The following is a 57,671-nucleotide window of genomic DNA, read 5'->3' on the forward strand; positions in this document are numbered from 1 at the left end:
ATATGACAAAGATGATGGAGAAGTTATAAAATATTTATTAGAGACCAAATATAGATTTATGAATAAAACTTGTCTTAGTATCATAAAAGATTGTATGTATGATGATATAGATGCTGATGACAGAATTATAACCTTAATTAGGCAATGGTTAGTGGGCATGGCTCCTTTAGGAATAAAGAATTATGGTGTGCTAAATGATTTAGTACAAGCTGCAAAATATAAGATTGAAGAGTTAAATGAAAAACTAGCACTACCGGTAAACGTGAACATAAGCTATTGCCAGGATAGTACTATAAAGAGTTCTGGAGATATAGTGTTTACAGGTAAAGGAGAATATATTTCAAATATTACTGCATATAGAAAAATTAATTTTACAGTACCAAACAGTGTTGTAAGAGGTGGAGAACTTTATGCTGGAGAAGAAATAAAGTGTAAAAATGTTGGGAGTCTAGGCGGTGTAGCAACTAAATTGTCAGTGGGAGAAAAGGGGCATATTTGGATAGCAGTTGCCTATCAGAATACAAAATTATCTGTAGGTGGAAAGGAAATGATTTTAGATTCTCCTAGTAGAAACATACATGCATACCTGGACTCTAAAGGCGACCTAGTGGTTGATAAGTTAAAATTATAGGAGGGTAACAAATGAATTCAGAAATAAAAGTATTAATTTTCTCAGTAAATAATGAGTATTACGCAACAGATATTATGGAGGTTGAGCGAATAATTAATTATGAGGAACCGACTAAACTTCCTGATTCACCGGCGTTTATTGAAGGTGTTATCAATCACGCAGGATCTATATTGCCGGTTTTAAATTTACACAAGAGATTTAATTTAAATGCTTCTTTTGTTAGTGAAGAGCCAAAAATAGTAGTAGCTAAAGAAGAGCAAGGGAGAATTGGTATTATAGTAGATGAAGTATCTGAAGTTACAGATGTTAAGACTGAAAACATTGAACCAGCTCCAGAAGTAGTGGCAGGCATTTCAAAAAGATACATTAAAGGCATAATTAAGATGGAAGATAAAATAGTTGTACTTCTCAATATAACAACCATTTTGACGGAGGACGAGAAGAAACTATTACTTTAAGGTGAAGTGTATGGAGATAAAAGAGATTAGAGTAGGAATTGCAGATTTGAACGTAGTGAGTAATCCGGATAGATTGATTACGGTAGGACTGGGATCCTGTGTGGGGATTGCTTTATATGATGTTGTTCGTAAGGTTGCAGGCTTGGCTCATATTATGTTACCAGATAGTACTCAGTTTACAAATGTAGCAAATCCATATAAATTTGCTGATTCTGCAATCCCCATTCTATTAGAAAAACTAATAGAATTAGGAGCATGCGTACCCAATATACAAGCAAAAATTGCAGGAGGGGCTTCCATGTTCAGCTTTTCTGATAAAAGCTTGATGATGGATATTGGTAATAGAAATAGTAATGCTGTAAAAGCGACCTTGGAAAAGTATAAGATACCCATTATAGCTGAAGATGTAGGTGGAAATAGGGGTAGAACCATGGTGTTAGACAGTGCCACTGGAATAGTGCAAATAAAAACTGTTGGTTTACCTATAAAAGAATTATGATGGGGTGATGTTCTTGAAACACATAAAAGTATTAGTAGTAGATGATTCAGCATTGATGAGAAGAATAATATCAGATATGATAAATTCTGATGAAAATATGAAAGTAATAGATACAGCACGAAATGGAGCAGACCTCTTTAAAAAGTTGGATAAGGTTCTACCAGACGTAATTACCCTGGATGTAGAAATGCCTATTATGAATGGGTTAGAAGCATTAAGAGAGTTAAAGAGAAAGAATATTAATATTCCTGTAATTGTTATAAGTAGTGTAAGTACTACTGCAGCTTCATCCACTATTGAATGTTTGGAATCAGGAGCTTTCGATTTTATTTCAAAACCTTCTGGTCAAATAAGTCTAGATATTGATAAGATTAAAGATGATCTCATTAATAAAATTCGTCTTGCTTATTGTGAATCGTCCAACTGTATCAATTGTTGTGAAACTAAAAATAATAATGCTATTAGAAAAAGTAAAGATAAATCGTCAACTTTTTCTAAAAGAAAGTTAGAAGCGGTTGTAATAGGAGCATCTACTGGGGGACCAAGGGCTTTGTATTCTGTTATTACTGCATTACCTCCCAATATAGGGGTGCCCATATTTGTGGTACAGCATATGCCTGCAGGCTTTACTAAAGCTTTTGCAGATAGATTGAATTCTAACAGTGATTTAAATGTATGTGAGGCAACTCATGGTCAAGATATAAAAAAGAACAACATATATATTGCTCCCGGTGGATATCATATGCAAATTGATAAAAGCAAAAAGATAGAACTAAATAAGGATCCAGCAATTTGGGGCGTTAGACCGGCGGTAGATAAGTTGTTTATTTCCGCATCAAAGGTGTATGGTTCGTCTTTGTTAAGCGTTGTATTGACAGGAATGGGTCGTGATGGAGCCAATGGCACAATAGAAGTAAAGAAGAATGGTGGTATAACAATTTCAGAGCATGAAAGCACCTGTACCATATACGGCATGCCTAAAGCAGCGTATGAAACGGGAATGGTAGATGAGGTATTACCTCTTAATGAAATTCCTTTAGAGATTGTTAGATTAATTATGAACTAGCGGAGGTATATATGGACTTTCTTAAATTTGAACAATGGGTACTAAAAGAATTTGGGATAAATTTATCAGCTTATAAACCTAACCAATTACACAGAAGAATTAATAGTCTTATGTCCAGGGTAGGAGTGAGCGATTTAGATGCTTACATGATGCTTTTAAAAAAGGATCCTGTTCAGAGACAGAAGTTTTTAGATTTCATCACGATTAATGTTACAGAATTTTTTAGGAATCCAGAGATTTTTGAAGATTTATCCAAAAAGATACAAGAAGAATTATTGCCTAATAATAAAAATCTAAAGGTATGGAGCGCTGCTTGTTCTATTGGTGCAGAACCCTATAGTTTGGGCATTATTTTAAATGAAATAGCACCAACTGGTAAGCATAGCATATTAGCAACAGACATAGATACAACCATATTAGGAAAAGCAAAACTTGGCGAATACACAGACAACGACATAAAAAACGTAAAAAAAGAGTATTTGGATAAATATTTTACCAAAGAAGGGGACAAGTATCTTATCGATGATAAGATAAAAAGAATGGTTAACTTTGAAAAGCATGATTTGATTCTGGATAAATACGATAATAACTTTGATTTAATTGTTTGCAGAAATGTAGTTATTTATTTTAACCAGGATATAAAAAATGAAATTTATCAAAGGTTCAGCAGTTCTTTAAAAAAAGGCGGTTTGTTGTTTGTGGGGGCTACCGAAAGTATTTATAATTATAAAGATTTCGGGTTCGCAAAGGCATCAACTTTTATATATAAAAAGCTATAAGGTAAGGAGGAAGTTTCATGGACACACAACAGTATATGTCAATGTTCCTAGAAGAATCAATGGATAATCTTCAGACATTGAATGAGTCGTTATTAGAGCTTGAACAAAATCCCGATGACATTAACAAGGTTAATGAGATCTTTAGAGTAGCTCATACAATAAAAGGCATGGCAGCAACCATGGGTTTCAATCAAATGGCAGAATTAACACACAAGATGGAAGATGTGTTATCAAAATTTAGAGATGGGCAATTAAGTGTAAATCAAGATGTAGTAACTGTATTGTTCCAGTGTCTTGATACATTGGAAAGTATGGTAAGTAATATAGAGTCTGAGGGTGACCAAGAAATAGATATACAATCTGTAATAAATGGATTGGAGGCTATAGTTTCCAATAAGCCTATAGAAAATGTGGAACCTAAAGAAGCAGAGGATTCAGCTGAACCTAAAAATGATGATGTTTCCGAAAGAATAGGCTTAAATGAATATGATATAAATATATTAAAAGAAGCTAAATACAGAGGATTTAATGCATATGAAATAAGAATAGTATTAAGTGAGAATACATTGCTTAAATCTGCAAGGGCCTTTCTAGTATTTAAGAGTCTCGAAGAAAATGGAGAGATAATTAAATCTAATCCATCAACTGAGGACCTTGAAAATGAAAATTTTGATTTAGAGATTAGATTGGTATATGTTACTACTAAAGTTTCCAGTAATATATACGAAAGTATAATGAGTATTTCAGAAATAGATAAAGTAGACGTTTGGGATCTAGATGTGGAAAAATACGCAGCAGCGCTTAGACCAAAAGCAGCTACTCCGCAGAAGGTTGAAGAAAGTAAAAATTCTGCACCAGTGGTTAAAAAGAATGAAGGAAAAGCTTCTAGCAATGCCAAGGATAATACCCATCAGAAGAAAGTTCATCAGTCTGTAAGGGTAGACTTAGAAAGATTGGATAAGTTTATGAATATGGTGTCTGAGCTAGTTATCAATAGAACTAGACTAGAACAAATAAGTTCAAATTACAAGTTAACAGATTTGAATGAGACACTTGAACATGTGGCTAGAATAACATCAGATCTTCAAGATTTAGTTATGAAGATTAGAATGTTGCCTTTAGAGGTAGTCTTCAATAGATTCCCAAGAATGATAAGAGATTTATCAGTGGAACTAAATAAGGATATTGACTTTATAATTAAAGGAGCAGACACTGAACTTGATAGAACCGTTATCGATGAAATTGGTGAGCCTTTAATACATCTAATCAGAAATGCCGCAGACCATGGAATAGAAGACAGAGAGACAAGAATAGCAAGAGGAAAAAATCCTACTGGAACCATAAAGCTTATAGCCTACCAAGAGGGAACTAAGGCTGTGATTAAAGTAGAGGATGATGGTAATGGTATAGATGTGGAAAAGATAAGAAATAAGGCTGAAAAAGTTGGAATAAACACAGAAGGTATGTCAGAAGAAGAAATTAAAAATCTTATCTTTGCTCAAGGATTTAGTACAAATGAAAAGGTTACTGACATCTCTGGTAGAGGTGTAGGAATGGATGTAGTTAAAACAAAAATTACCGCTTTAGGTGGAACTGTTAGTGTGGAGAGTGAAATTGGAAAGGGTTCTTCCTTTATCATAAAGTTACCATTAACACTACAGATTATACAGGCTCTTCTTGTAAAAGTTGGTGCAGATACCCTAGCTATTTCTTTAGGCTATATAGATAGGGTTATTGATTTCAAGGAAGATATGGTGAAGAAGTCTAACAATAGAGAATTTATTATGTATAGAGGTAATGTAATTCCTTTTGTTAGAGTTAATGAAAAATTAAAAATAAAACAAGCAGATAATGAAAATAAATTTGTTGTTATTGTCAAGATTGGAGACAAAACTACAGGGCTCTTGGTAGATTCGCTTTTAGGACAACAAGAAATTGTAATTAAGCACCTAGGTAAAACTTTGAGAAATATGAAACAGTATATAGGAGCAACTATTTTAGGAGATGGACTTGTTACCCTAATACTGGATGTGGCAGCTTTGATCTAATAGGTAGAAAAGCAGATAACCAAGGAGGGTGCATGATGAGTAAAAGGAAATACAGTGCTATGCAGCTAGATGCTTTGGCGGAGGTTGGGAATATTGGTGCAGGTAACGCTGCAACCGCCTTATCACAATTGATTAATAAAAAGGTAAATATGTCAGTACCAGCTGTTAACATTGTACACTTTAATGAAATATTTGATACACAAGAAAGTGAAGAAAGAGTAGTTAGTGTGATTGTCCGCGTATTAGGAGATACTCCAGGAAATATATTGTTTATATTTGATGACGAGACAGCTAATAATATGATAGAATTATTGACGGGAAAAAAGGAAGACAAATTTAGTGAGCTTGGATATTCTGTTTTATGTGAGATAGGAAACATTATTGCTGCTTCTTACATGAATGCAATTGCTAAGTTCGCAAATCTATTGATTTTACCTTCTGTACCCGCGGTAGCTGATGATATGTTAGGTGCTATTTTATCAACTACTTTTATTGAATCAGAACAGTTTGATGATGATGTTCTTGACATAGAAACTATTTTCCAAAATGATGATGACATAAAAATTGGAGGACATTTTTATTATGTGCCTAAACCAGGTTCTTTGGAAAAAATATTAAATGCATTAGGTGTATAATAATAAAATACAGTATTATAAGGAGGATATAAAATGGCTAGAGTGTTAATTGTAGATGATGCTGCATTTATGAGAATGATGATAAAGGACATATTGGAGAAAAATGGTTATGAGGTTATAGGGGAGGCTAATAATGGAGTTAAGGCCGTAGAGATGTATAAAAAAGAAAAACCAGATGTGGTTACAATGGATATAACAATGCCAGATATGGATGGTATCGAAGCTGTAAGACAGATTAAGGCCTTTGATGCTTCTGCAAAGATTATTATGTGTAGTGCAATGGGACAACAAACTATGGTTATGGATGCTATTAGAGCTGGAGCAAAAGACTTCATTGTTAAACCCTTCCAAGCAGATAGAGTATTAGAAGCTATAAAAAAAGTAGTCGGATAAAAATAGGAATTTTAACTATAATACCTTATAGGGGGGAAGGATTTTGCAGATAATTGTATTTAAACTTAACGATGAAGAATTCGCCGTTGAAACTTCAAAGGTTGAAAGTATAAACGATATGATGAAAGTAACAAATGTACCTGCAGCTCCAGCGTATATTAAGGGGTTAATTAATCTAAGAGGAAATGTAATTTCTTTGCTAGATATAGAATTACTCCTTGATGTTGAAAAAAAGAATGGAGAAAAGAGCAATATAATTATATTAAACGTTAAAGATGAATTGGTAGGTATTGCAGTTGATAGTGTCAGTGAAGTAATGGAAGTTAAGGAAGATCAACTAGAGAACGTTACAGATGAAACAAATAAGGCTTATGTTAAAGCCATAGTAAATTTAGGCTCAAAAATAGTTACATTGATAGATATAGATGAATTGCAAATAAATTAGCATGAAATGAGGGAAATGTATGGCAGAAGTCTTATCACAAAGTGAAATCGATGCACTGTTATCTGCCTTGTCATCAGGAGATATACACCCGGATGAGCTTCCTAAAGAAGAAGAGAAACAGAAGGTAAAGTTATACGATTTTAGAAGTCCTCAAAAATTTTCTAAAGAGCATTTGAGAACTTTGGAATTAATTCATGATAATTTTGCTAGAATAATTTCAAATTTTCTCACTGCTCAAATTAGAACTAACGCAAAAATTAAAATTGAATCTATAGAACAGATTACCTATGAGGAGTTTATACATTCAATTCCTAATCCTACGATATTAACTACTTTTAAAATGCCACCTTTAAGCGGATCAATTTTATTTGAAACAAATCCTTCCTTTGTTTTTCAAGTAAATGATATTTTATTAGGTGGTAAAGGTGATAGACAAAGCAAAATTAGGGAATTTACAGACATCGATAAAAATATTATTAGACAAATTAATACTGGTTTGATATCAAATCTAAGGTTGGCTTGGGAAGATATCATTGATGTAAATCCAGAAATTGAGGCCTTAGAAACAAATCCAGCATTAAATCAGACCTTGGCGCCAAATGAAGCAGTAGCACTAATAACCTTCTCCTGTGAAATAGGATTAAATTCAACCTTTATTAATATGTGTATTCCTTATATAAGTATAGAGAAGGTGTTGGATAAGTTAGTTGTTCAATATTGGTTCCAGCAGGCCGATGACGAGTTAGTAAAAGAGTCCCGACAGAAGTTAAAGGAAAGATTAAACATAGTGGATGTGAACTTGACAGCTGTATTAGGGAAAGCTCAAATTACAGTTGATGATTTCTTGAAGCTTAATATAGGTGATGTAGTAACCTTAGACAGTAAAACAACTGACGCAGTTACAGTTCTAGCAGAGGATAAGAAGATATATTATGCTCGGCCAGGAATTATAAAGAAGTATAGAGGAATTGAGATATTAGATATGATTGATAAGGATGTGGAAAGTTATGAGTAATGGATTTCTTTCTCAAGAGGAAATTGACGCACTATTAAATGGCGGTGATAGTTCTTCAGCTCCACAGGAGGAAGAAGAAATATTATCTGATGTAGAAAAAGACTTATTAGGTGAAGTTGGAAATATCTCAATGGGTTCTGCATCTACTGCGCTGTCACAAATATTAAATCAAGCAGTAAATATAACTACGCCAGTAGTTACTATAACAACTTTAGATGAATTAAGCAAAACCTTCCAAGTGCCTAACCTTGCTTTAGAGGTAAAATATACTAGTGGTATAATAGGTGGAAACTTATTAGTTATGAAAATAACCGATGCTGCTATTATAGCTAGTTTAATGATGGGCGGTGACGGAAAGGTTTCAGCAACAGAGTTAACTGAGATAGAAGAAAGCGCAGTAGCTGAGGCTATGAACCAGATGATAGGTTCCGCAGCAACTTCTATGGCAACAATGCTTGCCAGAGAAGTAAATATCTCTCCACCGGTATCAATGATTTGGACTGGTAATTCTGATATTGCCATAAACAATATTGATACCAGTGAAAAAATTGTTAGAATTTCTTTTAGTCTAACTGTGGGAGATTTGATTGATAGTACTATTATGCAAATACTCCCAATAGAAACAGCCAAAAAAATAGTTTCAATAATGATGGGTCAAGAGGATAGTGAAATGAATAATAATACTTCGACACCTGTTTCTCAAGGAAGCTCTACACAAGAAAACTACAGCACTTCTCAACCGCAATATAATAATAAAAATCAAAATTATAACCAAAATCAAGTTAGTAACCAGTATTCAAATTTAGGCTATCAAAATAATTATGGATCAAATAATTTTGATATAGGGCAGAAGCCTATTGAGCAAGGACCACCCATTGAGGTGCAAAAAGCTCAATTTCAACCTTTGCATCCTTCCGGTGAGCATGATCATCCTAAGAATATAGATCTGATTTTAGATGTACCTTTAGAAATATCTGTAGTTTTAGGAAGAACTAAAAAGAGTATTAAGGATGTACTTGCTTTAGGAACTGGATCATTGGTAGAATTAGATAAATTAGCGGAAGAGCCTGTAGAAATACTTGTAAATGGTAAGAAGGTTGCCTACGGAGAAGTAGTAGTGGTAGATGAAAACTTTGGAGTAAGAATTACAAGCATTGTTAGCAATGCTGAAAGAATAAAAAGTTTAGGAAAATAATTTGATTATAATAATGGAAAGTTTATTATGATAAAACTTTCTATTGTATTTTCCTCATTGAACTCGGGACAGTAGATCCCGAGTTTTAATTTTTTACATAGAAGCACTTATGTATAAATTTAATATGTAAAGACTACTTATCAATTTCAGTATAAGGTATAAACTTTATAAAAATATAAACGATAAATAACTAAAGGAAACTTGTGGGGGGATTATTATGAAAATAAATGGAGTAAGTCCAAGTAAAATTATTAATTTATATAGTACAAGTAAAAAGTTAGATATCAAGGATGCAAGCAAAGTTCATAGGGATTCAATTGAAATATCTAGCATTGGAAAGAGCTTAAGTAATATGTGCTTAGATGATAATTATGAAATATCAGAGAAAAGGCTAGATGAAATCAGAGATGAGATTTCTAAAGGAACTTATAAGGTAGATTCAAAATTAGTAGCACAAAGGATGATAGACTTCATGAAAGGAAGAGAAGTATAATGGACTCTGAAAGATTAAAGAGTATAATGCAAAAGGAAACAGATGCTTTAAAAAATCTTCTTTCCTTGCTAGAAGAACAGCATAAATTATTGTTGGGGAATAAAGTTTTTGAATTGGAAGCAATGGTAAGCAAAATACAGAATGTGAATAAAGAAATTGCTGAACTTGAAATGGAGAGAAGAAAAATAACTGCTGGAAAAGTTATGAGTCACATAGTTATGGAGACTAAAGATTTGGACTTGGAAAATAGTTATCGCAATATAAAAAAATTACTAGCACAGTTACAACTTCAGAAGGACACAAATGACACGCTAATTAGGCAAGGTTTAGGTTTTAGTACAAGGATGCTAAATCTGATAACACCAGATAGAAAAATGCAAACCTATAATGCTTACGGAAAACTTAGAAGATAGAGGTGAAAGAATGTCAGGATTATTTAATACTTTTAATATAGCAAAAAAAGGGTTATTTGTTCAGCAAAAGTCTATAGAAGTTACTTCTCACAATATTGCCAATGCCAATACAGAGGGATATTCAAGACAAAGAGCTGAGATACAAACCACCAGGCCTTTTGGTATGCCAACTCTAAATACTACAGCAGAAGTTGGTCAGCTTGGTACAGGTGCAGAAGTTTCTGCTATAAACAGAATAAGAGATAGCTTTATAGACTATCAAGTAAGAACAGAAACAAGTACTTATGGTCAATATGAGGCTAGAGAAAAATTTCTGCATGAAATTGAAAGTATCTTTAACGAGCCTACTGAAACAGGAATCTCAACATTAATTGGTAAGTTTTTTGATTCTTGGCAACAACTTTCCAAGCAGGCTAATAGCTCTAATGCTAGAACGGTTGTGGCTCAGCAATCTGCAGCTTTAGCAGACGAATTAAATCACACCTATACTCAGTTAAAGAATCTAAAAGAGAATGCTAGTTCATTAATAAGGAGTTCTGTATTTGAAATTAATAATTTATTAAATCAGTTAGATCAGGTAAACCAACAGATAATTGGTGTTAAAATAGCTGGCAATATTCCAAATGATTTAATGGATAAAAGGGATTTGCTTTTAGATGAACTTAGTAAAAAATTTAATATTAATTTAGATAAAACATCCTTTGACGGATTTGATGTAAAACCTGTTGATACACAAGGTGTAAAGGACGGTTACGTATTAAAATCAGAGAACAATGATGATGCTAAAAGATTTTCATATATAACTAACATTGAAGATTTAGGCGGTGGTACCTATAAACTCACCTACTATAAGCTAGGAGATATGACTTCTGAAAAAAATAAGATGACCATTACCGTTACTGGCTTAGACGATGATGCAGTTAAAGAGATTTCTCATACAAGAGTGCTTTGGGCCTCTCAGGACGGAACTGCAATAAAGGGAGATGGTTGGGAAATTAAAGATGGGGCTACTGTTTCCTATGCTGAATTGCAATTATTTCAACCTTCCTCTGGTGAATTAAAGGGATATATGTCTGTAATGTCAGATATCGAAAGTTATATGGATCAGCTAAACAGTGTAGCAAAAGCTTTAGCTTTCACTGTTAATGCAGTACACAGCGGTATGACAGATGTAACTTCCGCAGGGGACCCTGCAAAAGATTTTGTGCCTTTCTTTGTAAATAGTCAGGTAGCAGAATATAGTAATGGTATTTTAAATAATCTAGATGCTGTATTGGCTGCAGAAAAGAACATAACGGCAGAAAATATTAGCGTAAATGTAGAACTTTTAAAAGACGTTATGAAGATTAAAACTAGAACACATGACAATGAGTTTGATTATACAAAGAATAATAACGTAGACGGTGAATCTGATGGTGAAAGAGCAAAAGCTATAGCAGCACTTAGATATACTTTAATAAAAGTTCAGGATTTTGGAATTAATATTAATGAAAGAAAAGATTTATTTGATCCTCTTAAAGGTGGAAGTGTTCTAACAAATAATGGTATGACTATTAAAGATAACACTAATGGTACTACTATAGATAATTACTTTAAAGATACTATTGATAAATTAGGGGTCCAGACACAGGAGGCTAAAAGAATAGTAAAGAATCAGCAATCCTTGTTGGATAGTTTCACTGAAACTAGACTTAGTATATCTGGTGTTTCTTTAGATGAAGAAATGACAAATTTAATTCAATTTCAACATGCATATCAGGCTAATGCAAAAATAATCAATACGGTAGATGAATTATTAGATGTTATTATTAATGGTTTAGTAAGATAGTAAAAAGAGGTGATAAATTTGAGAGTAACCAATAAGATGTTATCAACTAGCTTTTTGAGAGATATGGGCAACAATCTTAGTAATTTACAAGAGCTTCAACAACAAATGACTTCTGGGAAAGAAATAAGAAGACCATCAGACAATCCTTTTAAGGTAGCTAGAGCTATGCAGCTTTACAGTAATATTAATGCTAATAAACAGTATAAGGAGAATATTAGCGATACTATAAATTGGTTGGATACCACAGATACTGCTTTAGGTCAAGCAGGAAATGTTTTGCAAAGAGTTAGAGAACTTCTTATATCTGCCGGTAATGCTTCCTATAGCGAAAGTGAGAGAAAAGCTATCAAAGATGAAATTAATGAAAAAATAGGTGAACTTGCACAAATTTTGAACACTAATTTCGATGGTAAGTATATATTTGGAGGTACAAGAGCTACTACAAAACCTGTAGATTCCGCTCCAGATGCAAATACTAACAATACAAAACTTTTTTATAACTCTAGAAGCGGATCAGAGCTAGAACTAAATTCTACAGATTTAAATGTTCAAAATGAACTGGCCATGATTAAAACTAAAATGTCTGTAGAAATATCACAGGGAGTAAGCATGGAATATAACGTAACTGCAGCGGATGTACTTCAATTTACCAGTGAAGATGGAACTCAATATAATTTAATGGAGCTTTTAACCAACATAACTAATCATTTAGATGGAAAAGATAATAATGGTAACGCTGATACTGATAAAGCACTAGAGCTAATTAATACAAGTGATCTTAAAGGTATAACAGATGCTATTAATAATCTGCTTAAAATTCGTTCTGAAGTAGGAGCTAAGCAAAATAGAATGGAAAGTGCTAAGTTTAGAAATGAAGAGGAAACCTACAACATGAAAGAAATTCTTTCAGAAACTGAGGATATAGATATAACTGAAAAAACTATGGAATACGCTATTATGCAGACAGTTTACATTGCATCCTTACAAACTAGTGCAAGAGTACTTCAACCAACCTTGATGGATTATCTAGGTTAGATAGGAGAGGTAAAATGAAATTTCAAACTACGCATCATGGAATAATAGAATATGATGAAGCTGATGTAATAACTTTTATAAAAGGTTTACCTGGATTTGAAGGACTATCAAAATTTGTGTTATTACCTGTAGAAGGAAATGAGGGGTTTAATATTTTACATTCTATAGAGGATCCTGATATAGGTTTGGTGACCATAAGTCCTTTTAGTATTGATGAGTCATATGAGGTTGAACTTAAGGATGGAGTGATTAAGAGGCTTAATATAGAAAAGCCAGAAGATGTATTGATACAGAACACAGTAACTCTACATTCGAAGGTAGAAAATATTACAGTAAATTTAAAGGCACCAATAGTAATAAATATAAGTAACAAATCAGGGGAACAAATAATATTAGATAGTGATAAATATCTGATCAAACATCCTTTAGTTCAGGAGTGATAATTATGTTAGTTATAACAAGAAAAAAGGGAGAATCTCTTTTAATTGGTGATGATATAGAAATTACAGTGGTTAAAGTTGATGACGGCTCTGTTAAATTAGCTATTAATGCACCTAGGGATATTACCATTTTAAGAAAAGAACTTTACAAAGAAGTAGAAGAAGAAAACAAGACAGCAGCAGTTTTTAATTTAGATTTGTTAAAAAATATAAAGAAAAAATAGTAAGTAGTATTAAGAGGTGAATAATATGGAAGTTATGAAAACTGGTCAAGGAAGACTAATACAAACAGCAAACCTCAACTTGGAAGGTCAAAATAATACTAGCAATATAAATAATGAATTAATAGAGGCTAAATACGACGGAGAAACAGAACTAAAGGAAGATTCTCTAAAAAAGGCTATTGAAAAACTTAATAGTTTTTTAGAGGATAATGATACCTATGCAGAATATGAAGTGCATGATAAATTTAGCAATGACATAATTATAACTATAAGGGACAAAAAAACGAATGAAATTATAAAGGAAGTTCCGCCTAAAAAAATATTAGATATGGTTGCTAAAATGTGCGAAATGGTTGGAATCCTTGTCGATAAAAAGGCTTAATTTATTAGATTAAGCTATTGATAAGGAGGGGGATGTATGGAGTTTAGGATCAATAAAGTTGATACGGACTTAAGACAGAAAATCAATGATACAACTAGAGAGGGAAAGGTTCATACAAAAGAAGGTGTTTTAATATACAAACATAAATATGATGAACGAAAACATCAAAAGAATAATAAAAGAACCCCCAAAGAAAAGTTTGAAATAAAAAAATATATTAAAAATAAGAAAATAACTATTGAGGCAGTAAAAGTAGAAAAAATAAGTATAAAAGCAGAAAAGGAAGAAGCATTAAAAAACGCTAATGAGTACAGAGGAGTATTCATTGATAGCAGGAGGTAAATAAAATGGCTTTAAATAATCCTTATGCAGTATATAAAAATAATAGTGTAAATTTCGCATCTAAGGAACAGTTACTTTTGATGTTAGTTGATGGTGCGGTTAAGTTTGCCAAGTTAGGTAGACAAGCTATTATAGATAAGAAGATTGCAGAAGCACATAAAAATATTGTAAGGACTCAGGATATATTTTATGAGTTGATGGCTACTTTAGATGTACAAGCAGGCGGAGACTGGGCAAGAAAGTTAATGAGTGTCTATGACTTTATTGTTAGAAGACTTGTGGAAGCAAATTTAAAAAAGGATATAGCAATAATGGATGAAGTAATACCATTAGTAGAGGAAATTAGAGATACATGGTATGAAGCTTATAAAGTATCTAAAGGAGCTTCTAAATAAAAATTTAGCAATGGATAGGAGGTATATAAATGGCAAGTACTAGTAGTACTAGTAGTAATTCTTTAAGAATAACAGGTTTAGCTACTGGATTAGATACAGATAATTTAGTAAAGCAATTAATGCAGGTTGAACAAACAAAAGTAGACAAGGTTTATCAGGAAAAGCAACTACTAGAATGGCAACAGGAATTATATAGAGATATCATTGGAGATATAAATACATTTAAAAGCACTTTTTTTGATGTACTTAAAACCGATTCATATATGCTTTCAGCTAATACATTTTCTAGCTATGAAGTTTCAAGCAGTGCAGCAAAATATGCTACTGCTTCAGCATCAGCAAGTGCAGTGGCCGGTACCTATACTCTCTCAAATGTAGTAACTGCTACTAAGGCAAGTCAAAGCAGTGGCTCTATAAAAGTTAGACAAGCAGAAAATTCAGTATCTTTTCCAGTGACTTTTTCAAAGGATAGTATTACAGTTTCAATTACCGATGAAGAGGGATTAAAGGACTATACTGTTAACTTAACAAAAGGAGAATATAAGAGTCTTAGCGACTTAGCTAATCATATAAATTCTCAATTAGCTAAGGCTAAATTGCAATCTGATGACAGCGAAGTTAATATAGCTTCAAAACTTAAAGCCAAGGTATCTGATGATGGTACTCAAATCTTGTTTGTAAATTCTGATACAGCAAATGAAGTAGTAGTAGAGGGGACAAAACTTGGAGAAAAAGAAGTAGATGGAAAAAAGATTGCAGTAGATACGCTAGTTGACAATGATAACTTTACCTTTGATATAGACATTCAGAAAGATATCAATGACACTTTAATAGTAAACATTGATGGAACTAATTACAAAATAACATTGGAAGCTAAAAAATATAGTCTTGAAGAACTAAAAGACGAAATAAATAATGCTTTATCTAAAGCAGATAAACTAGATACAAAGGGAAATGTAATTCAATCAAATGTTAATTTGATTTCTGATTTAGAAGCTTCCCTTTCCTTTGACGGAACTAGGATTAAGTTAACAAATAAAATAAATTCAGCATCCAGTTCTAATTCTGGAAATATTAATATCAGTGGTAATGCGGTGAAAACTTTAGGTTACAGCAGCACTAACTTTAGTGTATCACCTACTGCTAACAGTAAAATGTCTAGTATAGTTAGTGGTAAGGTAAGCTTTAATATCAATGGAAAAGATTTTTACTATGATTTTGACGGTGCTGATGCCAATAAGTCTATTCAAAATATTATGGATGATATATCTAAAAAGGCAGGGGTTAAGGCTTCCTATAGTGAATTAAGCGGAAAGTTTACTTTATCATCACTTAATACAGGTTCTAGTGAGCAACTAAACGTATCTTGGAAAGACACAGATGGTAAATCTTCAGAGTTTTTAAGCACCATATTTAATATTAATACTACTAATAGCACACAAGATGCTACTGATAGTTCAAAATATACTTTTAAAACTGCGGGAACAGATGCTTCCGTTACTATAAAAGATCCTAATGGGAATGTAAATACTGTAATCAAGTCTACTAATACTTTTACAATAGACGGTGTAACCTATAGCTTATTGCAAAATACTACAACGGAAACAAAGGAAATTGAATTAACAGTAACTGCAAATACAGATAAGGTATTTAATAAAATAGTTGCATTGGTAGATAAATACAATTCTTTAATTGATAAAATTAATTCAAAAATTACAGAGAAAAAGCAGTATACCTATAAGCCATTGACAGATGCTCAAAAGGAAGAAATGACAGAGAAGCAAATCGAGAAATGGGAGGAAAAGGCAAAGCAAGGCTTATTAAAAGGGGATACCTATTTAGATACTATGCTTTCTAAAATGAGAGCAGCCTTCTTTGATCCGGTAAAGAGCAACTTTAGTGATAATCCTTATGATACTAATAATATCGGAATAAGGCTTACAGATATTGGCCTTTCTACTTCTTCAGATATATCACAAAGAGGAAAAATAATTATAGATGAGGCTAAGTTAAAAGAAGCTTTAAAAAATAATCCTGATAAAGTAGCAGAATTATTTACAAAGAAATCAACTTCAAATCCTAACTATAACCCAGATATGTCTTCTACAGATAGAAATCACAGATATCAAGAATCTGGTATTTTCCAAAGAATAAATGATATTCTTCAAGACTATGTAAGAACTACTAGAGACTCCAATGGAAAGAAAGGATTGCTTTTAGAAAAGGCAGGTATTAAGGGTGACTACACTGAATTAAATAATCTTTTATCTAAGCAGTTAACAGCAAAAGAAAAGTTAATTAATGAATTAAAAGAAAAGTTAGCGGTGAAACAGGAAAAATATTATGCTCAATTTGCACAATTAGAGACTGCTATGAATAAACTAAACAGTCAGTCTAGTTGGTTGGCTATGTATTTAGGAAACTAAACTGATTGAGTAAAGGTTCTTTTATATATAAGTTATACATGTTTCAAAGGTTTTATACTTTTGAGCATGTATAACTTAATAGTTGTCATGGAGTTTTGATAAGGAGCGTGAAAAATGAATTCTCAACTTAGAGAAGAGCTTACTAAATATAGAGATACAACTATTGAACTAATAAAGGCTGTTGAAAATGAAAACTATGATATTTTAGATAATTATATTGATCAACGAAGAGAAATAATTAACAGCATAGAAAAATTAAATTTCACTAAGGAAGAGTTTAGAATTGTTTGCAATGAGCTAAAAATTTTATTTTTCCAAAATAATTTAAATAAGCTTATGAATGAAAAAAAGTTAAAAGTAAAAAGACAATTAGAATCAATTAATGATACTAAAAACCTTCAAAGCAGTTATAATAAAAAATTTAGTGTGGATTCAATTTTTTTTAATAAAAAAATTTAAATACCTATAAAGTATTATAAATATCTTACGATATATTAGTATAACAATAAAAAGTTAAAGGTAAAAAGCTAATTAAGTCAATTAGTGATACTAAAAAACTTTAAAATAGGTATAATAAAAAATTTAATGTAGATTTAAATTTTTTTATAAAAAATTTAAAATACCTATAAAGTATTAAAAAGCTTTCACGATAAATAAGTATAACAATAAAATAGTACTATTTTAGAAGTTAAGTTTAACTAACAGTTAAACTTAATATAAATTAAATGGCAAGGATGCCAATTTAAAAAACAAGGAGGATGTAAATATGATAATTAATCACAATCTAAATGCATTAAATGCTCACAGACAAATGGGCATAAACAACACCAGTGCTGGAAAGGCAATGGAAAAGTTATCTTCAGGTTTAAGAATTAACAGAGCTGGAGATGATGCAGCAGGACTATCAATTTCCGAAAAAATGAGATCACAGATCAGAGGATTAGAACAAGGTTCAAGAAATGCACAGGATGGTATTTCCTTAATCCAGACAGCAGAAGGTGGATTAAACGAAACTCATGCTATACTTCAGAGAATGAGAGAATTAGCAGTACAGGCAGCTAACGATACTAACCAGGACGAAGATAGAGCAGCTATAAAGAAAGAGATTGATGAATTAGTTTCAGAAATTGATCATATAGCTAAATCTACAAACTTTAACGGAAAGAATCTATTAAATAATACGAGTAGCACTGAAGTTAATTTACAGATTGGATCAGGTACAGTAAATGATACATTAACACTTTACTTAGCAAGCTTTAATGCAAACTCCACTTCTTTAACAGTTAACAATCTAAAGGTTGATACCAATAGCAATGCAACAAACGCAATTAAGTCTATTGACGATGCTATAAAGAAAGTTTCTACAGCAAGATCAGAACTTGGTGCAAAGCAAAATAGATTGGAACATACAATTACTAACTTAAATACAATGGCAGAAAATCTAACAGCATCAGAATCAAGAATTAGAGATGTTGATATGGCTAAGGAAATGATGAACTTCTCAAAGAACAATATCTTAAATCAGGCAGCTCAAGCAATGCTTGCACAGGCTAATCAGCAGCCACAGGGAGTTCTTCAGTTACTAAGATAATAAAAAAAACCCCTCGATATTAATCGAGGGTTTTTTTATTATCTATTAATATTTTTAACTTTTGAACGATAATACTAGTATATAAACTAAGGAGGTACATTTATGAAAATTACTTTATGTATGATAGTAAAAAATGAAGAGCAATATATTGAAATGTGTCTAAATGAAGCTTTAAAAATAGCTGATGATGCAATAATTGTAGATACAGGTTCCACAGATAGAACGAAGGAATTAATATTAAAATATGGTGATAAAGTAAAGCTATTAGAAAGTCCTTGGAAAAATGACTTTGCAGAAGCAAGAAATAAATCAATAGAACAAGCCACCGGTGATTGGATACTTGTGCTAGATGCGGATGAAAAAATTCTATGTAGTAGAGAGAAACTAGAAGAAATTTTGACTATTACAGAATTTGAAGGCTTTAATCTTCCTATTTATAGTATAGTTGATGATTTACAGATTGCATATTCATGTTTATATTGCAAGTTGTATAAAAATAAAGGATATATATATCACGGTGCTATTCATGAAAATGTGTCTGTTCCATCTGAGAAAGTAACTGATTTGAGTCCGGAAATTTGTAAGATAATCCATTATGGATATATGAAAACAAATATGATTAATAGAAATAAGTCAAAGAGAAATATGGATATTTTAAAAAAGCAAATTAAGGAGAAACCTCAAGATCCTTTTGTAAATTACAACTTAGGTAATGCCTATATGTTAGAGGAAAAGTATGAAGAGGCTTTAAAATATTTTTTGAAGTCACATGAACTGACAAAAGGTACCTTACCATCTTATAAAAGAGTTATGTTGTATGGCATAGCACAATGTCTTTATAGTTTAAAAGACTATGATACTTGTATAGCCTTCTTATCAACATTGATGGCTGAGGATGCAGGTGGAAATCCTAATGTTACAGCAGAACTGACTTTTATGTTAGGAGATTGCTATCATAAAAAAGGAGAGATAAAAAAAGCTATAGCTTGTTTTAATAAATGCTTAAGTATAGGTGAAGCGAGAAATAATATAGCAGTGGTTGGATACGGTAGTTATAAAGCTCAATTTATGCTAGCTAGAATATGTAGAGAACAAGGGGATATTACCAATGCTGTTTTACATTACATGGAGGGGCTATTTAGTCCGTATAATTTCCTTAAGGTGGGAGAGAATGAAATACGTGAATTTTTGATAAAGCACAATCTAGACGTAATATTGAATGAACTAGATACTTTGCTAAAGGGGTGATGAAATGAAGACAAGTATAATAATCTTAACTTATAATAAATTAGATTATACGAAATTATGTATTAATAGTATAAAGAAGTATACCAAGAAAGGAACCTATGAAATAATAGTAATTGATAATAAATCTACAGATGGAACAATTGAATGGTTAAAGAATGAAGAAGAAATTAAAGTAATATTCAATGATGAGAACTTAGGCTTTCCTGCTGGATGTAATCAAGGTATAAAAATATCCGAAGGTGAAAATATTTTATTATTAAACAATGACACTATAGTAACGCCTAATTGGTTAGAAAATTTATTAAATTGTTTATATAGCTCAGAGGATATAGGGGCTGTAGGAGCAATAACTAATAGTTGTTCCAATTATCAAGCTATTCCTGTAACATATAAAAACATAGACGAAATGATTGAATTTGCTAAAAATAACAATAAAAGTGATTCTGATATGTGGGAAGAACGTTTGAGATTAATTGGTTTTTGCATGCTAATTAAAAGGGAAGTTGTTAATAAGGTAGGTTTTCTTGATGAGAGATTTACTCCAGGTAATTTTGAAGATGATGATTATAGTTTAAGAATACGAAAAGCCGGATATAGATTGATGTTGTGTAAAGATACTTTTATTCATCATTTTGGAAGTATTTCTTTTGGAAAAGGTACTGAAAAATATCTGGAATTGTACTATAAAAATTTAAAGAAGTTTGAAGAAAAGTGGTCCTTAAATGCAATGAATTTAAATGAAATTAGAAAAGATATCACAATGTTAATAAAAGAGGATAGAAGTTGTCATTTTACCTTGCTACATATTAATTGTGGTGGGGGAGGAACTTTATTGGATATAAAAAATCAATATCCTAAATCCACTCTTTTCGGTATAGAGAAGGAAAATAATCTTGTTATCAACACCAATCACTTTGCAAATATAAAAATTGGTGATTTTACAACAATATCACAGTATAATGAGGGTTTTTTTGATTATATTATATTTTCTAATGTTTATGAAATTGGTTACAAGGATTTGATAAAAAAAGTATGTAAATATATTAAGGATAATGGGTCGTTAATAATTATATTACCTAATCAATTTATAAATAAAAGAGATGAAATAGAATACCAAGTTTATAAGTATTCTAGCAATGCTATTATAGAAATGAATGAAACATATGATGGTATAATATTGAAAATAAATTTTCATCATGAAGACTATGTTAAAAGAAAGTATATAAATATTAAAGATGAAGAAGAAACAGAGTTAATCCAGTCAATGATAATAACTTTGTTAGATGATGAAAGTAAATTAAAGCAAATTTTTGATGATTTTGAATCAAATAAGTATAGTTTAGATATATTAATTCGTCTTAGCATCGCTTGCTATGAAAACAAGATGTTTGATTTAGTAATTCCTATATTGCAGAAAGTATTAGAAATGGACGAGAATAATAAAGATGCATTAATAAATATGTCACTTTTTTTGCATCAAATTGGTGAAGTTGAATTGGCCAAAAATTTTTTAAATAGAATAGCAGATCAAGATGAAGAGGTTGATCAAATATGGCAGCTATTAAATGACAACTCAATCAATTTTAATCTAGATATAGAACAAGAAATGAAGTTTTTACTAAGGAGAATTGAAAATGATATACAACCAGTAGAAAGTTTTGATAAAATCTATCAGTTATATAAGGAGTATTCTATTCAGCATAGTGATTTTTCTTCAGTGATTGAAAAGGATATTGTTAATAGAGAAAAAGTGTTATTACTGATAGGATTAAATTCTTATCGAATTAAAGACTACGAATTTGCTTTATTTGCTCTAATTGAAGCTTATAAACTAAATCCTCAAAATTTAGATGTAGCATATAATTTAGCATATATGTTATATAGATTAGGAGAAAATGAAAAAGCTGTTGGAATTCTGAATGATTTGGAAGAAAAGGATGAGGAAATTATTGCTTTAGTAAACGAGATAAGGATGGAGAATTATGGTGGATAATAAGATATGTTTTATTACATGTGTAAATAATGAAAGAGTATATGAAGAATCGCTAATTTATATAAAAAATCTAAACATACCTGAAGGATTTGTGGTGGAATATAGAGCATTAAGGAATCAAAAATCTATAACAAGTGCCTATAATTTTGCAATGAAGGATTGCGATGCTAAGTATAAAGTATATTTACACCAAGATGTCTTTATAATTAATAAAAATTTTATTTTTGACATATTGGAAGTTTTTAATAATGAAAATATTGGAATGATTGGTGTAGCGGGATCTAAAGCAATTCCTACAAATGGTGTATGGTGGGAGTCTAATAAAACGTATGGTAAGGTTTATGATAGTCATACAGGAAAAATATCACTTCTACAGTTTAGTGAAGTAGTCGAAAAATACGAAACAGTAAAAGCTATTGATGGACTCATAATGATTACACAATATGATATACCTTGGAGAGAGAATATCTTTGATGGCTGGCATTTTTATGATATATCTCAAAGCATCGAGTTTATTAAGGCTGGATATGAAGTTGTTATACCTAAACAAAAAGAGCCTTGGTGCATACATGACTGTGGGATTGTTAATGTGAGAAATGGCTATGATTATTATAGGGAGAAGTTTTTAAAGGAATATTCTAAAGACATTTTTCCATTGGTCAGCATCTTAATTCCAACTTACAATCAAGTTAATTATCTGAAAAAAGCATTGGAAAGCGCTCTAAATCAGACTTATTATAATATTGAAATAATTATCGGAGATGACAGTACTAATAACGACGTTAAAGATTTTATAAAGCCATATATAGATAAATATAACAATATTAGATATTTCCGAAATCAACGAACAGAGATGGATTATGGTATATCCAATGGTATTAATCTTTTCAAAGAGAGTCGAGGGGAATATATAAACTATCTATTTCATGATGATATAATTCATCAAGATAAGATAAATTACATGATGAATTATTTTATTGAAAGAGATGATATATCATTAATTACATCTCATAGGCAGCTGATTGATGCAAATGGAAATATGTTAAATGACAATCACGCTACCCAAAGATTGTTTTCAGAGGATAAGATTATAGATGGTAAAGAGCTTATGCTATTTTGCTTAGACAATTTTACCAACTTTATTGGTGAACCAACTTCAATACTTTTTAAAAAATCTTCGTTGAAAGAGGGCTTTGGATTTTTTAATGGCAATCACTATACAACCAATATTGATCTTGCCACTTGTTTTTCTGCATTACAAAATGGAAAAGGAGTTTATGTTTCTAAAAGCCTAAGTTATTTTAGACAGCATTCCAAACAGAATTCCAACAATTTAGAAATACAAGCAAAAGGTGTGATTGAATGGAGGAAACTGGTAGAAGATTCGTATCAAACAGGTCTTATATCCTCAAAAGAGGAATATTTGAAGCTACTTGCAAAGTGGATTAGAAGTTTTTCTTATATATTCCAGCTTATATTAAATCAAAACTGTAGTGCTAGTTTAAAAGCACAATTAGAAGAGACGTTTTCTAACACAATAAAAACTTTATTAGATTAAAATAAAAGATCCTTTTTTGTAAGTAAAAATTGTAACTGTATTTAAAGAAAAACTTTAATTGAAATATAGAGGTGACATATATGAAGAGATTATTGATGCTTGGCGGGTCACATTTTCAAGTTCCAGCTATAAAAAAGGCTAGAGAGATGGGCTATTATGTAATAACATGCGATTACTTACCAGAAAATCCAGGGCATAAATTTTCTCATGAGTATCACAATGTTAGTACAACAGATAAAGAAAAGGTTTTGAACTTAGCAAAGGAACTTAAAATTGATGGAATAGTTTGTTATGCTTCAGATCCTGCAGCTACAACCGCTGCTTATGTTGCAGAGCAATTAGGGCTACCTACAAACCCGTATAAATCTGTAGAAATCCTTACAAATAAAGATATGTTTAGAAAATTTCTTGAGGAAAATGGCTTTAATGTACCTAGAGCTAGAGGTTATTCTAGCATTAATGAGGCAAAGAAAGATTTTCACAATTTTAAAATGCCAGTTATGATTAAACCAGTAGATTCATCCGGAAGCAAAGGAGTATCAAAAATAGATTCAATTGATTCTCTAGAGGAAAAAGTTGAATATGCCTTATCATTTTCCAGGGCTAAAAGATTTATTATTGAAGAATATATTGAGAAGTACGGATATCAAATCGAAGGAGATGGCTTTTCAGTAAATGGAAATCTAGTGTTTAGGTGTTTTGCAAACGGACATTTTGAAAATAACTCATCAAATCCATTTGTCCCAATTGGTGAGAGTTGGCCGTACAATATGCCAACCGATATTCATAATAAAATTCACTATGAAATCCAAAGAGCCTTATCTTTATTAAATATGAAGACAGGTGCTTATAATTTTGATATAAGAATTGATGATAAAGAAAATGTATATTTAATGGAAATCGGACCTAGGAACGGTGGAAACTTAATACCTCAAGTTACAAAATACGCAACGGGAGTAGATATGGTTGAGTTTACTATCAAAGCAGCTATGGGAGAAGATTGTAGTGATTTGACTATGATTGAGCCAAAGGGATTTTGGTCTTGCTATATGATTCATAGTGAAAAAGAGGGTATGTTGAAAAAAGTAGAAATTGAAGAAAGCTTTAAAGAAAACAATATTGTGGAATTTGAGATGCTGTATAAACCAGGAGATAAGGTTAGTGCATTTACAGGATCCAACGGAACTTTAGGTACAATGATACTTAAATATTCTTCAATGGAAGAAATGTTAGAGAAAATGGATAATATGTCTAAGTGGGTTAAAGTTATAGTTGAATAATAACTAATTATCAAGGATATGAACTTTAAGATAAGGCTTTAGGAGGCTTATTAAATGAAAGAAATAGGAGGTTATTTTGGTTTAGAGCAACTTATTAGCAATGAATATTACAAAGATTTGATTGCTCTTAATAGTGGAAGAAATGCACTATTGTATTTGCTTAAAGGAAGAAAGATTAAGAAAATTTATATACCTTATTTTTTATGTGAATCTGTGTCAAATATATGTATAAAAAATGGTTATAATATTGAATTTTATAATATAGATTCGGAATTTAAACCTATATTTAATAAGAATCTAGAGGATGGAGAATATATCTATGTAGTCAATTATTACGGTCAAGTTTCAAGAGGAGATATAGAAAAATTATTGGAAAAACATAAAAGAATAATAGTTGATAATACCCAAGCTTTTTTTCAGAAACCAGTTGAAGGAACTGACACTATATACGTTTGTAGAAAATATTTTGGGGTACCGGATGGAGCATATCTTTACACAAATTGCAAAGTTGACTTTGATTTAGAAACTAGTGCATCAAAGGATAAGATGGCACATATATTAGGACGATATGAAGGTTCCGCTTCCCAATATTATTCAGACTATCAGGCTAAGGAAAAATCTTTTGAAAAGGAACCATTAAGTTTTATGTCCAATTTGACTCATAATATTCTTGGAGCCATAGATTATAAAAAGGTTTATGAAATTAGAAATATCAATTACCAGTATTTAAATAATAAACTTGGTTCAGGTAATAAGTTGAAGTTAAAAAAAGTTAAAGGGCCTTTTGCATATCCTCTTTACATAGAGGATGGTATGAAAATAAAGAAAGAATTAGCTAAAAAAAATATATATATTCCAACTCTTTGGCCTAATGTGTTAAATGATATGGTAGAGAACAGTATAGAATATAAATATGCAGCAAATATTTTGCCATTACCTTGTGATCAGAGGTATGGAATAGAGGATATGAAATATATAGTAAACCAATTACTTCAGTATATATATTAATAAGTTTGTTTTAATCTGTAATTTTATAGGAGGTGTTAAAATGAATATTAGGGGAAAATTCGTTACATTAAGAGCAATAGAAAAAGAAGATTTAGAGCTAATGAGGGAAATGCTTAACGATCCTGAAATGGAAAGTTCAGTTGTTGGATGGTCTTTTCCAGTTTCAAAATATCAGCAAAATCAATGGTATGAAAATCATATAAATGATAGTAATAACCAAAGATTTATTATTGAAACTCCAGAGGATGGAGCCGTTGGTTTAGCTACTCTTATAGAGATAGATTGGAAAAATCGTAAGGCTAATCATGGCATGAAATTAGTCAACAGAAAATATAGAACAAAGGGTATAGGAACAGATACTGTTATGGCAATCATGAGATATGCCTTTGACGAACTTCAATTAAATCGTCTTGACGGTAGTTGGTTTGATAGCAATATTGCATCACAAAAGCTATATACAAAATGTGGATGGAGTGTTGAAGGAAGACGAAGACAATACATTTATAAAAACGGAGAGTATCGAGATTTAATTGTAGTTGGTATACTTAAAGAAGATTACATAAGGCTTGTAAAAGAAAATCGGTATTGGGATTAAGTGCTTTAAGCATATGTAACCTCTTTGCACATCGATTAGGAAATTCAGTTAACTTGGAGGATATAAATGGATAAACTAATACAAGTAACACAATCTTCGTTGCCAGATTTTCAAGAATATATAGAAGAGATAAGAGATTTATGGGATAGTAAATGGATAACAAATATGGGGCCAAAGCATAAAAAATTAGAGGCAGATTTATTATCATATTTAAAAACTCCTAACATAACTCTTTATTCAAATGGGCATTTAGCTTTAGAATCTGCAATCGAGGCGTTAGGACTTACTGGAGAAGTGATTACAACGCCATTTACCTTTGCATCCACTACTCACGCAATTGTAAGAAAGGGCTTAAAGCCTGTATTTTGCGACATTAATATTGATGATTATACTATAGACGCATCAAAAATAGAAAGTTTAATTACAGAAAAAACTTCTGCTATTATTCCGGTACATGTTTATGGCAATGTATGCAACATAAAAGAAATTCAGAGAATAGCTGAAAAATATAATCTAAAAGTTATTTATGATGCTGCTCACGCCTTTGGGGTAATGGTAGATGGTACTAGTGTAGCTAATTTTGGAGATCTTTCTATGTTTAGTTTTCATGCAACTAAAGTATTCAATACAATTGAAGGTGGGGCTCTTACATATAAAGATAATAAATTGTCTAAAGCTTTGTACAATATCAAAAACTTTGGAATCAATGGCCCTGAAGAGGTTGAGTATATAGGCGGAAATGCTAAAATGAACGAATTTCAGGCCGCTATGGGCATTTGTAATCTTCGGCATTTAGATAAAGAAATTGAAAAAAGAAAAGATATAGTTGAAAGATATAGAGAAAGGTTAAGTGAGATTGAGGGAATTAAATTATGTACTCCTAAAAGAGGAGTTAAAGAAAATTATGCCTATTTTCCAGTGGTATTTGATGATTATAAATTAAGTCGTGATGAGGTCTTTGAAAAATTAAAAGAAAATGGTATACTGACGAGAAAGTATTTTTTTCCTCTTACAAGTAGTTATTGTTGTTATAAAGGAAAATTTAAAGGAGAAACACCAGTGGCTCAATATATTGCTGATAGGGTTCTTACACTGCCACTTTACGCAGACCTAGAATTAGAGTATGTAGATAGAATATGCGATGTTATTTTAAATTAGTGATAATAGATAGACATTCAAAATCTAATGATGGTATTTACTAGATTAGAAATGATGATGATGTTTGGGGGAGAAACTTCTGTAGAAGGATGAGATTCAGAAATTTTATGCTATTTTTCTTTTATTAAAATAAAAAAAGCTACTACTTATTTTATGATGTAAATGTTTTTGAGTATGCTAATTTGTTAATTTTATGGAAGATAAATAAGCATTAGAAAGTAAATTTATATACTTTATGCCTAAATAGAAAGTAAGTTTGTGGATCTAATCCATAATAAATTCAGGTAGGATGTTCAAATTGTGAATATAAATAGAGATTTAATGAAAAAAGAATATTTGGCTATTAAGTATTTCAAATTTTTAACGATAATTAAATAAAAATAGTTTTGTGGAGTTGATATAATGCGATTAAATAGAAATTTAGCGTCATTAAATATATATCGAAATCATGTAAAGAATTCTAGAAAGCTAAGTTCTGCAATACAGAATATTTCCAGTGGTTATAAGGTAAATAGTGCTAAGGATAATCCTAATGACCTAGCTAAAAGTGAAAATATGAGAATGCAAATTAGAGGATTGCAGATGGCATCTAGAAATTCTCAGGATGGTGTAAGTATGCTCAATACTGTTGATGGAGCCATAGATTCTGTTTCATCAATGCTTCAAAGAATAAGGGAGCTTACTATTCAAGCAGGGGGAGCCACTGGTGAAGATGATAGATTGGCAATCCAAGAAGAAATTAAACAATTGACAAAAGGTATAGATAATGCTGTAAATAATTGTGACTTTAATGGAGTTAAACTTATTAAGAACGATGAGGTTATAGATAATACTTCACCTACTTATATAAAGATGGCTAGTGGGGCTAATTTTGGTGAAACTATACCTATACCAAAGTACAATTTTTCTTCCGATATGCTTGGTGGAACTGGAACTGGTGAAAAGATTAAAGATATAGATGTAACTACTGAAGAAGGAAGAAAAAAGGCTCTTTCAACTATAGATAGCGCTTTAGAAACAGTAAATTCTGCTAGAAGTAAATATGGTGCATTGCAGAACAAATTTGAAAGTTTATACAATAACATAGGCAGTATAGAGGTATCAATACAAGGAGCAGAAAGCAGTTTGCGAGATGCAGATATAGCTTATGAGATGGTGGAATTAGCAAGAGCTAATATTCTAATAGAAGCAGGTAATGCTATGATGGTTCAATCTAATAATTTCCCTAAAGAAGTATTAAGAATACTTGAAAATATGAGATAGTATAAAAGCAACTCATAAATAGATCTAATTATAGATTTATTTATGAGTTATTTTTATTTATATAAAATCAAGATTTCTTATTTATATAAACTTAAGGTCTAAAGTAAACATTTAATTTCTTTTTAAAAGAATTGCTAAGGGGCTAGAAAAAAAAATGGGAATATCTTATAATTATATTCATAAGAAATTAACGCTGGAAATAATATGAAGAGAGTGCGAAATTTAGTGAGTAACTGGATAATTATAAAATTTTTATAATACAAAAATATATCAGATTTCGATAAAAATATGTACAAATTATAATATTTAATGTAATATATAATTAAACTGATTTTTAATCTAAAAAAATTATACAATTAAGGGAGAGTAAAGTAGTTATGAGTAATTTGTCGTACGATAACAAGGTTTACAATCTTATAAAACAAGGGTTGGATGCCACCTCCTTGAGAAGTAAAGTGATTGCTAATAATATAGCTAATGTTAATACAAAAGGCTACAAGAAGTATTATGTAAGCTTTGAGGAAACATTGAAAAATACTATGAGTTCAATTCAATTAGAAAAAAGCGATAAATTACATTTAGATGGCGCAAATGTAGCTGGAAAAATAAGCGTAAAACAAGATAAATCTACTAGCATGAGAGAAGATGGAAATAATGTTGACATTGAGAATGAAATGACTAATGAAGCTGCTAATACATTATTGCATAACGCATTATTAACTCAAGCTAATTCAAAATTATCTTTAACACGTTATGTGATTACTGGTGGAGGGAGGTAGTAAATAAATGAATACTTTTAGTACTTTTAGAATCAGTGCCAGTGGGTTATCTGCTGAAAGACTTAGAATGGATACGATAGCTTCAAATATTGCAAATGTGTCAACCACTAGAGGTGAAGATGGTAAACCTTATGTTAGAAAAGTAGCTGTTTTTCAAGAGAATCTTAATAAGCTCATGGCATCTGGTAATAAAAAAGAAAATCAGTTTTTAGGGGTTAAGGCTGTTGGTATAGTTGAAGATCAATCAGAACTTAGAAGAGTTTATGATCCAACTCATCCAGATGCAGATGAGGAAGGATATGTTCTAATGCCTAATGTTAATATATTAAATGAAATGGCAGATATGATTGCGGCTACTAGAGCCTATGAAGCAAATGTCAATATTTTAAATAATGCTAAATCTATGTTTTCAAAAGCTTTGGAAATAGGTAAATAGGAGGATGTAAATGAGGATAAGTGATTATATGCAAAGTAGGTTATCTCTACTTTCTGTAAATGATATCAATGACAATAATGTTGAAAGTACAAATTTTGGTTCCGTTAGCTTTATGGACATGCTTAAAGAAAAGTTGGATGATGTTAATGAAAAGCAGATTAAAGCAGATGAGGCTACAGAAGCCTTTATTAGCGGTGATGATGTTGATATTCATGAGTTAATGCTTATAACTGAAGAAGCAAAAATGTCTTTGCAGTTAGCTGTACAAGTTAGAAATAAGCTGGTGGAGGCATATCAAGAGATAAATAAGATGCAGTTGTAGTGAGGAGTGCAGAGATTAATGGGTAAGCTATCAGAAGTATTTGCGAAAATAAAAGAAAAAGTAAAGTCAATGAGTGTGGGCCAAAAGATAGCTTTTGTTATAGTGTTTTCTATTATACTTGGTTTTATCATTTTTTATTCAAGTTACTCTAAGTCCAATAAATGGGGTGTTCTCTTTTCTAACATGTCCACTGAAGATGGAAATGTAATTAAGCAGGCTCTTGAAGATAAAAATACAGAGATGAAAATAGAGGGGAACACAATATATGTGCCAAAAGACCAGGTCGATTCTCTGCGTCTAGAATTGGCTGGTAAACTTACTGGAGGAAGTACTGGTTATGAGCTAATAGATAAGAGTTCTAGCTTTGGAATGACAGACGAACAGTTTGAACTGCAAAAGCTTAGAGCTACTCAAGGAGAATTGGAGAGAACAATAAAAAGTTTTTCTCAAATAAAAAATGCTAGAGTGCATATTACTCCTGGCACAGATTCGGTTTTTGCTAAGGAATCAACACCGGCTAAAGCAGCGGTATATTTGGAATTAAATGCGGGCAAAAAACTAACTGAAGAAAATGTTAAATCTATTATGGCTTTAGTATCAGGCAGCGTAGGTAATTTGCCAATGGAAAATATTGAAGTTATAGATGATGAGTTAAATCTTCTATCCAAGGGATTAAGTGAAGATGATTCTTCCAATTTGACGGGAACTATAGATAAGCATACAGAGACAAAAAAGGCCTTTGATAAGGATTTAGAAGAAGCGGCTATGGACATGCTTTCTCTTATTTTTGGAAAGAACAACGTAAATGTTAGAGTTAACAGTAAATTAGATTTTGATGCTAAGGAAAAGACTGTTATTTCCTACGATCCTAATAAGGTAGAGGCAAGTTCTCAAATAATTAGAGAGAATAATTCTAGTGGAGGAAGTATGCCATCACAAAGCCCTGTGGATGCCAATATGAATAATACTACAACAGATGGTAAAACTGACGGTACTACTTCTTCAAGTGAAAATATAACTACTAATTATAAGGTTGGAGAAACTACTGAAACTACAATTAGCGCACCGGGTAAGGTTGAAAGTATAACAGCTGCAGTTGTAGTTAATGGAGATTTAGATGAAGCTACTAAAGAAGAAGTTAGGAAGATAATGGCTGGTGTTATCGGTTACAATGAGGAAAGAGGAGATTCTATTGAAATTGTATCTATGCCATTTGATACTTCAGAAAAAGAAAAATATGCTGAACAATTAAAAGAATTAGAAGAGCAAGAAGCTAAGGCTAATAGAGAAAAGATGATTAGAAGAATAATAATTGCTTCATTAATAGCAGTAGGTTTAGGATTCTTAGTATTCCTAATAATTAGAATGTTACGTAAAGATAAGCCTCAAGAAGAACCGATGTTAGATGTACTTGTTGGCGATGAAACTTCTGAGAAGGAAATTGAAGAGACACAGCCAATCGAGCTGGAAGTTAAAAATAGACAATATCAAATTGAACAAGAAATCAAAAAATATGCAACAGAAAAGCCGGATCAAGTGGCGGAAATTGTTAAGTCATGGTTGGCAGAAGATGAGAGGTGATAAATATGGCTAGGGATAATAACAAACTTACTGGAGTGCAGAAAGCAGCTATATTATTCATTACTTTAGGACCTGAGGCTTCCGCCGGAATAATTAAGAAGTTTCCTGAAAGTGATATTCAAAGAATCACTTATGAGATAGCTAATATAACTGGAGTAAGAGCTGAACAGCGCCAGGAAATATTAAATGAATTTATAGAAATGAACAGGGCTAAGGAGTATATTGTAGAAGGTGGCCTTGAATATGCTAAAAGTTTATTATCGAAAGCATTAGGTCAGCAGAGGGCAAAGGAAATATTAGATAAGGTTACCGAGGCTACACAACAGTACAGGCCATTTGCTATAGCTAGAAAAGCAGATGCTCATCAATTGATGAATGTTATTTCCAACGAACATCCTCAAACCATTGCTCTTATTTTATGTTATCTTCAAGCGGATAAAGCTGGACAAATTTTATCTGCTTTACCAGAAGATATTCAATCAGAGGTTGCTTATAGAATAGCCTCTATGAATAACACTTCACCATTAGTTATAAAGGAAATAGAGAAAGTTTTGGATAGCAAACTATCTTCAGTAGTAAAATCTGATATGACTGTATTAGGCGGAGTAAGTACTTTAGTTGATATTTTAAATCAGGTTGACAGAACTACTGAAAAGAATATTACAGAGTCTTTAGAAAGAGAAGATCCAGAGTTGGCAGAGAAGATCAAAGAATCTATGTTTGTATTCGAGGATATTGTTACTCTTGATGATGTATCTATCCAAAGAGTTCTTCGCGAAATGGATGCCAAGGAATTGGCTTTGGCTCTCAAGGGATGCTCCGAAGAAGTTGCCAATGCTATATTTAGAAATCAGTCTAAGAGAGCTGCAGCTGCTTTAAAGGAAGATATGGAATTCTTAGGACCAGTAAGACTTATGGATGTAGAAAAGGCTCAACAGAAGATTGTTGGTATCATAAGAAGGTTGGATGAAGCAGGTGAAATTGTTATAGCAAGAGGTGGAGAAGATGCAATCATTGTATAGAGTTATTAAGGATACAAAGGTACTTCCACAAGGAACTAAGGAGATAATAACCCAGTATTCACCGGTAAACATAAAAAGTAGTGAGGAAGAGAATAATTCAAATGATATGGATGCTTCTCTACAGCTTATAAAAGAGGCAAAGGCAGAAAGTGAAAGAATTATAAAGATGGCAGAAGAAGAGGCTGAAAGGCTGCGGAAACAGGCCTATGAAGAAGCCTATGAGGAAGCTTATAAATTAGGCTACCAAGAGGCTCAAGAAAAAGGTTACCAGGATGGTTATGAAGCAGCCTTGCAAAAGGCTAAAACTGAAGCCGATCAAATGATAGAAAATGCTGTGCAAATTTTAAATAATGCTAAAACAGATTATGAAGCATATTTACAAGCAAAGAAAGAGGAAATAATAAAACTTTCTTTAAATATTGCGGAGCATATTTTAAATCGTGAAGTTTCCAATGTGAATGGAATGGACCAAATGGTCGAACAAGCCATTGAAGAGTCTAGAAATGCTAAAAGTATTATAGTGAAAACCAATTCTTTTTATACAGATCATTTAAAAACTAAAATTTTAGAATGGAAAGAAAGATTTGCCTTAAAGGCTGAGGTTTTTGTGATAGCAGATGATTTTATGGATAAAGGACATGCTGTTATAGAAAAGAATAATGGAAGAGTTATCATAAATATAGATAAGGCTTTAGATAACATTAGAGAGGCGATATTATAAATTGACGTGAGGTGCTAGGTAAATGCTTTCAATAGATTTTGATATGTTAAATAAGTCTGTAGCAGAAAGTAGGACTTTATATGCTGAAGGGAAAGTAAAGAAGGTAATAGGCTTAACAATAGAAGTAGAAGGCATAAAGGCCTTTGTGGGAGAGCTATGCACCATATATAATGATAAAAATAAACCCATAATGTGTGAGGTTGTAGGTTTTAAAGAAGATGATGTTATTTTAATGGCCCTTGGTGAATTAAATGGTATAGCTCCTGGCTGTAAGGTAGTACCTCAAGGTAGATTATTAAGTGTAAAGTGCAGTGATGACTTGCTAGGAAAGATTTTGGATGGTTTAGGACAACCTTTGCAGGGGGAAAGTTTAAAAACTGGAACGTATTATCCATTAGATCAAGATCCGCCAGATCCTTTAAAGAGAAGAAGAATAAAGAGTATCCTTCCTACAGGGGTTAGGGCTATTGATGGTTTTCTTACCTGTGGGGAGGGTCAAAGAATAGGAATTTTTGCTGGTAGTGGTGTTGGTAAAAGTACAACTTTAGGTATGATTGCAAAATATGCTGAGGCAGATGTTAATGTTATTGCTCTTATAGGCGAAAGAGGAAGAGAGGTACTAGATTTCATAGAAAAGGACTTAGGAGAAGAAGGAATGAGAAAATCTGTAGTAGTTTGCGCTACGTCAGATAAATCAGCTTTAGTTAGATTAAAAGGTGCTTTTACCGCTACAGCTATAGCAGAGTATTTTAGAGATCAGGGTAAAAAGGTTATTTTGATGATGGATTCTGTTACAAGATTTGCCATGGCTCAAAGAGAAATAGGACTGGCTATCGGAGAACCACCAGCTACTAAAGGCTATACACCTTCGGTCTTTGCTAAGTTACCTAGACTTCTTGAAAGATCAGGTATGTCTGATAAAGGTTCAATAACAGCCTTTTACACTGTGCTAGTAGATGGTGATGATTTTAATGAACCTATAGCGGATGCGGTGAGAGGTATATTGGATGGCCATATAGTATTATCCCGTGCTTTAGCACATAAAAATCATTATCCCGCTATAGACATATTAAATAGTGTTAGCAGACTTATGCCTGAAATAGCAGATGATGATCATAAAAATGCAGCTTCTCAATTAAGGGATCTTCTTTCAACTTATAAAAATTCAGAGGATTTAATTAATATAGGAGCTTACGTAAAGGGTACTAATCCTAAAGTAGATAGAGCTATTAATTATTATGATCATATAATTAATTATTTACGCCAAGGAATTAAGGAACATACTTCTTTTGAAGATGCGCGAAACAGATTAATTACTATGGTTTCTGTATAGGTTCAGGAGGTGTGTTATGGCGTCTTTTAGATTTTCATTACAAAAGCTTCTTGATATGAGGATAGAAAAAGAGGAAGAAGCAAAGTTAAAGCTTATGGAAGCCCAAAGGCACCAGATGGAAGCTGAGGCAAAACTAAATGATTTAAAGGCAAAATATATTAAGTATAATACTATGGATACCCAACTTTCGGTAATTGAGCAAAAGATAAAGATTAATTACATGAATGCATTGGAAAATAGTATAGAAGTTGCACAAGAGGATTGCGTTAAGAAAAGCAAGCTAGTTGACAGTTGTAGAAATGATCTTAAAGAAAAACAGATTGAAAGAAAGACTGTAGAAATATTAAAAGAAAAGAAATATGAAGCCTTTAAAAAAGAAGAAGATAGAAAAGAGCAAGTTCAACTAGATGAGTTTGCTTTATATGCTTACGTAAGAGCTACTGAAAGGGGGTGAAAAGATAGATGCAAGTTAATATGCCAGTTACAACGGAGCAATTTGCTAATGTTGCTAATGCTACGATGACCAAAAGCCATACCACTGCTAGGGATAAGACCAATAGCTTTGAAAAAGTATTAAATAATTTTCAAAGTATAAAGGAAGTATGCAATAGTTATAAGACTGATGGAATATCGAATGAAAAAGTGGATACAGACCTAGAGAAAGAAGTAAAGTCCATGCTAGAGTCAGAGGATACAACATTAGAAGAATTGGTGTTAATATTAATAAATATGTATATAAACAATCATGAGCTAAGCAAGGTAGATGAAAATAATGTTGGTAACTCTAATATCAGCTTTAATGATATAGAAAATAATTTGCTTCAAAACTTATCTCCTCTAGAATTTGAATCCGCTAACAATATGAACAAGCCTGAAAATAATGTGCTTGAAACGGTAAAAAATTTATTATTTACAGATAAACTTGTTGATACAAACAAAATTCTTGAAAACAAGCTACCATCAGAAATTGTAGACATTTTACAACAGTATGTTAGTTTAAATACAGAAAAATCAGAGTTCGTATTACAGGATTCTAATACTTATTCAAGCAATAACGGCGTAAATATTGGTCAAGCAATCTTTAGTCAAGAGAAAGCTTTAAAAGAGAGGATTGTAGACCAAATTAACAGTTTACTTAAGCTTAGCAACAGCAATGAGCAAGTTGAGAAACCAGATGTAGAACCAATAGCTTTAGCTATGGAGGAACTTATACCTTTTAAGAGTATAAATGATAAAGCTGAAGCTACAAAGGCTACAGTAGAAGCAAAAGAAAAAAATAGCTTAAAAGGTTATGAGCTTAAATCTAATACTAATAATGTAACTTTGACTAAACAAGAAAAAAGTTCTACCAATAATAGTTCATTAATTGAAAAAGAAGATGCTTTCCTTAAGGATATGTTGAAAGATGGTCAAAAAGGGCAGGGTAAAATAAATCTTTTTATGAACTATTTAAGGGGAGATATGAATGTGCAAAATCCAATTCAAGCTCAATCTGAAGTTGTAGTTAATAAAACTACTTTTGTTAATGACATAATTAAAACTGTTAAGTTTATGCAGAATGCTAATTTAAAAGAATTGAAGGTTAGTATCAATCCTAAAGAAATAGGTGAACTTTTAATTACTGTAACTATGGAAAGTGGTAAAATGAAAGCTAATATTGAAGCTAATAGCAAGGAGTCTTATAATTTATTAATGTCTCATTTGGATGATATCAAGAAAGCTATAGGTAACAATGAGATAAGTTTACAAGATATAAATGTTAGCATAAATCAAGGTGATACTACTTTCTTCAAGGATAGTTCACAAAGACAAGATAGGCAAAATCAAAGTTCAGACACTGGAATAAGAGTTAGTAGGCTATCATTAGAAGAAGATCTTGATATATCTGAAGGTCAAGAAAGCTTAAACGATAGCCAGATAAATATGTTGGCGTAAGAAAGAGGTGATTTGTAATGAGTATTAATTCAGTTAACAGTGCTTCCCGTGCTACCGATAGAGGTACTACAATAGTGAAAGCTGGAGATACATTAGATAAAAATGCTTTTCTAAAAATATTAGCAGCGGAGCTTACAAACCAAGACCCAACTAATGCAGCAGATTCTACACAGTATGTTTCTCAAATGGCTCAATTTTCATCATTGGAACAGATGTATAACTTGAATAACACCATGACAATGAATTCAGCTAATTCAATAATTGGAAAGGCTGTAACAGTGTCAAAGACTGATTTACATGGAAACTACTATTCCGGTATAGTTAGGGCTGTTACTAATAAGTCTGGTACTGTTGAGGTGACTTTAGAAGTAGAGGAAAATGGAATTAAAGAATATAAAGATTTCGCTTATGAGGATGTTAAAGAGGTTATAGAAGTAACTGACCGTAGATTAGATGCTGTTAATGAAAACATGTTGCTACTTACAGCATCAGCTCTTATAGGTAGAAAGGCGGAATTTAATATTACAGATGAATCCGGAAAAAATTATGTGGGAACCGTTAAGGGGGTATATATAAAGGATAGCAACATTTATTTGAGAGTGTTGACAGAAGGGGCAGACGACACAGTAAATTTACCCTATAGTAAACTTATAAAAGTTGAGGAAGCTTAGTAAAAGTAATGGGCTTTAGGGTTATTAATGGTGTTGTATACCCTATAGGTAATTTTCCCACAAACAATTCAAGTAATTGCCATAAGATAAAAGATAATAATAGCAAGGAAAATTTTGCAGAGATACTTAATTCGAAGTTAGCTAAAAGTGAAAGTTTTACTATATCTAAACATGCTGCTGACAGGCTAAGAAATGTGAACCTTGATAGCAATGACATGGAAAAAATAAATGATATTATAAATAAAGCTGAACAAAAAGGATCAAAGAATTGTCTTATTTTGTACAAGGATGTAGCGCTGGTTACCAGCATAGAAAATAGGACAGTCATCACTGCTGTTGAAGAAGAGAGGATGAAGGAAAATATCTTCACAAATATTGATAGCGTGGTGATAATGTAATGGGCTGGACCTTAATATAGGAAGCTCAGCTTCACTGAAGGATGGATGTGAAGCAACAGAATAAAAATTTATATTAAGGAGGAAATTTAATGTTAAGATCGCTTTACTCAGGAATAAGTGGAATGAAGGTAAATCAAACAAAATTAGATGTTATTGGTAATAATATATCAAATGTTAGCACCACTGCTTTTAAATATAGTAGAACTAGATTTCAGGACATGCTTAGCCAAAGTGTTACTGATGCAATGTCCCCAAGTACTAATCTAGGAGGTGTTAACCCAAGTCAGGTTGGATTAGGAGTTAAGTTAGCAGGTATTGATACTATAGTTTCTCAAGGAAACATGCAATCTACTTCCAGAAGTTTAGACGTGGCAATTGATGGTGAAGGTTACTTTATGGTAGGTAAAGGACCAACTATTTTTGAAGATAACAGCATACAAGTAAACCATCAGCCAGGAACTCATACTATTAGCAATGAGTCCTTAACTAACTCAAAGATGCAAATTAATTATACAAGAGATGGTTCCTTTACATTAGATAGTGATGGTAATCTTTTGACTTCTGATGGTTATAGAGTGTTAGGATATTCTTTAACTAATGATTTAGCTTCAATGGATCCAACAGCTCAAGCACCAAATGTAGTTACTGCAGGAGGATTTAACTTTGCCTTTGGTCCTGGAGCTTCTTTAAATGGCTACAGCATAGTTTTAGGTAAGGTTGGACCAGATACAGTAGCTTCAGCAGAAGTTGATACCATTTCAAAGAGAATAATTCTGAACGGTGATTTCTCAAAGCCAAATGGTATTACTAGCGAACAGGCAGCTTCAGCTATTAATAAGGCTCTTAATGCAGCAGGAATACCACAGACAGTTAGTGTAACTGGTAATAACACAAGGATAACTGGTTTAAATTCTAGTGTTACAGGTGATGCTGCAACAATTTTAGGTTTAACCTTAACTGTAACAGAGCCAGGAGTATTGGATGGATATTCAATAGAAATTGGTAATATAGCTCCAGGAACAGCCACCAGTGCAAATGTTGATACAAAGTATAAAAAGATAATCATCAATGGTGATTTTACAAATACCGTTTCTGAGGCAGACGTTGTTAATGCTATAAACGCAGCTTTGAAGAATAAGGCTATTGGAACTTCAACAAATGTGGTAGCAGTAGGTAGTGGGGCCTTTACATCAATTTCAGGTACTACTTCAGGCGTAGCAGATGGAGGTACCCCTGTTCAAAGTATAGCTGAAGATGGAGTTATTAACTTTGTAGATGCCACTAAGGAAGTAAAATCTTATGATGGTAGCTTAAAAACCTTAAGGATTCCTGATAAAGTAAGAATTCCAGGTGAAAATGTAGAATTAAGAATTATATCCTATAGTATTAGTAAAGATGGATTAATAAGTGGTGTATTGGAAGATGGTAGAGTAGCAGCTCTTGGACAAATTGCTATGGCATCTTTCAAGAATCCAGCTGGTTTGACAAAGATGGGAAACAACTTGTATCAAGCTTCAGTTAACTCCGGTGAAGCAACAATAAGAAGTGGTATTGGTACTCTTGGAGAAGATAATAGCCAGGGGTATGGAGATGCTCTTCAAGGTATGTTGGAGGCTTCAAATGTTGATTTAGCTGAACAGTTTACTGAAATGATAGTAACATCAAGAGCTTTCCAAGCTTCAGGAAAAATGATAACTACAGGAGATGAAATTCTTCAAGATATTATTAACCTAAAGAGGTAACATTGGGTACTTAATATATTAATTACAGTTAGATTTCTAGGGTCGTATAGAGTATAATAAAAATACTCTATACGACCTATGATAAGAGCTGTGGAGGTTAATCATGATAAAATTAACGGGATTTAATGGTAAGGACTTTGTTTTAAATGCGGAACATATTGAAAAGATTGAAGAAGTACCAGAGTGCCTCATTACATTGATTAATGGCAAAAAATATATGGTAAGAGAGAATTGCCAGCAGGTAATTGATAAAGTAATAGAATATAAAAAGAGAATTTTTAGTTTAAGTTTGTAGGAGGCATCAATATGAAGAAACTGGACATAATGACCTTCATAGGTTTTTTTGTAGGTGTATTTGTTATTTTGTGGGGTATTATGATTAACGGTAGTTTATCGTCATTTTATGATTTTGCATCAGTAGTAATTACCCTATTGGGTTCTTTGATGGCAGTAGCGATAAATTATCCTATTTCTGAATTCAAAAGATTATTTACAGTTATTTTAAAAAGTTTTAAAGGAATGACTATGTCTAACTTTGAAACTATAAGTCTATTTACTAATTTATCTAGAAAAGCAAGAAGAGAAGGGTTATTATCCTTAGAAGACGAAGTAAATAATATCGAAGATGATTATTTAAAAAAGGGACTTCAAATGGTAATTGACGGAATAGAGCCAGAAACCATAAGAAGTATAATGGAATTAGAAATAGATGAAATGGTAAAAAGACACTCTGTTGGTCAGAATATGCTAAAGTCTTGGGCTGCTTACGCTCCAGCTTTTGGTATGATCGGTACCCTTATAGGACTTATACAAATGCTTGTTGAATTAGATGATTCTAGTAAAATAGCATCTGGTATGGCTGTAGCATTAATAACAACTTTCTATGGATCAGTATTGGCCAACCTTATATTTACTCCTATGGCTGCTAAATTAGCCTTGAAAACAGAAATGGAGGCAGGCAACAGAGAAATGATGCTAGAAGGAATTCTTGCTATACAGTCAGGTGTTAACCCAAGAATTGTTGAAAATAAACTTCTTTGCTATTTATCACCAAAGGATAGAAAGAAGTATCAGGAACAAAATACTGAAAATGCAGAAGGAGTGCAGTAATATGGCAAGGAAAAAGCGTGGGGGTGCAGATGGGCCATCAGGTAACGAATGGTTACAAACTTATTCTGATACAATGACACTTCTGTTGACATTCTTTATACTTCTGTATTCTTTTTCGACTGTGGATGCTGAAAAGTTTAAAATGATTTCTTCAGCACTACAGAGTATACTTACGGGGCAGGAGAGCACATCTATTTTTGACTACAATATGTCATCTGGTAGTGTACCTATTGTAGGAGAAGACACTAAGACTAATGAAATAGATATTGGAGAAGCTTCTGGTGAGCCTAGCATGTATGAGCAGGTTCTAGAATTTATAAATGAGAATAATTTAGAGTCTGTAGTAACTATAACTAGAGACAGTAGAGGTATAATAATTCAACTTAGAGATAACATACTTTTTGAGTCTGGTAGTGCTGATATAAAAGAAAATAGTAAGCAAATACTAGAAAAAATAAGCACCCTTATATTGAGATTTGATAATGAAATAATAATTGAAGGTCATACTGATAATGTGCCTATTCATAATGCAAAGTATGATAGCAACTGGGAGCTATCTTCTGCTAGAGCTAACAATGTTTTAAAATATTTTATTTATGAAAAAAAGGTAAATCCATATAGAATTTCTGCCCATGCCTATGGAGAGTATAAACCAGTTATGCCTAATGACACACCTGAGCATAGGGCGGTAAATAGGAGAGTTAATATACTAATAGTAACTACAGAGCAAAAGGAGTAAGTATTATGAGCGAAGTGAAAAATAATAAATTAAAAGGGAATACTATGGTCACTATATTACTTATAATATTCGGTGCCCTGTTAGTAGGTGCAGCAGCTTTTGGCGGATATATGCTTGCTAGCAAAGCTTCAAATAATAATGTAGTAAAACAAGATGAGCAGCAGGAAGTAAAGGAAGAAAGTTTTTATTCCGCTGGAGAGTTTACTGTTAATTTAGCAAATACTAACGCTAGAAAATATTTAAAGACTACAGTTGTATTAGCTTATGATATTAAAAATGAAGAATTAACAGAAGAACTAACAAAAAAAACCGATGCTGTAAGAGATTGTATTATTAGTGTTTTAAGAACTAAAAAAGCTGAAGAACTACAAACAGCCACTGGTCCCGAAGAACTTAAAAATGAAATTATAACTAGAGTAAATTCAATTTTGTCTAAAGGTAGATTGTCCAGTATTTACTATAAAGAATTCGTCATTCAATAGGGATGGTGATTATGAAAGATACTTTACTAATGTTTCTCCAGATACTAGTATTTTTACCTTTTGTGCTTTTACTAATTTATCTCTCTCTTAAGCTTGGAGGTACAAAGTTTCATAGTTTGCAAAATAATAAATTTATTAAAATTTATGAAAGAACTGCAGTATCCAAGGATAATAGTTTGGTAATAGCACAAATAGGTAAAAAAGGTTATGTGTTAGCTTCCTGCAATGGTAAGTTAGAAGTGCTTCGAGAACTGGAGGAAGAAGAAATGAAAAGTATAACTATGCAGAAAAGTATACCCAAATACAATAATTTAAAAGATTTATATAAAAAAATAGGATTAAAGAGGAAAGATACGTGATGAAAAAGTGGACGAAAACATTATTGTTTGCTGCGACGCTTATAGCTGTTTTAATGGTTATGTCCCAAAGAGTATTAGCAGCACCAGAGAATATAACTATTCCTAATGTTAATATTTCAGTGGATGGTGCCAATACACCAGCAGATTACGTTAGCAATATAAAGCTTTTGATAATCTTAACAATTCTTACGCTATTACCATCTTTTATTATTATGGTAACTAGTTTTACTAGAACTATAGTAGTTTTTTCTTTTCTAAAAAGTGCCATTGGAGCTCAACAGTCTATACCAAGTCAGGTATTAATTGGGCTAGCTTTATTTCTTACTATATTTATCATGGCACCTACCTACAATCAAATAAATGAGAAAGCTCTTAAGCCTTACATGGAAGGCACAATAACACAAGAGCAAGCTATAGAGGAAGGTTCTAAACCTTTGAGGGAATTTATGCTAAAACAAACTAGGCAAAAGGATCTACAGCTTTTTGTTGAAGCTGCGGATGTACAAGGGGAAATAACTAGAGAAAATGTTCCTTTATATGTAGTAATACCGGCTTTTGCCATTAGTGAATTAAAAACAGCCTTTACCATGGGATTTTTATTGTATATTCCATTCTTAATAATAGATTTAGTAGTTGCAAGTGTATTGATGTCTATGGGTATGTTTATGTTACCGCCAGTTATGATATCTTTACCTTTTAAATTATTGCTATTTGTAATGGTAGATGGGTGGAATCTATTAATAAAGACACTAATAACAAGCTTTACATGAGGTGAGATAAGATGAGTGAAAATATGTTAATGGGAATTATAAAAGATGCGATCACTACTGGGCTAACAGTAGCAGCACCTATTTTATTAATTTCCCTAGTGGTTGGATTAATAATCAGCATATTTCAAGCCACAACTCAAATTCAAGAGCAAACTTTGACCTTTGTACCTAAGTTAATAACTGTGGCGCTAATTGGTCTTTTAGCAGGCAGTTGGATGCTTCATACACTAATAGATTTTACCACAAGGATATTTAATATAATGTCTAACTTAGTACAGTAAACTTAGGAGGCATAAGTTGATAAACACAATTTATTACTTAACCATTTTGATGGTGTTTTTAAGAATGTTAACTTTTTGTACTACTGTCCCTATTTTTTTCCTAAAGGGACACCAACAACAATGAAAGTTTTTATAGCTGGTATACTATCTTTTGTGATAGCTCCAACCATAAATACAACCTCATTGCTTGAAGTTAATAATAATATTTATTTAATTACATTTATTGTAAATGAAGTCATTGCAGGTTTACTAATGGGGTTAGTTACAAATACAGCCTTTAATATTATGAAAATGGCTGGTCAACTAATGGATACTCATGTAGGCTTAGGTATGATAAATCTATTAGATCCTAACACAAATACAAATAGTACTTTAATAGAAAATTTATTTTATTGGATAAGTTTAATGATATTTTTTTTAATAGATGGTCACCATTTGTTAATTAAGCTCTTAATTCAGAGCTTTAATAGTATAGGTCTAGGGCAATCCGTATTAAGTTTGGGAAGTATATCCGTTGCCATAGACTCAATAATTAATTATTTTACAATTGGTTTGAAAATAGCAATACCTATCGTATTGATAATACTTATAACAGATATCGTTTTAGGTCTAGTTTCTAGAACAGTTCCTCAATTAAATATTATGATACTTGGACTACCAGTTAAATTGCTAGTAGGATTGACAGCTATAATGTTGGCATTACCAGTTATATTTAAAGGAATTGTTTTAGCCTTTGATAAATTACCAGATATATTTAAGGATTTATTTAAAGCAGTTCCTCTTGTATTTGTATTTGCATCGGAAGAGAAGACTGAAGAGGCCACACCTAAAAAGAAGAGCGATGCAAGAAAAAAGGGGCAGGTAGCAAGAAGTAAGGAAGTATCTTTAGCTTTAACCTTAGTTACCAGTACTATATTAATATCTGTGCTTGGTGGATATGTAGGAAATAACTTTCAAGCTACTTTAACATATTTTTTAACTTATGACTTAACAGAATTTAGTCTTGAAAGTTTAAAAGCACTTACAGTAACTGTTATATACAGAATAGGAATGATTATTTTACCAATAGCCTTTCCTATTATGATAATGGGTGTAGCAGCTAACTATATTCAAACAGGTTTTTTATTTACTGGTGAACCACTAAAACCTAAATTTTCAAAATTAAATCCTATTAACGGTTTTAAGAGAATGTTTTCATCTAGAACTGTGGTAGAATTAATTAAAGAAATAATTATGGTTTCCATAGTTGGCTATATAGGTTATAGTTTTTTAATGGATAAAATTAAAGATATATTGAATATTGGTTTTTTAAGTGTCAATGCTATACCAAAAGAGTTTGGAAATATAGTTATTGATATATTTCTGAAGATTTCTATTTTTATGGTGGTTGTAGCAGCTGTTGATTATTTTTATCAATGGCGAATGTTTAAAAAGGATTTAAAGATGACTAAGCAGGAAATAAAGGAAGAATACAAACAGTCAGAAGGAGATCCTCAAATAAAATCTAAGATCAAACAAAAGCAAAGAGAGATAGCTAGCAGAAGAATGATGGCTAGTGTACCTGATGCCACTGTAGTTATTACCAACCCTACCCATATAGCTGTAGCTTTAAAATATGAAGAGGGTGGTAAATCTGCACCAAAGGTTGTAGCTAAAGGTACAGATTACATAGCTATAAAAATAAAGGAGTTAGCAAAGGAAAGTGATGTTCCAATTATTGAGAATAAGCCATTGGCAAGATTGATTTTTGAAAAAGTAGAATTAGAACAAGAGATTCCAGTAGATATGTATCAAGCGGTAGCAGAGATTCTTGCAGTGGTATACAAAATGAAGAAGAAAAAGATTAAATAATAAAGGGTGATAATTTTGGCTTTAAATAATTCTTCAAAATTTAATTTAAAAAATCAGCAAGATACCATAATTGCCTTTGGGGTAATAGGTATAGTTATGATGATAATTATCCCCTTACCTACATGGTTAATGGACGTTTTCTTGGCATTAAATATAAGCATATCAGTAATAATCATGCTGATCACTATGTTTACCACAGAAGTATTACAATTTTCTGTGTTTCCTACCTTATTATTGATAACCACACTTTTTAGATTAGCTTTAAATATTTCATCTACTCGATTAATTTTAAGTAAAGGTAATGCGGGTAAGATAATTGAAGCCTTTGGAACTTTCGTAGTAGGTGGAAACTATGCAGTAGGTATTATAATCTTTTTAATAATAGTAATTATTCAATTTGTTGTTATTACTAATGGTGCTGGCAGAGTATCTGAAGTTTCAGCTAGATTTACTTTGGATGCTATGCCAGGAAAACAGATGAGTATAGATGCAGATCTAAATTCAGGCATGATTGATGAAGCAACTGCAAGGAAGAGAAGAAAGGAATTGCAGATGGAAGCTGACTTTTATGGAGCTATGGATGGTGCTTCTAAGTTCGTAAAAGGTGATGCAATTGCCGGAATTATTATCACGCTTATTAATATAATAGGTGGTATTGTTATAGGTGTTGTTATGATGGGGCTACCTATAGGAGAAGCAGCTGCTAAATTTGTGAAGCTAACCATAGGTGATGGATTGGTTAACCAGATACCATCATTATTAATATCAACAGCATCTGGTATAATTGTTACACGTTCTGGTAACGATGATAGTTTTGGTAATGTAATAGCAAAACAGTTCACTGAATTTCCAAAGGTATTGGCTGTTGCTGCTGTTGTACTTTTAATTTTAGGTTTCGTTCCAGGTATGCCTACAATTTCTTTTATAGTAATTTCAGTAGGACTAGGATATAGTTCATATTTACTATTCAAGGAAAAGCAGAAAAAAGTAGCTATGGAAATAGAAACTGAACAAATGGAGATTATAGAAACAGAAAAGAAAGAACCAGAAAATGTAATGAACCTTATTTCTGTGGAACCAATGGAAGTTGAAATTGGCTATGGTTTAATACCATTAGCAGATGAAGCTTCTGGTGGAGACTTGTTACAAAGAATAGCTTCTGTTAGAAGACAATGTGCTATTGAAATGGGTATAGTTGTACAACCTATAAGAATAAGAGACAATTTGCAGTTAAAGACTAATGAATATGTAGTTAAGATAAGAGGAACAGTAATTGTTTCTGGTGAATTAATGCCTAATATGCTACTTTGTATGGATCCTACTAATGAAAATATGGATATGCCTGGTATTAGAACTATTGAACCTACCTTTGGTTTACCTGCAGTATGGATTAATAAAGATCAAAGAGAAGAAGCTGAGATTAAGGGCTTGACTGTAGTAGATCCTACAACGGTGATGGTTACTCACTTAACTGAAACAATTAAGGCTCATGCTCATGAGTTACTGGGTAGACAAGAGGTTAAGTTAATAATTGATACCGTTAGAGAAAAATACAGTGCTGTTGTAGATGAATTAATTCCAGATCTTATGACTATAGGGGAAGTACAAAAGGTATTGCAGAATTTGCTGAAGGAAAAAGTGCCAATAAAGGATATGGTAACTATATTAGAATCATTAGCGGATAATTCTAGAGTTACCAAGGATATTGAATTATTAACTGAATATGTTAGATTTGCTTTATCCAGAACTATTTGTAGACCTCTTATAGATGAAAATAAAACCATTACTGTAGTAACTTTAGATCCTAAAGTAGAGGATATTATTGGTTCTAACCTCCAAAAGTCTATTCAGGGGACTTTCCCAGCTATAGATCCAGATACTACAGGAGCTATATTAAACTCTATAAAGGATGTATTGCAAAGTGTATACTTTTATGAGAATCAACCAGTATTCCTTGTTTCACCTAAGATACGTCCAGCCTTCAGAAAACTTATTGAAATGATTTATCCCAATATAGTTGTATTGTCATTAAATGAAATACCTAACGATGTTGAGATTAGAACCGAAGGAGTTGTGACAATCTAATGATTATAAAGAGATATTTAGTTAGTAATATGAATGAAGCTATGACCCGAATAAGATACGAATTAGGTATGGATGCGGTTATTATAAGTCAAAGAAAGATAAGAAAGCCTGGTTTTGCAGGCTTCTTTTCAAAAAAAATTATTGAGGTCACTGCTGCTGTTGATAATTCAAAAGAGGAAACGAAAAAGCAAGTAGCAGAAAAAGAAAATATACAGAATAGCATAGATGCTCTGAAAAAGATAATGAAGGAGCAAACTACTGAAAAAATAGAAGAAGAAAAAGTAGAAACAGATAGAAGTAAACAGGATAATGAAAAGGTAGAAGAGGAAAAGGCACAAGTTAAGGATAAGATACTAGAGGAGTTTGCTGAAATCAAAAGTATGTTAACAGAAATCTCTGAAAATAATATCAACTTTGCAGCAGCTAAGAAAAGTAAAATACAGATGACTTTAGAAGCAGCAGACATAAGCGAAAAAAATATAAAAAAGATATTAGCAAATGTAAAAAATAATAAAGAAGAAATAGATGAGAATGAGAAGCTAAGAAGTGCAATTAAGGATCTGGTGGCAATATCTAATGCTAAGATGGAAGGAATAGTTGTATTAGTAGGACCTACAGGAGTAGGTAAGACTACTACTATTGCTAAGCTAGCTGGTAGATTAGCTTTAATAGAAAAAAAGAAGGTAGGATTAATAACTGTAGATACCTATAGAATAGGAGCTGTAGAACAGCTAAGAACTTATGCAGATATAATGAGTATCCCTTTTAGGGTTGTTATAACTATAAAGGATATGGAGAGTGCTATAGAAAGCATGAAGGATTGTGATGTTATATTAGTAGATACAACAGGCAGAAGTAGCAAAAACTCTATGCAAATATCTGAATTGAGAGCCTTTGTAGATAAAACAAAATCAAAAAATATTAATCTAGTTATCAGCTGTACAACAAAGGATAAGGATATAGAATGTATAACTGAAGGGTTTAAAGAATTAAATTATGATAATGTAATTATTACCAAGCTAGATGAGACAACTACTTATGGATCCATAATTAACATATTAAATAGTGCTAAAAAACCATTAAATTATGTTACTACGGGACAAAATGTGCCAGATGATATTAAAAAACTTTCAGCGGATGATGTTTGCAAATTAGTATTGGGAGAGGAAACAATATGATAGATCAAGCGCAGAAGTTAAGACAGTTAGCAAGCGCTAATGTAAATAATAATATGAAACCTAAAATTATTACTATAACTTCAGGTAAAGGTGGAGTGGGAAAAAGTAACATAGTGGTTAATACATCCATAATGTTGCAAAAGCTTGGTAAAAAGGTATTATTATTTGATGCAGACATAGGTATGGGGAACGATGATGTCCTAATGGGTTTTTTGCCAAAACATAATGTTTTTGATATAATATTTAATAATATGACTTTAAATGAAGTTATAATTAAGGGGCCTTTTGGTTTAAGTTTTTTGCCTGGAGGAACCGGTCTAAACAGAATAGGAAATTTACCTAAAAATAAGCGTCAAGAATTTATAAGTAAACTATCTGCTTTAGAGAATTTTGACTATATATTAATGGATACTGGTGCTGGTATAAGTAGAGATGTTTTAGGGTTCATTTCTTGTTGTGATGAGTTGATAATGGTAACAACACCAGAACCAACTTCTTTAACAGATGTATATAGTCTATTAAAGGCTGTAAACCATTTTAAGTTAAAGAGCAAGGCTAAAGTTATAGTAAACAGAGCTTTAGATACTAAAGAAGCAAATATAACATTTAATAAGCTTAGTAATGCTGTAAGCAAGTTTTTAAAAGTGGAATTAGAGTATTTGGGTATGGTAAGCGAAGATAAAAAACTTGTACAATCTGTTAGAAGTCAAGAACCTTTTATCATATCCTATCCACATTGTGATGCATCTAAGGATATAGAAAAAATAGCTGTCAAATTAATAGGAGATGGTAGTAACACCAGTGGATTAGGGGCTCAAGGCCTGTTTAAAAAAATATTTAGTATTTTTTTGTGAGTAATGGGGGATTATGATGTCTATTAAGTTTATTGTCAACAGTAAAATTGAAGTCTTAGAGGATTCTGAAGTATATAAAAGTACAATCCAAAATGAAAGTGATGATACCATTGCCATTAGTTTGCCAGTAAAGGATGGTCTATATATAACACCACAGATAGGTGAAACATTACAGCTTTTATATTACTCAGATACACATGTTTATAAGTTAGATGCAGTAGTAATTGAAAGAATAGTAGATAATACAGTGTCTTTAATTGTATTAGGGGAATTTAAAAATATCATGAGAGTTCAAAGAAGGCAGTTTGTTAGAGTAAGTGCTGCCTTAAATATGAAATTTGCTAAAGTATCAGACAAAGAAATAGTGGATGAAAAAGATATCATCCAACAAACAATGCATAAAGGAATACTATTAGATATAAGTGGTGGAGGATTTAGACTAGGCACAAGTGAAAAATTAAATTTAAAAGAAAGAATAGAAGCTGATCTACCTCTTGAAAACGATAGAGTAAAGGTATTAGGGGAGGTAGTAAGGGTAGAGATGCAGCAAGATAATATTGATTATTATGGAATTAGATTTGTTGATATAGATGAGAGAACCAGAGATAAAATAATTCAATTTATTTTTACTATTATGAGGAAGCAGCGCAGGAATTTATAGATATGCCTTGGTGGAAAAGGGGGAGCATAAATGGAGGTTGCTAGGGTTTTTGATGAAAAAGAACAGCTAGTAAAAAAGTATATCCCATTAGTTAAGTATATAGCCTCAAGAATAATAGTGGGGAAAAACAAATACATTGATTATGAAGATCTTTTAAGTTGCGGAATGGTTGGATTGATAGATGCTATTAATAAGTATGATTCTATGAAGGGAATGAAATTTTCAACTTATGCATCTATTAGGATTAAAGGTTCTATGATTGATGAAATTAGAAAAAATAGTCCAATATCTAAAGGGGCTATGGATAAGTTGAATGCTTACAATGGAGCTGTAGAAGAACTACAAAAAGTATTATTAAGGGAACCTACTTACGAAGAAATTGCAAGATATATGAATCTTAATGAGAGCGATGTGTGGGAAATCGAATCTAATATAAATTATATTGCACAAACTTCCTTAGAATCAATTTTATTTTCTGATGAGGATGAAATAGAGTTAAAAGGTGTTATTGAAGATAAAAATAGTCCTAGTCCTGAGAAAATACTAGAGGAAAAGGAAGAGGTAGAATATTTGGCAAAGGCTTTAGAGTCCTTAAAGGAAAAGGATAGATTGGTACTTACCCTATATTATTATGAAAGAATGACTCTAAAGGACATAGGTAAGGTTCTCCAAGTTTCAGAATCTAGAGTATCCCAATTGCATAGTAGAGCAATTATACGTTTAAGAAAGGCTATGGAAGATTTAAAGTATTCTAAGAGATGAAATTAAGTTCAGGTTGGAGTGAGTAAATGGCAATAATTTTAATTTTATTTGGAATTATTATTATATTTTTTAGCCTGAGTTCTTTAATTAAAGAAGGTAGAAATTCTGAGGTAAATAGCTTTAAAACTATATATGAAGATAAAAAGGAAGAAGTAAAAGATACAGATCTTATAATAGCAGAAATGAGAAAAGAGTTTGCAGAGACTATTTTAGAGCTTCAGAAGGAAATAATAGATTTAAGAGAAAAATCTTTTGCTGCTAGTGATTTTAACATTTCTCAAAATGAAGAAGTGGAAACTTACAATGAATCAGACGAGAATGACATGGGAAAAGATAGTATTTATAATGGTGTGAATGTTAATGATATTCAAGAACTTTATCAGCAGGGTTATTCTATAGATGAAATTTCAGAAAAATTAGGGATTAGTAAGGGGGAGATTCTATTAATAAAGGATTTATATCTAAAGTAAAATTTTTATTAAATTTAATTAAGGATAAAAGAACTTTATTTGGATTTGGAATAGGAATTATTTTTGCCACCTTGCTTTTATCTCTAGTAAACACAAATAAAGCTATGACTGATAGAGAAGTAGAAATGAGAGCCAGAGAGCTTGGTATGGAATATAAAGAAGAATTTAAAGTTATAGATAAGGATGTGAAAGAATGATAAGAGGATTATATACAGCAGTTTCAGGTTTAATTACCCAGGAGGCAAAACAGCAGGTCATAACTAATAATATGGCTAATGCTAACACTACTGGATATAAAACAGAGAATTTAGCAGTGAAGAAATTTGATGATGTGCTAATACAAAACTATGATAAAATATCCGGTGGAAAAAACGTTAGGAATGTTATTGGTTCTTTATCAAATGGTAGTAAAATAGATGAAACCTTAACAGACTTTACACAAGGTACCTTACAATCAACAGAGAAGGATACAGATTTCGCACTAGATGGTAGAGGCTTTTTTACAGTAAGTGGTGCTGCAGCAGATGGTACCCAAGGAATTTACTATACTAGAGATGGTGCCTTTCATATAAACAATCTAGGTTATTTGGTTAACTCCACTGGAAATTATGTTATGGGTAGAAACATAAATACTGGGGCTATGGAGCCAATAGCAGTAGGTAATAGCAAGATTACTACTGATGGCAATAATAACATATTGCTAGATGGACAACTTCGATATAGTTTTAATATAGTAGACTTTGAAAACTATAATGCTCTAGAGAAGGTAGGAGATAATTTATATAGAGGTGAAAATCCAATGGAATCTCAAGCAACAGTTAAACAGTATAGTTTAGAAAAGTCTAATGTTAATATTATCAACGAAATGGTTAATATGATGACGGTGCTTAGAACTTATGAATCTAACCAAAAAGTAGTTCAGTCTTTGGATGAAACTTTAGCAAAGGCTGTAGAAATTGGAATAGTAAGATAGATTTGTAGTAAAATATAATTTACAAATTAGAATGAAAGAGAGGATATTATGTTAAGAGTATTGTGGAACAGTAGAAGTGGTATGATAGCTAACCAAGAGAAATTGGATGCTATATCAAATAATTTGGCTAACGTAAATACTAATGGATATAAAAGAGTTACTGTAAGTTTTCAGGATACTATGAGTGAGACCCTTAGAAGAGAAGGGTATCCAGTTTCACAAAATGCTGAAAGAGCTCAGGATCCCTATACTGGTACTGGTGTAAAGACATCCGGTTGGATGAGAGATAACAAGCAAGGGAATTTAATTGAAACTAATAAGGAGACAGATTTTGCTATTGATGGAGAAGGTTATTTTCAATTAACTAGGGCTGATGGTACTGTAGTTTATACTAGAGTTGGTCAGTTTGACGTTGATGCTAATCAGAATTTAGTAGATCCTAATGGTAACAGAGTTACTATAGAACCAGCGCCTGGAGTTGATCCAGATAGTATTAAGTTTATTAAAGGTAATTATTCTATTTCTAAAAACGGTGAAGTTTTCATAAAAGAAGGAAACCAATATAATCTTGTAGGTAGTATACCTTTATTTACAGCTAATGGAAGCGATGATTTCATTTCCATCGGTGAGAATTATTATCAAGCAAAACCGGGTGTACAAGTATACCAAGTTGAAGACGCTGATATTTGTCAAGGATATCTTGAAGGCTCTAATGTAGATTTGGCTGCTGAGTTAACAGATATGATCGTAACACAAAGAGCATTCCAACTTGGTACCAAGGGATTACAAGCTGCTGATGAGATGTGGCAAATGGCTAATAATTTGAAGAGTAGATAAGGGATAAACTTTAAATTTTAAATAATGATTAAAATTTAATATTGATAGCATATTATTTTAGTTACTGTCATATTATATATCATTAATCAATATTAGGGAGTGTGTATATGATTAGTTATACTAATAATGATTTTAATATGTATACCTATGATCCTAATGGTAACTATGGCAGTAATTACAATACCATGAATAATGGTATATACAATGGTTTTAATTATAATCAAGGTATCTATAATACTATGAGAAATAATAATATAAATAGCGGTGTACCCAATTACTATTGCACTGCTAATACTTATGGATACTGTCCATATACACAAAATAATAATGGTCCACAACATAATATAGTGGAAAATCATTTTAGAGGAAACTGTCCTTATGATAATGAAAACTATCAATATTCTCCTACAGTAAATTGTATAAACCCATATTATCCATCGGAAAGTAGTTATCGAACTTATGAAAATAGCCAATATAATGGAGATATGAAAATTAGATTCGTAAGTATAGAAGATATTCGTGATTAAAGAAAATTTAGCTTTGTTGGTATAAAATGTAATTGTAATACTTTACCAACAAAGCTATTTTTGTTTATAATATATATAAGGTAAATAAAGTGAAGGTGAGTAATATGGGCGTTGGATATATAATAGGGTGTTTTTTTAGCATTCTTTTATGGAAAGTTGATAGAGTTAGATTTTTAAGAAGATTTGATGAGCTTTTAAGAAAAGTAACGAAAAATAGTAAGTATATTGAAGGGATTTATCTATTTACCATGTTGATAATAATAATTATACTTTCTTTTTTTAAGTATAATGAAATTCTTAATGCTATAACAGCTTTTTTGGTAATAGACATAAGTAACGCGGAAAGAAAAGTTTTAAACATTAACAATGGACTTAATTTTTACGATTCAATTTCATTAATATCAAGATCTTTAGTTTCAGGTTTTATAGCTCCGCTCTTTTATATTTTAATTTTGGGTAATAGTGCTGGAATATGCTATATGCTAATTTACAATCTATTTAATATAGAAGGTTATAAGATTATAGGAGTTTTATTTAATATATTAACAATAATACCATCAGGCATAGCCCAGTTCTTTTTATATGTAGTTTACTTATTAAGAAATAAGAAGTTAAGGGTGGATTTTAAAGGAGATTATTTTATAAACTTGATAAAAAGACCCTTACTTAATATAGATATATTTGGAGCTTATATTGAGTCTGTTAACTTTTATTATTATTTTAATGATAATGATGTACGTTATGTAAAAAGTTATGGGGAGTATGGAAAGAAAATTGATCTTGTATGTTTAAAACATTATCTTTCTATTTCCTATGCTATAGCCATGGTGTACTTTTTAACTTTTTTTATTTTAATCAGATATATGAATTAGTATAGTTAGGTAATATAAATTAGTTAGTATTCTATAATAAAGTCCAAGGATTAATATTACAATGATTATAGTATTAATCCTTTTTTGTTTAAATTATAATTGTATTTTAAAATTTATTTCCTGTATTAACATAATCAAATTTAATTTTAATTAATTTATAGATTTTAGCTAGACATATATAGATTGTCGATATATAATATAAATGTTCGCAGGTTGTGCAGTTACAATGAAAAGCCATTGTAAATTAAAATTTTGAATGTGGAGGATAGAATGAGATTATTAAATATTTTTAATATGGCAAAAGATTATTTACTGTTAGGAATTATATTAGTTATATTTATTTCCATTGTCTATTTCCTAATTATCAAAATTATGAGGAAAAAAAGTAGAAAAATTTCAATAAGTAAATTTATTGTAGGAGCACTCTTACTTTGCTACGGAGTAGTGGTTTTGGGAGTTACCATGCTTGATCGACATAGTTCTGAACAAGCAGCTACTAGTCTTCACTTATTTTATTCATACAAAACAGCATGGAATTCATTTTCTAAAACAGAGTGGAGAAATATTATCTTAAATATTTGCATGTTTATACCTTTAGGATTCCTGCTACCTCTTTTTTCTGATAAGTTTAAGAGATGGTGGAAGACATATTTAGCCGGCTTTGTAGCTACTCTATGCATAGAGTTATTGCAGTTGATTACACATAGAGGACTTTTTGAGCTAGATGATCTTTTAAACAATTTTTGTGGTGCAACTATTGGATACGGAATAATTATGCTAGTGATGGCTATATTCCAAAAGAAAGACAGAAGTAATACTAGTATAAGAAGGCTGCTATATTACCAATTCCCTTTATTAATTTTAATAGTATCTTTTAGTACCATATTTATTAAGTATAATAGGCAAGAATATGGTAATTTAAGCGATAATTATATTGTAAAAGTTAATATGTCAAATGTTGAACTTAGGCTTAATACTGAATTAGAGGAGAAAGAAACTACAGCTTTTGTATATAAATTACCTATAGCAGATAAAGAAGAAACTTTGAAATATGCAAAAAAATTTTACTCTAAGATAGGACAAGAAGTAGATGAATCAAAAAATGACATTTATGATGAAACAGCTATTTATTATACTAGGGATGGAAGCCATAGCTTATGGATAGATTTTGTCGGATTAACATTAAATTATTCAGATTATGATCACATGATGGATCAAGGAAAAGAAGGTTGCAGTCTTGATGACATTCGCGTTGCTTTAAAAGAGTATGATATTGAAATTCCTAAAACCGTTGATTTTAAAGATGAGGGGAATGGAAATTATAATATTACTGCAAATATGTATTTAGAGGGTAACAAGCTAATAAATGGTACTTTATCATGTTTTTATAGTAATGAAAATAAATTAAAAAGTATAAGTAACAAAATAAGGACCTATGAAAAATATAAAGAGTGCAAAATAATTTCAGAGAAAGAGGCTTACAACAAGTTAAGGGAAGGAAAATTTAAATTACCCTATGAATATGACAATTTACATACTATTTATATAGAGTCAGTAGAACTTTCATATTCTTTGGATTCTAAGGGATTTTATCAACCGGTATATGACTTTAAAGGCAAAATTAATGGGGAAGAAGGAAACATAATAATTCCAGCTATGAAAAAATAAAAGACAACCCATCAGATTATTTTGAATCTGATGGGTTTAATAATTTTTAAGCGTTATTTAGTCCAGAAATAGCTGTAGTCAGTGGAGGGATTATTTGCTTCTTTCTAGATATTACTCCAGGTAGATATACACTGTTTCCCTCAAGTTTTGCGTTGAATGCTCTTGCTACGACTTCCTTTTCTTCTCCAGCTACAATTAGTTCTGAACCACCTTTTATTATATCTGTAACCATTAATACTAATAAGGCAAAATTATTATCTTTTATCTTTTTATCCATAAGAGCTATCATGTCCTCTTTAAAAGATTGAAATATTTCTAAATCTAAGGTTCCTACCTGAGAAACTCCTACCTTGATATTATTGATAGTGAAGACTTTAAAGTCTTGATGGAAGATTTCTTCAGGAGTTTTATCTCTTAAAGAGGTTCCTGCTTTAAACATTTCACGGGCGAACTTTTCTGGATCAATATCAGCTATCTCGCATAGCCTTTTTAGCATTAATTTGTCCGCATTAGTTGAAGTTGGTGATTTAAATAGCAAGGTATCAGATATAATAGCTGCGGAAAGTAAACCTGCGGTTTTCTTGCTTGGCCTTATACCATTTTCAAAAAATATTGAAGCGATTATGGTCGATGTGCTTCCCACCGGTTCATTCCTAAAATATATTGGACTGAAGGTTTGCACATCTGCAATTCTATGATGATCTATAATTTCTAAAATTTCAGCATCATCAATACCATGGACTGATTGAGCTTTTTCATTGTGATCCACGAGAATAACTTTCTTTTTATTTTGAGAAATAAGATGATAACGGGAGATGCTTCCAACAACATTGTTATTTTTATCTACAACGGGATAGCTTCGGTATCTAGTTTCAAGCATTATATCCTTTATTTCATCTACAAAGTCTTCTGTGCTAAAGGAAACGATGTTGTCTTTACTCATCACATGGCTAACAGGAATACTCTGAACAATAAGTCTTGAGCAAGTGAAGTTGTCGTGTGGTGTAACTATTATAGAGCAATTCTTTGCTTTCGCTAATTTAATTAAATCTTCACTTACAGTACCGTTGTTTGTAATTATACACAAAGCTACTCCTTTGTTAATTATGTCACTTAGTATTTTAGGTGAAGCATCACAAATAACTATATCTCCATCTTCTATACAGTCATCTTCAATATTTGAGGAAGCTAAAAGTATTTTTCCTTTAAAAATCGGAGAACCATCAGTTATATAAATAGGTTTAGCAGATAAAGTATCCAGTATATTTTCTATTTTAGTTTTACTTTTATATAAGATCTTGTTATCCCAAACATCCATGAAGGTAGAGATAACATTGGAAATAGATACTATTCCCATTAAATTATTATTTTCATTTGTAACAGGCAAGGTTTTAACATTATTCTTTTTCATAATGT

62 protein-coding genes and 1 pseudogene (2 of these 63 cut by a window edge) are annotated in these 57,671 nt (G+C 31.6%); 62 read left to right on the forward strand and 1 reads right to left on the reverse strand.

Annotated elements, in window-relative coordinates:
* The 62 genes and pseudogenes from N3C_RS00215 to N3C_RS00525 all read left to right on the forward strand — a co-directional run.
* Window positions 1-631 carry the final stretch of a DUF342 domain-containing protein gene (locus N3C_RS00215; RefSeq protein ID WP_074364043.1) on the forward strand. It extends 1,283 nt beyond the left edge of the window, so 631 of the gene's 1,914 nt are visible here — the last part of the coding sequence; its start codon lies off the left edge, out of view; it ends in the stop codon at window positions 629-631.
* 11 nt (window positions 632-642) lie between these two features.
* The gene (locus tag N3C_RS00220) at window positions 643-1,089 is read left to right on the forward strand and encodes a chemotaxis protein CheW (RefSeq protein WP_074364044.1); all 447 of its coding nucleotides are present in this window, start codon (window positions 643-645) and stop codon (window positions 1,087-1,089) included.
* 10 nt (window positions 1,090-1,099) lie between these two features.
* Window positions 1,100-1,588: a chemotaxis protein CheD gene (locus tag N3C_RS00225; protein ID WP_074364045.1), complete on the forward strand. Its 489-nt coding sequence runs from the start codon at window positions 1,100-1,102 to the stop codon at window positions 1,586-1,588.
* A 13-nt stretch (window positions 1,589-1,601) separates the two neighbouring features.
* A complete protein-coding gene (locus N3C_RS00230; protein WP_074364046.1) occupies window positions 1,602-2,654 on the forward strand; it encodes a protein-glutamate methylesterase/protein-glutamine glutaminase in 1,053 nt (350 codons plus the stop codon).
* Window positions 2,655-2,665: 11 nt separating this feature from the next.
* On the forward strand, window positions 2,666-3,433 hold the full coding sequence (locus N3C_RS00235; protein ID WP_074364047.1) for a CheR family methyltransferase: 768 nt from the start codon (window positions 2,666-2,668) through the stop codon (window positions 3,431-3,433).
* A gap of 17 nt (window positions 3,434-3,450) precedes the next feature.
* Window positions 3,451-5,481: a chemotaxis protein CheA gene (locus N3C_RS00240; protein ID WP_074364048.1), complete on the forward strand. Its 2,031-nt coding sequence runs from the start codon at window positions 3,451-3,453 to the stop codon at window positions 5,479-5,481.
* A gap of 35 nt (window positions 5,482-5,516) precedes the next feature.
* Entirely contained in the window at window positions 5,517-6,116 is a 600-nt protein-coding gene (locus tag N3C_RS00245; RefSeq protein ID WP_074364049.1) for a chemotaxis protein CheC, read from the forward strand.
* Window positions 6,117-6,149: 33 nt separating this feature from the next.
* Complete coding sequence (locus N3C_RS00250; RefSeq protein ID WP_074364050.1) at window positions 6,150-6,509, forward strand: response regulator; 360 nt, start codon at window positions 6,150-6,152, stop codon at window positions 6,507-6,509.
* Window positions 6,510-6,552: 43 nt separating this feature from the next.
* On the forward strand, window positions 6,553-6,954 hold the full coding sequence (locus N3C_RS00255; RefSeq protein ID WP_074364051.1) for a chemotaxis protein CheW: 402 nt from the start codon (window positions 6,553-6,555) through the stop codon (window positions 6,952-6,954).
* A gap of 19 nt (window positions 6,955-6,973) precedes the next feature.
* Window positions 6,974-7,969, forward strand: coding sequence for a flagellar motor switch protein FliM (gene fliM / locus N3C_RS00260; RefSeq protein WP_074364052.1), 996 nt, complete (start codon window positions 6,974-6,976; stop codon window positions 7,967-7,969).
* Window positions 7,962-9,164, forward strand: coding sequence for a flagellar motor switch phosphatase FliY (gene fliY / locus N3C_RS00265; protein ID WP_074364053.1), 1,203 nt, complete (start codon window positions 7,962-7,964; stop codon window positions 9,162-9,164). The genes fliM and fliY overlap by 8 nt, the downstream gene beginning before the upstream one ends.
* 217 nt (window positions 9,165-9,381) lie before the next feature.
* Window positions 9,382-9,657, forward strand: coding sequence for a flagellar biosynthesis anti-sigma factor FlgM (gene flgM, locus N3C_RS00270; protein WP_074364054.1), 276 nt, complete (start codon window positions 9,382-9,384; stop codon window positions 9,655-9,657).
* Window positions 9,657-10,070 carry a flagellar protein FlgN gene (locus tag N3C_RS00275; RefSeq protein ID WP_074364055.1) on the forward strand — a complete coding sequence of 138 codons (414 nt, stop codon included), beginning with the start codon at window positions 9,657-9,659 and terminating at the stop codon, window positions 10,068-10,070. Before flgM ends, N3C_RS00275 begins: the two co-directional genes overlap by 1 nt.
* 10 nt (window positions 10,071-10,080) lie before the next feature.
* On the forward strand, window positions 10,081-11,898 hold the full coding sequence (gene flgK / locus N3C_RS00280; protein ID WP_074364056.1) for a flagellar hook-associated protein FlgK: 1,818 nt from the start codon (window positions 10,081-10,083) through the stop codon (window positions 11,896-11,898).
* A gap of 18 nt (window positions 11,899-11,916) precedes the next feature.
* On the forward strand, window positions 11,917-12,933 hold the full coding sequence (flgL, locus tag N3C_RS00285; RefSeq protein WP_074364057.1) for a flagellar hook-associated protein FlgL: 1,017 nt from the start codon (window positions 11,917-11,919) through the stop codon (window positions 12,931-12,933).
* 14 nt (window positions 12,934-12,947) lie between these two features.
* Window positions 12,948-13,373, forward strand: coding sequence for a flagellar assembly protein FliW (gene fliW, locus N3C_RS00290; protein ID WP_074364058.1), 426 nt, complete (start codon window positions 12,948-12,950; stop codon window positions 13,371-13,373).
* Window positions 13,374-13,378: 5 nt separating this feature from the next.
* Window positions 13,379-13,597 carry a carbon storage regulator CsrA gene (gene csrA / locus N3C_RS00295; protein WP_074364059.1) on the forward strand — a complete coding sequence of 73 codons (219 nt, stop codon included), beginning with the start codon at window positions 13,379-13,381 and terminating at the stop codon, window positions 13,595-13,597.
* A gap of 25 nt (window positions 13,598-13,622) precedes the next feature.
* Entirely contained in the window at window positions 13,623-13,979 is a 357-nt protein-coding gene (locus tag N3C_RS00300) for a flagellar protein FlaG (protein ID WP_074364060.1), read from the forward strand.
* Window positions 13,980-14,015: 36 nt separating this feature from the next.
* Window positions 14,016-14,321 (forward strand): hypothetical protein, encoded by a 306-nt coding sequence (locus N3C_RS00305; RefSeq protein WP_074364061.1) that lies wholly within the window; start codon window positions 14,016-14,018, stop codon window positions 14,319-14,321.
* A 5-nt stretch (window positions 14,322-14,326) separates the two neighbouring features.
* Complete coding sequence (gene fliS / locus N3C_RS00310; RefSeq protein ID WP_074364062.1) at window positions 14,327-14,716, forward strand: flagellar export chaperone FliS; 390 nt, start codon at window positions 14,327-14,329, stop codon at window positions 14,714-14,716.
* A 29-nt stretch (window positions 14,717-14,745) separates the two neighbouring features.
* On the forward strand, window positions 14,746-17,142 hold the full coding sequence (gene fliD, locus N3C_RS00315; RefSeq protein ID WP_074364063.1) for a flagellar filament capping protein FliD: 2,397 nt from the start codon (window positions 14,746-14,748) through the stop codon (window positions 17,140-17,142).
* Between the two features lie 114 nt (window positions 17,143-17,256).
* The gene (locus N3C_RS00320; RefSeq protein ID WP_074364064.1) at window positions 17,257-17,601 is read left to right on the forward strand and encodes a flagellar protein FliT; all 345 of its coding nucleotides are present in this window, start codon (window positions 17,257-17,259) and stop codon (window positions 17,599-17,601) included.
* Window positions 17,602-17,908: 307 nt separating this feature from the next.
* Window positions 17,909-18,733, forward strand: a complete 825-nt coding sequence (locus N3C_RS00325) for a flagellin N-terminal helical domain-containing protein (RefSeq protein ID WP_074364065.1) — start codon at window positions 17,909-17,911, stop codon at window positions 18,731-18,733.
* Between the two features lie 102 nt (window positions 18,734-18,835).
* Window positions 18,836-19,981, forward strand: a complete 1,146-nt coding sequence (locus tag N3C_RS00330; RefSeq protein ID WP_074364066.1) for a glycosyltransferase — start codon at window positions 18,836-18,838, stop codon at window positions 19,979-19,981.
* A gap of 4 nt (window positions 19,982-19,985) precedes the next feature.
* Entirely contained in the window at window positions 19,986-21,974 is a 1,989-nt protein-coding gene (locus N3C_RS00335) for a glycosyltransferase (protein ID WP_074364067.1), read from the forward strand.
* The gene (locus N3C_RS14925) at window positions 21,964-23,532 is read left to right on the forward strand and encodes a glycosyltransferase (RefSeq protein WP_074364068.1); all 1,569 of its coding nucleotides are present in this window, start codon (window positions 21,964-21,966) and stop codon (window positions 23,530-23,532) included. Before N3C_RS00335 ends, N3C_RS14925 begins: the two co-directional genes overlap by 11 nt.
* 80 nt (window positions 23,533-23,612) lie before the next feature.
* Entirely contained in the window at window positions 23,613-24,812 is a 1,200-nt protein-coding gene (locus N3C_RS00345; protein ID WP_074364069.1) for an ATP-grasp domain-containing protein, read from the forward strand.
* Window positions 24,813-24,866: 54 nt separating this feature from the next.
* Window positions 24,867-25,820: a hypothetical protein gene (locus N3C_RS00350; protein ID WP_074364070.1), complete on the forward strand. Its 954-nt coding sequence runs from the start codon at window positions 24,867-24,869 to the stop codon at window positions 25,818-25,820.
* A 40-nt stretch (window positions 25,821-25,860) separates the two neighbouring features.
* Window positions 25,861-26,415 carry a GNAT family N-acetyltransferase gene (locus N3C_RS00355; protein WP_074364071.1) on the forward strand — a complete coding sequence of 185 codons (555 nt, stop codon included), beginning with the start codon at window positions 25,861-25,863 and terminating at the stop codon, window positions 26,413-26,415.
* 66 nt (window positions 26,416-26,481) lie between these two features.
* The gene (locus tag N3C_RS00360; protein ID WP_074364072.1) at window positions 26,482-27,573 is read left to right on the forward strand and encodes a DegT/DnrJ/EryC1/StrS family aminotransferase; all 1,092 of its coding nucleotides are present in this window, start codon (window positions 26,482-26,484) and stop codon (window positions 27,571-27,573) included.
* A gap of 402 nt (window positions 27,574-27,975) precedes the next feature.
* The gene (locus N3C_RS00365) at window positions 27,976-28,836 is read left to right on the forward strand and encodes a flagellin N-terminal helical domain-containing protein (protein ID WP_074364073.1); all 861 of its coding nucleotides are present in this window, start codon (window positions 27,976-27,978) and stop codon (window positions 28,834-28,836) included.
* A 377-nt stretch (window positions 28,837-29,213) separates the two neighbouring features.
* Complete coding sequence (gene flgB, locus N3C_RS00370; protein ID WP_074364074.1) at window positions 29,214-29,615, forward strand: flagellar basal body rod protein FlgB; 402 nt, start codon at window positions 29,214-29,216, stop codon at window positions 29,613-29,615.
* Window positions 29,616-29,622: 7 nt separating this feature from the next.
* Window positions 29,623-30,051 carry a flagellar basal body rod protein FlgC gene (gene flgC, locus N3C_RS00375; RefSeq protein WP_074364075.1) on the forward strand — a complete coding sequence of 143 codons (429 nt, stop codon included), beginning with the start codon at window positions 29,623-29,625 and terminating at the stop codon, window positions 30,049-30,051.
* A 10-nt stretch (window positions 30,052-30,061) separates the two neighbouring features.
* Window positions 30,062-30,373, forward strand: coding sequence for a flagellar hook-basal body complex protein FliE (gene fliE, locus N3C_RS00380; protein ID WP_074364076.1), 312 nt, complete (start codon window positions 30,062-30,064; stop codon window positions 30,371-30,373).
* A gap of 18 nt (window positions 30,374-30,391) precedes the next feature.
* Complete coding sequence (gene fliF, locus N3C_RS00385) at window positions 30,392-31,954, forward strand: flagellar basal-body MS-ring/collar protein FliF (protein WP_074364077.1); 1,563 nt, start codon at window positions 30,392-30,394, stop codon at window positions 31,952-31,954.
* A 5-nt stretch (window positions 31,955-31,959) separates the two neighbouring features.
* Window positions 31,960-32,976 carry a flagellar motor switch protein FliG gene (gene fliG / locus N3C_RS00390; protein WP_074364078.1) on the forward strand — a complete coding sequence of 339 codons (1,017 nt, stop codon included), beginning with the start codon at window positions 31,960-31,962 and terminating at the stop codon, window positions 32,974-32,976.
* Window positions 32,951-33,697, forward strand: coding sequence for a flagellar assembly protein FliH (locus N3C_RS00395; protein WP_207648600.1), 747 nt, complete (start codon window positions 32,951-32,953; stop codon window positions 33,695-33,697). The genes fliG and N3C_RS00395 overlap by 26 nt, the downstream gene beginning before the upstream one ends.
* A 22-nt stretch (window positions 33,698-33,719) precedes the next feature.
* On the forward strand, window positions 33,720-35,030 hold the full coding sequence (fliI, locus tag N3C_RS00400; RefSeq protein ID WP_074364080.1) for a flagellar protein export ATPase FliI: 1,311 nt from the start codon (window positions 33,720-33,722) through the stop codon (window positions 35,028-35,030).
* 16 nt (window positions 35,031-35,046) lie between these two features.
* The gene (gene fliJ / locus N3C_RS00405) at window positions 35,047-35,484 is read left to right on the forward strand and encodes a flagellar export protein FliJ (RefSeq protein ID WP_074364081.1); all 438 of its coding nucleotides are present in this window, start codon (window positions 35,047-35,049) and stop codon (window positions 35,482-35,484) included.
* 8 nt (window positions 35,485-35,492) lie between these two features.
* A complete protein-coding gene (locus N3C_RS00410; protein WP_074364082.1) occupies window positions 35,493-36,965 on the forward strand; it encodes a flagellar hook-length control protein FliK in 1,473 nt (490 codons plus the stop codon).
* A 17-nt stretch (window positions 36,966-36,982) separates the two neighbouring features.
* The gene (locus tag N3C_RS00415; RefSeq protein ID WP_074364083.1) at window positions 36,983-37,636 is read left to right on the forward strand and encodes a flagellar hook capping FlgD N-terminal domain-containing protein; all 654 of its coding nucleotides are present in this window, start codon (window positions 36,983-36,985) and stop codon (window positions 37,634-37,636) included.
* An 8-nt stretch (window positions 37,637-37,644) separates the two neighbouring features.
* Window positions 37,645-38,034, forward strand: a complete 390-nt coding sequence (locus tag N3C_RS00420; RefSeq protein ID WP_074364084.1) for a TIGR02530 family flagellar biosynthesis protein — start codon at window positions 37,645-37,647, stop codon at window positions 38,032-38,034.
* A gap of 89 nt (window positions 38,035-38,123) precedes the next feature.
* Window positions 38,124-39,776, forward strand: a complete 1,653-nt coding sequence (locus N3C_RS00425; protein ID WP_074364085.1) for a flagellar hook protein FlgE — start codon at window positions 38,124-38,126, stop codon at window positions 39,774-39,776.
* Between the two features lie 103 nt (window positions 39,777-39,879).
* Entirely contained in the window at window positions 39,880-40,071 is a 192-nt protein-coding gene (locus N3C_RS00430; RefSeq protein WP_074364086.1) for a flagellar FlbD family protein, read from the forward strand.
* A gap of 11 nt (window positions 40,072-40,082) precedes the next feature.
* On the forward strand, window positions 40,083-40,886 hold the full coding sequence (locus tag N3C_RS00435) for a motility protein A (protein WP_074364087.1): 804 nt from the start codon (window positions 40,083-40,085) through the stop codon (window positions 40,884-40,886).
* 1 nt (window position 40,887) lies between these two features.
* A complete protein-coding gene (locus N3C_RS00440; protein WP_074364088.1) occupies window positions 40,888-41,625 on the forward strand; it encodes an OmpA family protein in 738 nt (245 codons plus the stop codon).
* 5 nt (window positions 41,626-41,630) lie between these two features.
* Entirely contained in the window at window positions 41,631-42,107 is a 477-nt protein-coding gene (locus tag N3C_RS00445) for a flagellar basal body-associated FliL family protein (protein ID WP_074364089.1), read from the forward strand.
* 11 nt (window positions 42,108-42,118) lie between these two features.
* Window positions 42,119-42,466, forward strand: coding sequence for a flagellar biosynthetic protein FliO (locus N3C_RS00450; RefSeq protein WP_242944018.1), 348 nt, complete (start codon window positions 42,119-42,121; stop codon window positions 42,464-42,466).
* Window positions 42,467-42,519: 53 nt separating this feature from the next.
* Complete coding sequence (fliP, locus tag N3C_RS00455; RefSeq protein ID WP_373432791.1) at window positions 42,520-43,236, forward strand: flagellar type III secretion system pore protein FliP; 717 nt, start codon at window positions 42,520-42,522, stop codon at window positions 43,234-43,236.
* 11 nt (window positions 43,237-43,247) lie between these two features.
* Entirely contained in the window at window positions 43,248-43,517 is a 270-nt protein-coding gene (gene fliQ, locus N3C_RS00460; protein WP_074364092.1) for a flagellar biosynthesis protein FliQ, read from the forward strand.
* 16 nt (window positions 43,518-43,533) lie between these two features.
* Window positions 43,534-45,368: pseudogene (locus N3C_RS00465) on the forward strand (fused FliR family export protein/FlhB family type III secretion system protein).
* Window positions 45,369-45,383: 15 nt separating this feature from the next.
* Window positions 45,384-47,453, forward strand: coding sequence for a flagellar biosynthesis protein FlhA (flhA, locus tag N3C_RS00470; RefSeq protein WP_074364093.1), 2,070 nt, complete (start codon window positions 45,384-45,386; stop codon window positions 47,451-47,453).
* Window positions 47,453-48,631: a flagellar biosynthesis GTPase FlhF gene (gene flhF / locus N3C_RS00475; RefSeq protein ID WP_074364094.1), complete on the forward strand. Its 1,179-nt coding sequence runs from the start codon at window positions 47,453-47,455 to the stop codon at window positions 48,629-48,631. Before flhA ends, flhF begins: the two co-directional genes overlap by 1 nt.
* On the forward strand, window positions 48,628-49,485 hold the full coding sequence (locus tag N3C_RS00480; protein ID WP_074364095.1) for a MinD/ParA family protein: 858 nt from the start codon (window positions 48,628-48,630) through the stop codon (window positions 49,483-49,485). The genes flhF and N3C_RS00480 overlap by 4 nt, the downstream gene beginning before the upstream one ends.
* A gap of 16 nt (window positions 49,486-49,501) precedes the next feature.
* Window positions 49,502-50,146, forward strand: coding sequence for a flagellar brake protein (locus N3C_RS00485; RefSeq protein WP_074364096.1), 645 nt, complete (start codon window positions 49,502-49,504; stop codon window positions 50,144-50,146).
* 30 nt (window positions 50,147-50,176) lie between these two features.
* Window positions 50,177-50,908, forward strand: coding sequence for a FliA/WhiG family RNA polymerase sigma factor (locus N3C_RS00490; RefSeq protein WP_074364097.1), 732 nt, complete (start codon window positions 50,177-50,179; stop codon window positions 50,906-50,908).
* Between the two features lie 26 nt (window positions 50,909-50,934).
* The gene (locus N3C_RS00495) at window positions 50,935-51,378 is read left to right on the forward strand and encodes a DUF6115 domain-containing protein (RefSeq protein WP_074364098.1); all 444 of its coding nucleotides are present in this window, start codon (window positions 50,935-50,937) and stop codon (window positions 51,376-51,378) included.
* A 193-nt stretch (window positions 51,379-51,571) separates the two neighbouring features.
* Window positions 51,572-52,351, forward strand: coding sequence for a flagellar hook-basal body complex protein (locus N3C_RS00505; protein ID WP_074364100.1), 780 nt, complete (start codon window positions 51,572-51,574; stop codon window positions 52,349-52,351).
* 48 nt (window positions 52,352-52,399) lie between these two features.
* Window positions 52,400-53,188, forward strand: coding sequence for a flagellar hook-basal body complex protein (locus tag N3C_RS00510; RefSeq protein WP_074364101.1), 789 nt, complete (start codon window positions 52,400-52,402; stop codon window positions 53,186-53,188).
* A gap of 107 nt (window positions 53,189-53,295) precedes the next feature.
* Window positions 53,296-53,715, forward strand: coding sequence for a hypothetical protein (locus tag N3C_RS00515; RefSeq protein WP_074364102.1), 420 nt, complete (start codon window positions 53,296-53,298; stop codon window positions 53,713-53,715).
* Between the two features lie 104 nt (window positions 53,716-53,819).
* Window positions 53,820-54,587: a hypothetical protein gene (locus tag N3C_RS00520; RefSeq protein ID WP_074364103.1), complete on the forward strand. Its 768-nt coding sequence runs from the start codon at window positions 53,820-53,822 to the stop codon at window positions 54,585-54,587.
* A gap of 270 nt (window positions 54,588-54,857) precedes the next feature.
* The gene (locus N3C_RS00525) at window positions 54,858-56,255 is read left to right on the forward strand and encodes a VanZ family protein (protein WP_074364104.1); all 1,398 of its coding nucleotides are present in this window, start codon (window positions 54,858-54,860) and stop codon (window positions 56,253-56,255) included.
* 46 nt (window positions 56,256-56,301) lie between these two features.
* Here N3C_RS00525 and N3C_RS00530 read toward each other — a convergent pair whose 3' ends face one another.
* Window positions 56,302-57,671, reverse strand: the 3' portion of a protein-coding gene (locus N3C_RS00530; RefSeq protein WP_074364105.1) for a putative manganese-dependent inorganic diphosphatase. The gene runs 274 nt beyond the window's last position; 1,370 of the gene's 1,644 nt are visible here — the last part of the coding sequence; its start codon lies beyond the right edge, outside the window; the stop codon is at window positions 56,302-56,304.

This window comes from Clostridium sp. N3C (assembly GCF_900095445.1).
In the GTDB taxonomy this organism is placed as follows: domain Bacteria; phylum Bacillota; class Clostridia; order Clostridiales; family Clostridiaceae; genus Clostridium_AU.

What these genes read in the sequence shown, in the direction of transcription:
- flhF (WP_074364094.1), top strand. Translation starts at nt 47,453, where the DNA reads ATGATTATAAAGAGATATTTAGTTAGTAATATGAATGAAGCTATGACC.
- flgK (WP_074364056.1), top strand. Translation starts at nt 10,081, where the DNA reads ATGTCAGGATTATTTAATACTTTTAATATAGCAAAAAAAGGGTTATTT.
- fliF (WP_074364077.1), top strand. Translation starts at nt 30,392, where the DNA reads ATGGGTAAGCTATCAGAAGTATTTGCGAAAATAAAAGAAAAAGTAAAG.
- N3C_RS00505 (WP_074364100.1), top strand. Translation starts at nt 51,572, where the DNA reads ATGATAAGAGGATTATATACAGCAGTTTCAGGTTTAATTACCCAGGAG.
- fliI (WP_074364080.1), top strand. Translation starts at nt 33,720, where the DNA reads ATGCTTTCAATAGATTTTGATATGTTAAATAAGTCTGTAGCAGAAAGT.
- N3C_RS00440 (WP_074364088.1), top strand. Translation starts at nt 40,888, where the DNA reads ATGGCAAGGAAAAAGCGTGGGGGTGCAGATGGGCCATCAGGTAACGAA.
- N3C_RS00250 (WP_074364050.1), top strand. Translation starts at nt 6,150, where the DNA reads ATGGCTAGAGTGTTAATTGTAGATGATGCTGCATTTATGAGAATGATG.
- N3C_RS00350 (WP_074364070.1), top strand. Translation starts at nt 24,867, where the DNA reads ATGAAAGAAATAGGAGGTTATTTTGGTTTAGAGCAACTTATTAGCAAT.
- N3C_RS00430 (WP_074364086.1), top strand. Translation starts at nt 39,880, where the DNA reads ATGATAAAATTAACGGGATTTAATGGTAAGGACTTTGTTTTAAATGCG.
- N3C_RS00235 (WP_074364047.1), top strand. Translation starts at nt 2,666, where the DNA reads ATGGACTTTCTTAAATTTGAACAATGGGTACTAAAAGAATTTGGGATA.
- fliG (WP_074364078.1), top strand. Translation starts at nt 31,960, where the DNA reads ATGGCTAGGGATAATAACAAACTTACTGGAGTGCAGAAAGCAGCTATA.
- N3C_RS00240 (WP_074364048.1), top strand. Translation starts at nt 3,451, where the DNA reads ATGGACACACAACAGTATATGTCAATGTTCCTAGAAGAATCAATGGAT.
- N3C_RS00355 (WP_074364071.1), top strand. Translation starts at nt 25,861, where the DNA reads ATGAATATTAGGGGAAAATTCGTTACATTAAGAGCAATAGAAAAAGAA.
- N3C_RS00365 (WP_074364073.1), top strand. Translation starts at nt 27,976, where the DNA reads ATGCGATTAAATAGAAATTTAGCGTCATTAAATATATATCGAAATCAT.
- N3C_RS14925 (WP_074364068.1), top strand. Translation starts at nt 21,964, where the DNA reads ATGGTGGATAATAAGATATGTTTTATTACATGTGTAAATAATGAAAGA.
- N3C_RS00275 (WP_074364055.1), top strand. Translation starts at nt 9,657, where the DNA reads ATGGACTCTGAAAGATTAAAGAGTATAATGCAAAAGGAAACAGATGCT.
- N3C_RS00490 (WP_074364097.1), top strand. Translation starts at nt 50,177, where the DNA reads ATGGAGGTTGCTAGGGTTTTTGATGAAAAAGAACAGCTAGTAAAAAAG.
- fliP (WP_373432791.1), top strand. Translation starts at nt 42,520, where the DNA reads ATGGTTATGTCCCAAAGAGTATTAGCAGCACCAGAGAATATAACTATT.
- csrA (WP_074364059.1), top strand. Translation starts at nt 13,379, where the DNA reads ATGTTAGTTATAACAAGAAAAAAGGGAGAATCTCTTTTAATTGGTGAT.
- N3C_RS00435 (WP_074364087.1), top strand. Translation starts at nt 40,083, where the DNA reads ATGAAGAAACTGGACATAATGACCTTCATAGGTTTTTTTGTAGGTGTA.
- flgM (WP_074364054.1), top strand. Translation starts at nt 9,382, where the DNA reads ATGAAAATAAATGGAGTAAGTCCAAGTAAAATTATTAATTTATATAGT.
- N3C_RS00420 (WP_074364084.1), top strand. Translation starts at nt 37,645, where the DNA reads ATGGGCTTTAGGGTTATTAATGGTGTTGTATACCCTATAGGTAATTTT.
- flgC (WP_074364075.1), top strand. Translation starts at nt 29,623, where the DNA reads ATGAATACTTTTAGTACTTTTAGAATCAGTGCCAGTGGGTTATCTGCT.
- N3C_RS00330 (WP_074364066.1), top strand. Translation starts at nt 18,836, where the DNA reads ATGAAAATTACTTTATGTATGATAGTAAAAAATGAAGAGCAATATATT.
- fliY (WP_074364053.1), top strand. Translation starts at nt 7,962, where the DNA reads ATGAGTAATGGATTTCTTTCTCAAGAGGAAATTGACGCACTATTAAAT.
- N3C_RS00415 (WP_074364083.1), top strand. Translation starts at nt 36,983, where the DNA reads ATGAGTATTAATTCAGTTAACAGTGCTTCCCGTGCTACCGATAGAGGT.
- N3C_RS00220 (WP_074364044.1), top strand. Translation starts at nt 643, where the DNA reads ATGAATTCAGAAATAAAAGTATTAATTTTCTCAGTAAATAATGAGTAT.
- N3C_RS00445 (WP_074364089.1), top strand. Translation starts at nt 41,631, where the DNA reads ATGAGCGAAGTGAAAAATAATAAATTAAAAGGGAATACTATGGTCACT.
- N3C_RS00425 (WP_074364085.1), top strand. Translation starts at nt 38,124, where the DNA reads ATGTTAAGATCGCTTTACTCAGGAATAAGTGGAATGAAGGTAAATCAA.
- N3C_RS00525 (WP_074364104.1), top strand. Translation starts at nt 54,858, where the DNA reads ATGAGATTATTAAATATTTTTAATATGGCAAAAGATTATTTACTGTTA.
- N3C_RS00485 (WP_074364096.1), top strand. Translation starts at nt 49,502, where the DNA reads ATGTCTATTAAGTTTATTGTCAACAGTAAAATTGAAGTCTTAGAGGAT.
- N3C_RS00320 (WP_074364064.1), top strand. Translation starts at nt 17,257, where the DNA reads ATGAATTCTCAACTTAGAGAAGAGCTTACTAAATATAGAGATACAACT.
- fliM (WP_074364052.1), top strand. Translation starts at nt 6,974, where the DNA reads ATGGCAGAAGTCTTATCACAAAGTGAAATCGATGCACTGTTATCTGCC.
- N3C_RS00480 (WP_074364095.1), top strand. Translation starts at nt 48,628, where the DNA reads ATGATAGATCAAGCGCAGAAGTTAAGACAGTTAGCAAGCGCTAATGTA.
- N3C_RS00325 (WP_074364065.1), top strand. Translation starts at nt 17,909, where the DNA reads ATGATAATTAATCACAATCTAAATGCATTAAATGCTCACAGACAAATG.
- N3C_RS00520 (WP_074364103.1), top strand. Translation starts at nt 53,820, where the DNA reads ATGGGCGTTGGATATATAATAGGGTGTTTTTTTAGCATTCTTTTATGG.
- fliW (WP_074364058.1), top strand. Translation starts at nt 12,948, where the DNA reads ATGAAATTTCAAACTACGCATCATGGAATAATAGAATATGATGAAGCT.
- flgB (WP_074364074.1), top strand. Translation starts at nt 29,214, where the DNA reads ATGAGTAATTTGTCGTACGATAACAAGGTTTACAATCTTATAAAACAA.
- fliD (WP_074364063.1), top strand. Translation starts at nt 14,746, where the DNA reads ATGGCAAGTACTAGTAGTACTAGTAGTAATTCTTTAAGAATAACAGGT.
- N3C_RS00510 (WP_074364101.1), top strand. Translation starts at nt 52,400, where the DNA reads ATGTTAAGAGTATTGTGGAACAGTAGAAGTGGTATGATAGCTAACCAA.
- N3C_RS00495 (WP_074364098.1), top strand. Translation starts at nt 50,935, where the DNA reads ATGGCAATAATTTTAATTTTATTTGGAATTATTATTATATTTTTTAGC.
- fliQ (WP_074364092.1), top strand. Translation starts at nt 43,248, where the DNA reads ATGAGTGAAAATATGTTAATGGGAATTATAAAAGATGCGATCACTACT.
- N3C_RS00245 (WP_074364049.1), top strand. Translation starts at nt 5,517, where the DNA reads ATGAGTAAAAGGAAATACAGTGCTATGCAGCTAGATGCTTTGGCGGAG.
- N3C_RS00410 (WP_074364082.1), top strand. Translation starts at nt 35,493, where the DNA reads ATGCAAGTTAATATGCCAGTTACAACGGAGCAATTTGCTAATGTTGCT.
- fliS (WP_074364062.1), top strand. Translation starts at nt 14,327, where the DNA reads ATGGCTTTAAATAATCCTTATGCAGTATATAAAAATAATAGTGTAAAT.
- N3C_RS00225 (WP_074364045.1), top strand. Translation starts at nt 1,100, where the DNA reads ATGGAGATAAAAGAGATTAGAGTAGGAATTGCAGATTTGAACGTAGTG.
- N3C_RS00300 (WP_074364060.1), top strand. Translation starts at nt 13,623, where the DNA reads ATGGAAGTTATGAAAACTGGTCAAGGAAGACTAATACAAACAGCAAAC.
- N3C_RS00335 (WP_074364067.1), top strand. Translation starts at nt 19,986, where the DNA reads ATGAAGACAAGTATAATAATCTTAACTTATAATAAATTAGATTATACG.
- N3C_RS00345 (WP_074364069.1), top strand. Translation starts at nt 23,613, where the DNA reads ATGAAGAGATTATTGATGCTTGGCGGGTCACATTTTCAAGTTCCAGCT.
- N3C_RS00515 (WP_074364102.1), top strand. Translation starts at nt 53,296, where the DNA reads ATGATTAGTTATACTAATAATGATTTTAATATGTATACCTATGATCCT.
- N3C_RS00360 (WP_074364072.1), top strand. Translation starts at nt 26,482, where the DNA reads ATGGATAAACTAATACAAGTAACACAATCTTCGTTGCCAGATTTTCAA.
- fliJ (WP_074364081.1), top strand. Translation starts at nt 35,047, where the DNA reads ATGGCGTCTTTTAGATTTTCATTACAAAAGCTTCTTGATATGAGGATA.
- N3C_RS00305 (WP_074364061.1), top strand. Translation starts at nt 14,016, where the DNA reads ATGGAGTTTAGGATCAATAAAGTTGATACGGACTTAAGACAGAAAATC.
- N3C_RS00450 (WP_242944018.1), top strand. Translation starts at nt 42,119, where the DNA reads ATGAAAGATACTTTACTAATGTTTCTCCAGATACTAGTATTTTTACCT.
- fliE (WP_074364076.1), top strand. Translation starts at nt 30,062, where the DNA reads ATGAGGATAAGTGATTATATGCAAAGTAGGTTATCTCTACTTTCTGTA.